Annotated in this window: 55 protein-coding genes, 1 tRNA gene and 5 pseudogenes (2 of these 61 cut by a window edge); 30 read left to right on the top strand and 31 right to left on the bottom strand. The window is 72.3% G+C overall.

Going from position 1 to position 53469, the window contains the following annotated elements; translation table 11 throughout:
- The 3 genes from ACFYX3_RS36540 to ACFYX3_RS36530 all read left to right on the top strand — a co-directional run.
- Nucleotides 1-532: the final stretch of a sensor histidine kinase gene (locus tag ACFYX3_RS36540; RefSeq protein WP_389023227.1), read on the top strand. It extends 680 nt beyond the left edge of the window; 532 of the gene's 1212 nt are visible here — the last part of the coding sequence; its start codon lies beyond the left edge, outside the window; the stop codon is at nt 530-532.
- Nucleotides 532-1152: a response regulator transcription factor gene (locus ACFYX3_RS36535; RefSeq protein ID WP_015035223.1), complete on the top strand. Its 621-nt coding sequence runs from the start codon at nt 532-534 to the stop codon at nt 1150-1152. Before ACFYX3_RS36540 ends, ACFYX3_RS36535 begins: the two co-directional genes overlap by 1 nt.
- A 105-nt stretch (nt 1153-1257) precedes the next feature.
- Nucleotides 1258-2463 (top strand): FAD-dependent monooxygenase, encoded by a 1206-nt coding sequence (locus ACFYX3_RS36530; RefSeq protein WP_389023223.1) that lies wholly within the window; start codon nt 1258-1260, stop codon nt 2461-2463.
- A gap of 93 nt (nt 2464-2556) precedes the next feature.
- On the opposite strand, the gene ACFYX3_RS36525 is transcribed toward ACFYX3_RS36530, so the two are convergent.
- Together ACFYX3_RS36525 and ACFYX3_RS36520 are read right to left on the bottom strand one after the other, a co-directional pair.
- Nucleotides 2557-3363, bottom strand: coding sequence for an ABC transporter permease subunit (locus ACFYX3_RS36525; RefSeq protein WP_389023221.1), 807 nt, complete (start codon nt 3361-3363; stop codon nt 2557-2559).
- The gene (locus ACFYX3_RS36520; protein ID WP_389023218.1) at nt 3363-4304 is read right to left on the bottom strand and encodes an ABC transporter ATP-binding protein; all 942 of its coding nucleotides are present in this window, start codon (nt 4302-4304) and stop codon (nt 3363-3365) included. The genes ACFYX3_RS36525 and ACFYX3_RS36520 overlap by 1 nt, the downstream gene beginning before the upstream one ends.
- A 132-nt stretch (nt 4305-4436) precedes the next feature.
- Between ACFYX3_RS36520 and ACFYX3_RS36515 the strand changes: the two genes are divergently transcribed.
- From ACFYX3_RS36515 to ACFYX3_RS36505, 3 genes are read left to right on the top strand one after another with little or no spacing between them, the layout of a single operon-like run.
- On the top strand, nt 4437-5654 hold the full coding sequence (locus tag ACFYX3_RS36515; protein WP_389023215.1) for a sensor histidine kinase: 1218 nt from the start codon (nt 4437-4439) through the stop codon (nt 5652-5654).
- On the top strand, nt 5651-6307 hold the full coding sequence (locus ACFYX3_RS36510; RefSeq protein ID WP_389023212.1) for a response regulator: 657 nt from the start codon (nt 5651-5653) through the stop codon (nt 6305-6307). The genes ACFYX3_RS36515 and ACFYX3_RS36510 overlap by 4 nt, the downstream gene beginning before the upstream one ends.
- A 56-nt stretch (nt 6308-6363) precedes the next feature.
- Entirely contained in the window at nt 6364-6864 is a 501-nt protein-coding gene (locus ACFYX3_RS36505; RefSeq protein WP_116159700.1) for a hypothetical protein, read from the top strand.
- A gap of 27 nt (nt 6865-6891) precedes the next feature.
- On the opposite strand, the gene ACFYX3_RS36500 is transcribed toward ACFYX3_RS36505, so the two are convergent.
- Entirely contained in the window at nt 6892-7557 is a 666-nt protein-coding gene (locus ACFYX3_RS36500) for a pentapeptide repeat-containing protein (protein ID WP_376590092.1), read from the bottom strand.
- Between the two features lie 105 nt (nt 7558-7662).
- On the opposite strand from ACFYX3_RS36500, the gene ACFYX3_RS36495 reads away from it, so the two are divergent.
- Together ACFYX3_RS36495 and ACFYX3_RS36490 are read left to right on the top strand one after the other, a co-directional pair.
- Nucleotides 7663-8835 carry an FAD-dependent oxidoreductase gene (locus tag ACFYX3_RS36495; RefSeq protein WP_389023206.1) on the top strand — a complete coding sequence of 391 codons (1173 nt, stop codon included), beginning with the start codon at nt 7663-7665 and terminating at the stop codon, nt 8833-8835.
- Between the two features lie 50 nt (nt 8836-8885).
- Nucleotides 8886-9890, top strand: a complete 1005-nt coding sequence (locus tag ACFYX3_RS36490; RefSeq protein WP_389023203.1) for a zinc-binding dehydrogenase — start codon at nt 8886-8888, stop codon at nt 9888-9890.
- A gap of 3 nt (nt 9891-9893) precedes the next feature.
- Here ACFYX3_RS36490 and ACFYX3_RS36485 read toward each other — a convergent pair whose 3' ends face one another.
- Genes ACFYX3_RS36485 through ACFYX3_RS36475 form a run of 3 tightly spaced genes read right to left on the bottom strand, consistent with a single transcriptional unit; the run spans nt 9894 to nt 11614 of the window.
- Nucleotides 9894-10223, bottom strand: a complete 330-nt coding sequence (locus ACFYX3_RS36485) for a hypothetical protein (protein WP_389023200.1) — start codon at nt 10221-10223, stop codon at nt 9894-9896.
- A 9-nt stretch (nt 10224-10232) separates the two neighbouring features.
- The gene (locus ACFYX3_RS36480) at nt 10233-10712 is read right to left on the bottom strand and encodes a GNAT family N-acetyltransferase (RefSeq protein WP_389023197.1); all 480 of its coding nucleotides are present in this window, start codon (nt 10710-10712) and stop codon (nt 10233-10235) included.
- A gap of 20 nt (nt 10713-10732) precedes the next feature.
- Nucleotides 10733-11614, bottom strand: coding sequence for an aminoglycoside phosphotransferase family protein (locus ACFYX3_RS36475; protein WP_389023194.1), 882 nt, complete (start codon nt 11612-11614; stop codon nt 10733-10735).
- A 149-nt stretch (nt 11615-11763) separates the two neighbouring features.
- Between ACFYX3_RS36475 and ACFYX3_RS36470 the strand changes: the two are divergent.
- The 3 genes and pseudogenes from ACFYX3_RS36470 to ACFYX3_RS36460 all read left to right on the top strand — a co-directional run.
- Nucleotides 11764-12048 (top strand): annotated as a pseudogene (locus ACFYX3_RS36470) (recombinase family protein); the annotation flags it as partial.
- Nucleotides 12049-12105: 57 nt separating this feature from the next.
- Nucleotides 12106-12536 (top strand): annotated as a pseudogene (locus tag ACFYX3_RS36465) (IS200/IS605 family accessory protein TnpB-related protein); the annotation flags it as partial.
- Between the two features lie 32 nt (nt 12537-12568).
- Entirely contained in the window at nt 12569-13969 is a 1401-nt protein-coding gene (locus ACFYX3_RS36460) for an NAD(P)/FAD-dependent oxidoreductase (protein ID WP_389023191.1), read from the top strand.
- Between the two features lie 43 nt (nt 13970-14012).
- Here ACFYX3_RS36460 and ACFYX3_RS36455 read toward each other — a convergent pair whose 3' ends face one another.
- Together ACFYX3_RS36455 and ACFYX3_RS36450 are read right to left on the bottom strand one after the other, a co-directional pair.
- On the bottom strand, nt 14013-16103 hold the full coding sequence (locus ACFYX3_RS36455) for a restriction endonuclease (RefSeq protein WP_389023188.1): 2091 nt from the start codon (nt 16101-16103) through the stop codon (nt 14013-14015).
- A gap of 114 nt (nt 16104-16217) precedes the next feature.
- On the bottom strand, nt 16218-17651 hold the full coding sequence (locus ACFYX3_RS36450) for a PA14 domain-containing protein (protein WP_389023185.1): 1434 nt from the start codon (nt 17649-17651) through the stop codon (nt 16218-16220).
- Between the two features lie 430 nt (nt 17652-18081).
- On the opposite strand from ACFYX3_RS36450, the gene ACFYX3_RS36445 reads away from it, so the two are divergent.
- A complete protein-coding gene (locus ACFYX3_RS36445) occupies nt 18082-18477 on the top strand; it encodes a hypothetical protein (protein ID WP_389023182.1) in 396 nt (131 codons plus the stop codon).
- 366 nt (nt 18478-18843) lie between these two features.
- On the opposite strand, the gene ACFYX3_RS36440 is transcribed toward ACFYX3_RS36445, so the two are convergent.
- Nucleotides 18844-19854 carry a quinone oxidoreductase family protein gene (locus ACFYX3_RS36440; RefSeq protein ID WP_389023179.1) on the bottom strand — a complete coding sequence of 337 codons (1011 nt, stop codon included), beginning with the start codon at nt 19852-19854 and terminating at the stop codon, nt 18844-18846.
- A 469-nt stretch (nt 19855-20323) separates the two neighbouring features.
- Here ACFYX3_RS36440 and ACFYX3_RS36435 point away from each other — a divergent pair.
- Together ACFYX3_RS36435 and ACFYX3_RS36430 are read left to right on the top strand one after the other, a co-directional pair.
- Nucleotides 20324-20521: pseudogene (locus ACFYX3_RS36435) on the top strand (MafI family immunity protein); the annotation flags it as partial.
- 48 nt (nt 20522-20569) lie between these two features.
- Nucleotides 20570-20791 (top strand): annotated as a pseudogene (locus tag ACFYX3_RS36430) (tyrosine-type recombinase/integrase); the annotation flags it as partial.
- A gap of 64 nt (nt 20792-20855) precedes the next feature.
- On the opposite strand, the gene ACFYX3_RS36425 reads toward ACFYX3_RS36430, so the two are convergent.
- A tRNA-Thr gene (locus tag ACFYX3_RS36425) sits at nt 20856-20932 on the bottom strand.
- Nucleotides 20933-21114: 182 nt separating this feature from the next.
- On the opposite strand from ACFYX3_RS36425, the gene ACFYX3_RS36420 reads away from it, so the two are divergent.
- The 3 genes from ACFYX3_RS36420 to ACFYX3_RS36410 all read left to right on the top strand — a co-directional run bounded on the left by ACFYX3_RS36420 (nt 21115) and on the right by ACFYX3_RS36410 (nt 23643).
- Entirely contained in the window at nt 21115-22212 is a 1098-nt protein-coding gene (locus ACFYX3_RS36420) for an ABC transporter ATP-binding protein (RefSeq protein ID WP_382661888.1), read from the top strand.
- 236 nt (nt 22213-22448) lie between these two features.
- On the top strand, nt 22449-22859 hold the full coding sequence (locus ACFYX3_RS36415; protein WP_116159708.1) for a hypothetical protein: 411 nt from the start codon (nt 22449-22451) through the stop codon (nt 22857-22859).
- A 67-nt stretch (nt 22860-22926) separates the two neighbouring features.
- A complete protein-coding gene (locus ACFYX3_RS36410) occupies nt 22927-23643 on the top strand; it encodes an NDP-sugar synthase (RefSeq protein WP_376590075.1) in 717 nt (238 codons plus the stop codon).
- Nucleotides 23644-23700: 57 nt separating this feature from the next.
- Here ACFYX3_RS36410 and ACFYX3_RS36405 read toward each other — a convergent pair whose 3' ends face one another.
- The 6 genes from ACFYX3_RS36405 to ACFYX3_RS36380 all read right to left on the bottom strand — a co-directional run bounded on the left by ACFYX3_RS36405 (nt 23701) and on the right by ACFYX3_RS36380 (nt 29937).
- Nucleotides 23701-25257 carry a DoxX family membrane protein gene (locus tag ACFYX3_RS36405; protein ID WP_389023173.1) on the bottom strand — a complete coding sequence of 519 codons (1557 nt, stop codon included), beginning with the start codon at nt 25255-25257 and terminating at the stop codon, nt 23701-23703.
- A gap of 95 nt (nt 25258-25352) precedes the next feature.
- Nucleotides 25353-26309, bottom strand: coding sequence for a 23S rRNA (guanosine(2251)-2'-O)-methyltransferase RlmB (gene rlmB / locus ACFYX3_RS36400; RefSeq protein WP_389023170.1), 957 nt, complete (start codon nt 26307-26309; stop codon nt 25353-25355).
- 79 nt (nt 26310-26388) lie between these two features.
- Complete coding sequence (gene cysS / locus ACFYX3_RS36395; RefSeq protein ID WP_382661884.1) at nt 26389-27789, bottom strand: cysteine--tRNA ligase; 1401 nt, start codon at nt 27787-27789, stop codon at nt 26389-26391.
- 64 nt (nt 27790-27853) lie between these two features.
- On the bottom strand, nt 27854-28399 hold the full coding sequence (gene ispF / locus ACFYX3_RS36390) for a 2-C-methyl-D-erythritol 2,4-cyclodiphosphate synthase (protein ID WP_389023165.1): 546 nt from the start codon (nt 28397-28399) through the stop codon (nt 27854-27856).
- Complete coding sequence (gene ispD, locus ACFYX3_RS36385) at nt 28389-29147, bottom strand: 2-C-methyl-D-erythritol 4-phosphate cytidylyltransferase (RefSeq protein WP_389023162.1); 759 nt, start codon at nt 29145-29147, stop codon at nt 28389-28391. The genes ispF and ispD overlap by 11 nt, the downstream gene beginning before the upstream one ends.
- 307 nt (nt 29148-29454) lie before the next feature.
- Complete coding sequence (locus ACFYX3_RS36380) at nt 29455-29937, bottom strand: CarD family transcriptional regulator (protein WP_003953493.1); 483 nt, start codon at nt 29935-29937, stop codon at nt 29455-29457.
- A 641-nt stretch (nt 29938-30578) separates the two neighbouring features.
- Here ACFYX3_RS36380 and ACFYX3_RS36375 point away from each other — a divergent pair.
- Complete coding sequence (locus ACFYX3_RS36375) at nt 30579-31232, top strand: DUF461 domain-containing protein (RefSeq protein ID WP_389023159.1); 654 nt, start codon at nt 30579-30581, stop codon at nt 31230-31232.
- 239 nt (nt 31233-31471) lie between these two features.
- Here the strand turns inward: ACFYX3_RS36375 and ACFYX3_RS36370 are convergent, their stop codons facing one another.
- Together ACFYX3_RS36370 and ACFYX3_RS36365 are read right to left on the bottom strand one after the other, a co-directional pair.
- A complete protein-coding gene (locus ACFYX3_RS36370; RefSeq protein ID WP_188271409.1) occupies nt 31472-32152 on the bottom strand; it encodes a response regulator transcription factor in 681 nt (226 codons plus the stop codon).
- Nucleotides 32149-33378, bottom strand: coding sequence for a cell wall metabolism sensor histidine kinase WalK (locus tag ACFYX3_RS36365; RefSeq protein ID WP_116159718.1), 1230 nt, complete (start codon nt 33376-33378; stop codon nt 32149-32151). Before ACFYX3_RS36365 ends, ACFYX3_RS36370 begins: the two co-directional genes overlap by 4 nt.
- A 265-nt stretch (nt 33379-33643) precedes the next feature.
- Between ACFYX3_RS36365 and phoU the strand changes: the two genes are divergently transcribed.
- Nucleotides 33644-34324, top strand: a complete 681-nt coding sequence (gene phoU / locus ACFYX3_RS36360) for a phosphate signaling complex protein PhoU (protein ID WP_116159719.1) — start codon at nt 33644-33646, stop codon at nt 34322-34324.
- Between the two features lie 91 nt (nt 34325-34415).
- The gene (locus tag ACFYX3_RS36355; protein ID WP_352028959.1) at nt 34416-34568 is read left to right on the top strand and encodes a hypothetical protein; all 153 of its coding nucleotides are present in this window, start codon (nt 34416-34418) and stop codon (nt 34566-34568) included.
- Between the two features lie 88 nt (nt 34569-34656).
- Here the strand turns inward: ACFYX3_RS36355 and ACFYX3_RS36350 are convergent, their stop codons facing one another.
- From ACFYX3_RS36350 to ACFYX3_RS36335, 4 genes are all read right to left on the bottom strand, one after another.
- On the bottom strand, nt 34657-35124 hold the full coding sequence (locus ACFYX3_RS36350; protein ID WP_389023152.1) for a GNAT family N-acetyltransferase: 468 nt from the start codon (nt 35122-35124) through the stop codon (nt 34657-34659).
- A 95-nt stretch (nt 35125-35219) separates the two neighbouring features.
- On the bottom strand, nt 35220-35573 hold the full coding sequence (locus ACFYX3_RS36345) for a hypothetical protein (RefSeq protein WP_389023149.1): 354 nt from the start codon (nt 35571-35573) through the stop codon (nt 35220-35222).
- A gap of 128 nt (nt 35574-35701) precedes the next feature.
- Complete coding sequence (locus ACFYX3_RS36340) at nt 35702-36385, bottom strand: hypothetical protein (protein ID WP_389023146.1); 684 nt, start codon at nt 36383-36385, stop codon at nt 35702-35704.
- 195 nt (nt 36386-36580) lie between these two features.
- Nucleotides 36581-37342, bottom strand: coding sequence for a phosphoglyceromutase (locus tag ACFYX3_RS36335; protein WP_359514120.1), 762 nt, complete (start codon nt 37340-37342; stop codon nt 36581-36583).
- 125 nt (nt 37343-37467) lie between these two features.
- On the opposite strand from ACFYX3_RS36335, the gene ACFYX3_RS36330 reads away from it, so the two are divergent.
- Entirely contained in the window at nt 37468-38751 is a 1284-nt protein-coding gene (locus tag ACFYX3_RS36330; protein WP_389023143.1) for an MDR family MFS transporter, read from the top strand.
- Here ACFYX3_RS36330 and ACFYX3_RS36325 read toward each other — a convergent pair.
- The 4 genes and pseudogenes from ACFYX3_RS36325 to mshA form a co-directional block, all read right to left on the bottom strand.
- Nucleotides 38741-39154, bottom strand: a pseudogene (locus tag ACFYX3_RS36325) (MBL fold metallo-hydrolase); the annotation flags it as partial. The gene ACFYX3_RS36330 and the pseudogene ACFYX3_RS36325 overlap by 11 nt on opposite strands.
- Before the next feature lie 26 nt (nt 39155-39180).
- A complete protein-coding gene (locus tag ACFYX3_RS36320; protein ID WP_389023140.1) occupies nt 39181-40461 on the bottom strand; it encodes an RNA-guided endonuclease InsQ/TnpB family protein in 1281 nt (426 codons plus the stop codon).
- Between the two features lie 335 nt (nt 40462-40796).
- Nucleotides 40797-41291 (bottom strand): YbjN domain-containing protein, encoded by a 495-nt coding sequence (locus ACFYX3_RS36315; RefSeq protein WP_389023137.1) that lies wholly within the window; start codon nt 41289-41291, stop codon nt 40797-40799.
- Nucleotides 41284-42651 carry a D-inositol-3-phosphate glycosyltransferase gene (mshA, locus tag ACFYX3_RS36310; protein WP_389023134.1) on the bottom strand — a complete coding sequence of 456 codons (1368 nt, stop codon included), beginning with the start codon at nt 42649-42651 and terminating at the stop codon, nt 41284-41286. Before mshA ends, ACFYX3_RS36315 begins: the two co-directional genes overlap by 8 nt.
- A 195-nt stretch (nt 42652-42846) precedes the next feature.
- Between mshA and ACFYX3_RS36305 the strand changes: the two genes are divergently transcribed.
- The 3 genes from ACFYX3_RS36305 (at nt 42847) to ACFYX3_RS36295 (ending at nt 46548) form a co-directional block, all read left to right on the top strand.
- The gene (locus ACFYX3_RS36305) at nt 42847-43641 is read left to right on the top strand and encodes a class I SAM-dependent methyltransferase (protein WP_389023131.1); all 795 of its coding nucleotides are present in this window, start codon (nt 42847-42849) and stop codon (nt 43639-43641) included.
- A gap of 246 nt (nt 43642-43887) precedes the next feature.
- A complete protein-coding gene (locus ACFYX3_RS36300) occupies nt 43888-44937 on the top strand; it encodes an NlpC/P60 family protein (protein ID WP_389023128.1) in 1050 nt (349 codons plus the stop codon).
- 372 nt (nt 44938-45309) lie between these two features.
- Nucleotides 45310-46548 (top strand): PP2C family protein-serine/threonine phosphatase, encoded by a 1239-nt coding sequence (locus tag ACFYX3_RS36295; protein ID WP_382661865.1) that lies wholly within the window; start codon nt 45310-45312, stop codon nt 46546-46548.
- Nucleotides 46549-46578: 30 nt separating this feature from the next.
- Here the strand turns inward: ACFYX3_RS36295 and ACFYX3_RS36290 are convergent, their stop codons facing one another.
- The 3 genes from ACFYX3_RS36290 to ACFYX3_RS36280 form a co-directional block, all read right to left on the bottom strand.
- Complete coding sequence (locus ACFYX3_RS36290) at nt 46579-46926, bottom strand: DUF2516 family protein (RefSeq protein WP_382661863.1); 348 nt, start codon at nt 46924-46926, stop codon at nt 46579-46581.
- An 89-nt stretch (nt 46927-47015) separates the two neighbouring features.
- Nucleotides 47016-47558, bottom strand: coding sequence for a hypothetical protein (locus ACFYX3_RS36285; protein WP_389023122.1), 543 nt, complete (start codon nt 47556-47558; stop codon nt 47016-47018).
- 27 nt (nt 47559-47585) lie between these two features.
- Nucleotides 47586-47987, bottom strand: coding sequence for a helix-turn-helix domain-containing protein (locus ACFYX3_RS36280; RefSeq protein WP_389023119.1), 402 nt, complete (start codon nt 47985-47987; stop codon nt 47586-47588).
- Between the two features lie 73 nt (nt 47988-48060).
- Between ACFYX3_RS36280 and ACFYX3_RS36275 the strand changes: the two genes are divergently transcribed.
- Complete coding sequence (locus ACFYX3_RS36275) at nt 48061-48528, top strand: helix-turn-helix domain-containing protein (RefSeq protein WP_376590033.1); 468 nt, start codon at nt 48061-48063, stop codon at nt 48526-48528.
- Nucleotides 48525-48941, top strand: coding sequence for a VOC family protein (locus ACFYX3_RS36270; RefSeq protein ID WP_389023115.1), 417 nt, complete (start codon nt 48525-48527; stop codon nt 48939-48941). Before ACFYX3_RS36275 ends, ACFYX3_RS36270 begins: the two co-directional genes overlap by 4 nt.
- Nucleotides 48942-49033: 92 nt before the next feature.
- On the opposite strand, the gene ACFYX3_RS36265 is transcribed toward ACFYX3_RS36270, so the two are convergent.
- Entirely contained in the window at nt 49034-49303 is a 270-nt protein-coding gene (locus ACFYX3_RS36265; RefSeq protein ID WP_389023112.1) for a hypothetical protein, read from the bottom strand.
- Between ACFYX3_RS36265 and ACFYX3_RS36260 the strand changes: the two genes are divergently transcribed.
- The 4 genes from ACFYX3_RS36260 to ACFYX3_RS36245 all read left to right on the top strand — a co-directional run bounded on the left by ACFYX3_RS36260 (nt 49302) and on the right by ACFYX3_RS36245 (nt 53037).
- Nucleotides 49302-49871 (top strand): DinB family protein, encoded by a 570-nt coding sequence (locus tag ACFYX3_RS36260; protein WP_389023109.1) that lies wholly within the window; start codon nt 49302-49304, stop codon nt 49869-49871. The genes ACFYX3_RS36265 and ACFYX3_RS36260 overlap by 2 nt on opposite strands.
- A 171-nt stretch (nt 49872-50042) precedes the next feature.
- Nucleotides 50043-50528 carry a MarR family winged helix-turn-helix transcriptional regulator gene (locus tag ACFYX3_RS36255; RefSeq protein ID WP_389023106.1) on the top strand — a complete coding sequence of 162 codons (486 nt, stop codon included), beginning with the start codon at nt 50043-50045 and terminating at the stop codon, nt 50526-50528.
- A gap of 89 nt (nt 50529-50617) precedes the next feature.
- Complete coding sequence (locus ACFYX3_RS36250) at nt 50618-52042, top strand: MFS transporter (RefSeq protein WP_389023103.1); 1425 nt, start codon at nt 50618-50620, stop codon at nt 52040-52042.
- Nucleotides 52039-53037: a helix-turn-helix transcriptional regulator gene (locus ACFYX3_RS36245; protein WP_389023100.1), complete on the top strand. Its 999-nt coding sequence runs from the start codon at nt 52039-52041 to the stop codon at nt 53035-53037. The genes ACFYX3_RS36250 and ACFYX3_RS36245 overlap by 4 nt, the downstream gene beginning before the upstream one ends.
- On the opposite strand, the gene ACFYX3_RS36240 is transcribed toward ACFYX3_RS36245, so the two are convergent.
- Nucleotides 52958-53469 carry the 3' end of a HelD family protein gene (locus ACFYX3_RS36240; protein WP_389023096.1) on the bottom strand. 1585 nt of this gene lie beyond the right edge of the window, so the window shows 512 of its 2097 coding nt (coding positions 1586-2097); its start codon lies off the right edge, out of view — the gene reads right to left on this strand; the stop codon is at nt 52958-52960. The two genes, ACFYX3_RS36245 and ACFYX3_RS36240, sit on opposite strands and share 80 nt — an antisense overlap.

Raw genomic sequence — 53469 nt, 5'->3', positions numbered from 1 at the left:
GCTCCAGGCCGCCGACCGGCTCTGGGACGGCGACCCGGGCACCGCCCGCCGGCACGTCCGTACCGCCGAGTCCATCGCCGAACGGAACCTCGCCGAGGCCCGCCGCTTCGTGCAGGACCTCGCGCCCGCCGACCTCGCCGGGGGCGGCGGCCTGGAGGAGGCCCTGCGCGGGCTCGCCGCCCGCGAGTCGGCGGCCTTCCGGGTCGACGGCACCCCGGTGCCGCTGCCCGACCGGGTGCAGGCGGCGCTGCTGCGGATCGCGCAGGGCGCCCTGGCGAACATCCGCGAGCACGCAGGCGCCGACTCCGCCGCCCTGACCCTCAGCTACCTCGACGACCAGGTCGTCCTGGACATCGCCGACGACGGCCGCGGCTTCGACCCGGCGCTCTCGCGCGAACAGGCCGAGCGCGGGCACGGGCTGCCCGCGATGCGGGTGCGCGCGCAGCAGCTCGGTGGCACCCTGACGGTCGAGTCCACCCCGGGCGAGGGCACGGTGCTCTCCGCCGCGATCCCGCTCTCCCTGGAGTCCTGATGTCCGTACGGATCCTCCTCTGCGACGACCACGTCGTGGTCCGCGCCGGTCTGCTCGCGCTGCTCGGCAGCACGCCCGACATCGAGGTGGTCGGGGAGGCGGGCAGCGGCGAGGAGGCCGTCGCGATGGCGGCGAAGCTGAAGCCGGACGTGGTGCTCATGGACCTCCAGCTCGGCGCGGGCATCGACGGCGTGGAGGCGACGCGGCGGATCGCGCCCACCGGTGTCCACGTCCTGGTCCTCACCACGTACGACACGGACGCGGACATCACCCGGGCCATCGAGGCGGGCGCGACGGGCTACCTGCTGAAGGCCGAGCGGCCCGAGGAGCTGTTCGCCGCGATCCACTCCGCCGCCCAGGGCCGCACCGCGCTCTCCCCGCCGGTCGCCAGCCGGGTCATGGACCGCATGCGCGGCGCGGCGGGCCCTTCGCTGACCGACCGGGAGCGCGACATCCTGGGCCAGCTCGGCCGCGGCCTCGGCAACCGGGAGATCGCGCGGGCGCTGTTCATCAGCGAGGCGACGGTGAAGACGCACCTCGGCCGGATCTACGCGAAGCTCGGCGTCGACACCCGCGCGGGCGCGGTCGCGGTGGCGAAGGAACGCCGCCTGCTGCCGTAAGCCGTAGGGCTGGACTTGGGTGCCGTTCCCCCACGTCGGGCCGCCCCCACTGCTACGGTGCGTCGTCATTCGACCGCACGGTGTCATGTCTCAGTGGGAGCGCACGTGAAGCTCGCGATCGTCGGCGGCGGACCCGCCGGCCTCTACCTCTCGATCCTGCTGAAGCGGCAGGACCCCTCCCATGACATCACCGTGTACGAGCGGAACCCCGAGGGCTCCACGTACGGCTGGGGCGTCACCTACTGGGCCGGGCTCCTCGACAAGCTGCGGGCGGGCGACCCCGAGTCGGCGGCGGCCGTCGCCGAGGCGTCCGTGACCTGGACCGACGGGGTCGCCATCGTCCGCGACGAGCGGACCGTCCACCGCGGCGACGCCGGCTTCGGGATCGGGCGGCGGCGGATGCTGGCGCTGCTCGCCGACCGGGCCGAGGAGCTGGGCGTACGGGTCGAGTTCGAGCACGACATCCCCGGCCCTGACGCACCCGAACTCGCCGGCGCGGACCTGGTGGTCGCCGCCGACGGCGTCAACAGCGCGCTCCGCGAGGCACATGCCGACCACTTCGGCAGCGAGGTGGCGAGCGGCCGCAACCAGTACATCTGGCTGGGCACCACCAAGGTGTTCGACTCCTTCAGCTTCGCGTTCAAGGAGACCGAGCACGGCTGGATCTGGTGCTACGCGTACGGCTTCAGCGGCGAGCGCTCCACCTGTGTCGTCGAGTGCTCGCCGGAGACCTGGACCGGCCTCGGCCTCGGCACGCTCGGCGAGGCCGACAGCCTCAACCTCCTGGAGAAGCTCTTCCACGACCTCCTCGACGGACACGAGCTGATCGGCCGCGAGCGCGCCGACGGCGCCGCCCAGTGGCTCACCTTCCGCACCCTCACCAACCGGGTCTGGCACCGGGGCAACCTCGTCCTCCTCGGCGACGCCGCCCACACCACGCACTACTCGATCGGCGCGGGCACCACCCTGGCCCTGGAGGACGCGCTCGCCCTCGCCGACGCCCTGAGCGCCCCCGGCGACCTGGACGCGGCGCTCACCGCGTACGGGAGGCGGCGGCGCGCCGAGCTGGTCTCGGCGCAGAGCGCGGCCCGCTACAGCGCCCAGTGGTACGAGAACCTGCCGCGGTACATGAGCCTGGAGCCGGCCAAGATGTTCGCGCTCCTCGGCCAGCGCCACTCGCCGCTGCTGCCGCACGTACCGCCGCAGCTGTACTACCGGATCGACCGGGCCGCCGAGCAGCTGGAGGCCCTGCGGCGCCTCAAGCGCTGGCTCGGCCCGCGGGTGGCCCGGGCGGTGCACGGGCGCCGCTGAACGGCTGGACGTCCATCGGTGCGCGGCCGCTCGTGAACGCGGCGAGCGTGCGTGCCGGGCCCCGCGAGCCCGGCACGATCCGAAGGACAGGCCCTAGACGTCCCGGCGGTGGACCGCCGCGAAAGCCACCGCCACCGCGCCCACCGCCCAGGCCGCGTAGACGGTCCACGCCCCGCCCGCGGTCCAGGGGTAGTCCACCGGAACCGGTGACACCCCCACCTGCGTGAGCCGCTGCCACGCGCCCTGCGGGAGCGCGTGCAGGAACGTCGCGCCCCAGCGGTTCCGCTCGTCCATCAGGGCCGGCAGCAGGAGCAGCACGCCGGTCAGGGAGACGATCGTCGTCGCCGTGTGCCGCAGCAGCGCCCCGAGACCGAAGCCGGCCAGCGCGCACACCGGCGCGAGGAGCGCCGACGCGGCGACCGCCCGCGCCACGCCCTCGTCGCCGAACGCCATGCCGACGCCCCGGCCGTCGAGCACGGCCTGCGTGGCGGCGAACGACACCCCGGCGACCAGCGCGCCGTACACCAGCATCACGGCGGCGAGGACGAGCGTCTTCGCGGCGACGACGGCCCGGCGGGCCGGGACGGCCGCGAAGGTCGTACGGATCTGGCCCGTGCCGTACTCACCGACGATCATCAGCGCGCCGATCGAGCCGGTCGCGAGGACGAACACCATGGCCCCGCCGAGCGTGAAGGCGTCGCGGATCGCCCAGATCGGCACGAAGAGCTCCTTGATGCCGTCCGGGTAGTGCGGGTAGTTGCGGTAGTCGGCGAGGGTCGCGTTGAGGTTGACGCCGAGGGCGGCGACCGCGCCGACGGCGAACGCCCAGGGCGTGGAGCGCAGCGACCACAACTTCATCCACTCGGCGGCGAGCAGGTCGCGGAAGCGGGCGTTCGGCATCAGCGGTACTCCACACTGTCGGCGGTGAGCTCCATGAACGCCTCTTCGAGGGAGGAGACGCGCGCGGCCAGTTCGGCGAGCGGAACGCCGAGGCGGTGGGCGAGGAGCCCGACCCGTTCCGCGTCGATCCCGGTGACGTCCAGGCCCGCTTCGTCTCCTTGTACGGTGGCGCCTTCGGCCTCCAGCGCGTCGGCGAGGACCCGGGAGGCCGCCGGATCGACCGTCCGCACCGTCACGCCGCGGCGGGTGCCGCGCGCGGCGAAGTCGGCGACGCTCTCGGCCGCGATGAGCCGGCCGCGGCCGATGACGACGAGGTCGTCGGCGGTGTGCTCCATCTCGCCCATCAGGTGGCTGGAGACGAACACCGTCCGGCCCTCGGCGGCCAGCCGCCGGAACAGCCGCCGCGCCCACAGCACGCCCTCCGGGTCGAGGCCGTTGACCGGCTCGTCGAAGAGCAGGACCGGCGGATCGCCGAGCAGCGCGGCGGCGATCCCGAGGCGCTGCTTCATGCCGAGCGAGTAGCCGCCGATGCGCCGCTCGGCGGCTCCGGCGAGGCCGACCTCCTGCAGGACCTCGCCGACCCGGCGGCGCGGGATGCCGTTGGTGCGGGCGAGCGCCGCGAGATGGGCCTCGGCGGTCCGGCCGCCGTGCACGTCGTGCGCGTCGAGCAGCGCCCCGACGTCCCGCAGCCCCCGCGGCAGCTCACGGAAGCGCCGCCCGCCGACGGTGGCGGTCCCGGACGTCGGCTCGCCCAGCCCGAGGATCAGCCGCAGGGTCGTCGACTTCCCGGCCCCGTTGGGTCCGAGGAACCCGGTCACACGGCCGGGCCGCACGGAGAAGGTGAGCCGGTCGACGGCGAGACGGGCGGCGGGGCCGGCGAGACGGGACAGGACCTGGCGCCGGCGGCCGTACCGCTTGGTCAGTTCGTGGACTTCGATCATGCGGACCACGGTGGCCGTCGCGTACCCGCCGTCACATCGGCCCGGCGGCCACGACTCACGGGAGGGGGTGGCCCGGAGGCGTACGCCCGCGGGCCGATGCCCCCGCGGACGGCCGCGCCTACGATCGGGGCCATGCCAGCCGCCCCGACCGACCGCCGACCGTCCGCAGGGCGGGTTCCGGCGACCGACCGCCCGCACCACGGGCGGGTGCCGGCGACCCTTGCCTGGGGTGCGGCCGTCGCGCAGCCCTTCCTGTTCCTCCTCGCCGCCCGGACCGGCCCGTACCGTTCCACTGAGCTGCGGCTCTTCCTCACCGCCGTCGCCGTCGGCCTGATCCTGCCCCTCGCGCGCCGCAACCCGCTCGCGGCGCTGGGGCTGCTGCTCGCCGCGCTTCTCGCAGCGGCGACCACCCGTCCGGACGGCGCGCTCCTCTACCTTCCGGTGCTCACCGCCGACGCCCTCGTCGGCCGGATCGCCGCCGTGCGCCCGCTGCGGATCCTGCTGCCCACCGCCCTCGGCGCGCTGGTGGTGCAGATCGGCGCCGCGACCTACACCACCTCCGGGCAGGACGTCTTCGTCAGCACCGTCGTCGCCCTCGCGCTCGCCCTGCTCACCGCCGGGCTCCTCGGCCGGTCCGTACGCGAACGACGTGACCACGCAGCCGAGTTGCGTGCCGCGACCGCCGCCGAGGCCGTCGCCGCCGAACGGCTCAGGATCGCCCGCGAACTGCACGACGTCGTCGCGCACAGCATCGGCGTCATCGCCATCCAGGCAGGCGTCGGCCGCCGGGTCATCGACACCCAGCCCGCCGAGGCCCGCAACGCGCTCGCCGCCATCGAGACCACCAGCCGGGAGACCCTCGCCGGGCTGCGCCGCACCCTGGGCGCGCTGCGGGGCGCCGCCGCCGACGGCCGTCCCGCGCCGCGCGACCCGGCGCCCGGCCTAGCCGACCTGGAACGGCTCGCCGTGTCCACGGCGGACGCGGGGGTACGGGTCGAACTGCGGCACCTCGGCAACCCCGACGTGTCGCTCCCGCCGGAGGTCGACCTCGCCGCGTACCGGATCGTGCAGGAGTCCCTGACCAACGTCGTACGCCACGCGGCCGCGCCCGTCTGCCGGGTGACGGTGGAGCGGCGCACCGACACGCTGCTCGTCGAGATCGCCGACGAGGGCCGCGGGACGCCGCCGGATGCGGACACCGGGGGCGGCTACGGTCTCGTCGGGATGCGCGAGCGCGCCGCGCTCCTCGGCGGCAGCCTCACCGCGGGGCCCCGTCCCGGCGGCGGCTTCCACGTCACCGCGCTGCTGCCGCTGCCCGCCGGCCTCCCGGAAGGAACCCCCACCCCGTGAACCCGCCGATCCGCGTCCTCCTCGTCGACGACCAGCCCCTCGTCCGGGCCGGGCTGCGGGTCCTCATGGCCGACACCCCCGACCTGGAGGTCGCCGGGGAGGCGGGCACCGGCACGGAGGCGGTGGAGCTTGCCCGGGACCTGCGGCCGGACGTGGTGGTGATGGACGTACGGATGCCGGGCATGGACGGCATCGAGGCCACCCGGATCGTCACGGCGGGCCCCGGCACGCCCCGGGTCCTCGTCCTCACGACCTTCGACGACGACGAGTACGTGTACGGCGCGCTGCGGTCCGGTGCGAGCGGCTTCCTCGTCAAGGACATGGCCCTCGACGACATCCTCGCGGCGATCCGGGTGGTGGCCGCGGGCGACGCCCTGATCGCGCCGGGGGTGACGCGCCGCCTGATCGAGGAGTTCGCGGCGCGCCCGGACCCGGTACGCCGTCCGTCGCGTGGCCTCGACGGCGTCACCGACCGCGAACGGGAGGTCCTCGCCCTCGTGGGCCGGGGCCTGTCGAACGGCGAGATCGCCGAACGGCTCCACATCAGCACGGCGACCGCGAAGGCCCACGTGGCGCGCCTCTTCTCGAAGCTGGACGCACGCGACCGGGTGCAGCTGGTGATCCTCGCGTACGAGACGGGGCTGGCGCCGTGACGCCCTCGGTCGCCTCGCGTACGAGACCGGCCCGGCGCCGTGACACCATCGGTCCCGTGCTCGACATCGGCTACTCCCTCTCGCGTCGCTTCCCCGACCCGCCGCAGACCGACTACCGCCGCGCGGACGTCCACGCGCTGCGGCACGACCTGTTCTGCGGGGACGTGTACCTCGCCGACACCGAGACGGACCGCGAGGTGTCCACAGCCTGGGGATGGGTGCCGGTGCTCGACTTCGCGTGGGCGCTGTGCGACATCGTCGAGCAGCTCGACCAGGACCCGCGCGGCAGCCGCGCCGCGCAGCCGCAGTACGCGGAGCTCGACTTCACCGAGTCCACGGACCGGATGCTCTTCGAGCGCCGCTTCGGATGGGTGGACGTCGAGGCCGACTGGATGCCCGGCGACGAACCGCCGGTGACGTTCAACCACGCGGAGCTGCGGCGGGAGGCGCGGGACTTCCTGCACGACCTGATCGCCGACCTCGTGGACATGCACGAGGGCCTGGCGGACAACCCCACCATCTGGACCCTCCAGTCCCGCTTCCCCCGCGTGAAGTAGCCCCCGTGCGGGCCCCCGCAACGGGGGTCACTCCACCCGCAACCCCAGCCTCGCCGCCAGCACCGGGGCCAGGTCGAGGAGCTGTGACGTGGAGATCACCGCGCCCGCCAGCGACTCCACGCCCGCCGCGATCTCGAGGCGCTGCACGCCCCGCAGGTCCACGTCCGTGAGGCGGGCTCCCGTGAAGTCCACGTCCGTGAGCGTGCAGTCGACGAACTCGACCCGCTGCAGGACCGCGCCCCCGAAGTCCGGCTCGCTCAGTACGCAGCCTTCGAAGACGACGTCCTTCAGCTTCGCCGCCCGCAGATTCAGGTAGTCGATCTTGCCGCCCCGGACGACGACCCTCTCCAGGACCGCCCCGTGCAGCTGCGTCCCGCCGAGCCGCGCCTCGACGACCTCGACGTCCCGGAACTGCGCCCCGGCGAGCTCGGTGCCCACGCCCCGTACCCCCGTGAGCACCGAGTCGAGGAACCGCGCGCCCGTCAGCCGCGCCGCGTCGAGCCCGCACTCCCGCAGCGCGCAGTCCAGGAACCGCGCCCCCTCGCCGGACTGGCCCGTCAGGTCGAGCCCTGCCAGTTCGAGGCCGTCGTAGTCCCCGTCGGGCGCGAGCCCGCCCTCGTACGCCTCCAGGGGAGGCAGCCGGACCTCCGGGCGCCTCGCCCCCGCCACCTTCTTCTTCCCAGCCGTCACCATGCCCCCATCGTGACCTACGCCACTGACAACGCCCCGATGTCACATCCGCGGGGCCTCCCGCCGTCCCCCGTGTGAGACCGAGACCGACACGAGGGAGACACACCCATGCGCAAGCTCACGATCATCGGCGGCGGTTTCGCCGGACTGACCGCCGCCATCACGGCCGCCGAGGCCGGCGCCGAGGTGACCGTCCACGAGTCGCACCGGACGCTCGGCGGCCGGGCGCGCACGGCCGACGGCCCGTACCGCACGAACGAGGGCCCGCACGCCCTCTACGACGGCGGCCCGCACTGGACCTGGCTGAAGCAGCGCGGGCTCCTCCCGCCCATGGCCGCGCTGCCGACCGCCGAGGCCCTCCGGTTCCGCGTCCACCGCGACGGCGCCGTGCGCCGCCTCCCGCCGCTCGGCCTGTTCCGCCTGGCCCGCCGCACCGCCGAACAGGCCCCCGTCGACGTCGACTTCCGCACCTGGGCCACCGGTGTCGCGGGCGAGCGCACCGCGCGCATGGCCGCGGCGTACGTCGGGGTCGCGCTCTTCCACCACGACCCCGGCTCGCTCTCCGCCCGTTTCGTGCAGGAGCGGCTGCACCGGTCCGCCGCCCTGCCGGCCGAGGCGCAGTACGTCCGGGGCGGCTGGGGCGAGCTGATCGACCGGATGGCCACGCGCGCGCGTGAGCTCGGCGTACGGATCGAGACCTCGTCCCGGGTCGAGGCCCTCCCGGTCGGCGGTGGGCCGGTGGTCGTCGCGACCGCGCTGCCGGCCGCCGCCCGGCTCCTCGACGACCCGTCGCTGACCTGGGAGAGCGGCCGTACGGTCCTGTTCGACCTGGCGCTGCGCACCCGCAAGGGCGATCCGTTCGTGGTCTCGGACCTGGACGCGCCCGGCTGGATCGAGCGGTACACGGCGCAGGACCCCTCGCTGGCCCCGGCCGGACAGCAGCTGCTCCAGGCGCAGCTGCCGATCGGCCCGGACGCGTCGAAGACGGACGGCGTCGCCCACGGCGAGCGGCTGCTCGACCTGGGCTTCCCCGGCTGGCGCGAGCGGACGGTGTGGCGGCAGGAGTCCGTCTGCCAGGGCCGTACGGGAGCGCTCGACCGCCCGGGCACCACGTGGCGCGACCGGCCGGCCGTCGACCGGGGCCACGGCGTGTACCTGGTGGGCGACCAGGTGGCGGCACCGGGCGTGCTCGCGGAGGTGTCGTTCACGAGCGCGGTCGAGGCGGTGTCGCTCGCCCTGCGCGCGGAGCACCTCGACCGCCTTGACCTCAAGCGCGCTTGAGGTCGGAGGCTTGACCCGCAAGCCCATCCGTACGACGACAGGGGAACGTCATGCACGCCATCCGCCTCCACGCCTTCGGCCCCGCCGAGAACCTCGCCTACGAGGAGACGCCCGACCCCGTACCGGGCCCCGGCCAGGTCCGCGTCCGGGTGGCGGCGGCCGGCGTGCACCTGCTCGACACCGCCCTGCGCGAGGGCGCCACGGGCCCGTTCCCCACGCCCACCCCGCTCCCCACGATCCCCGGCCGCGAGGTCGCCGGCACGGTCGACGCCCTCGGCGAGGGCACCGACCCGTCCTGGCTCGGCCGGCGCGTCGTCGCCCACCTCGGCATGAACCCCGGCGGCTACGCCGAACTCGCCATCACCGACGCCGCCCGCCTGCACGCCCTGCCCGACCACCTCGGCGAGGCGGAGGCCGTCGCCATGATCGGCACAGGCCGCACGACCCTCGGCATCCTCGGGTTCACCGAACTCGGCCCCGACTCGGTCGCGATCGTCCCGGCCGCCGCCGGCGGCATCGGCACCCTGCTCGTCCAGTACGCCAAGAACGCGGGCGCCACCGTCATCGGCCTCGCCGGCGGCCCCGCGAAGGTCGCCCTCGTCGAGGCCAACGGCGCCGACCTGGCCGTCGACTACAAGCAGCCCGACTGGCCGGAGAAGGTCCGCGCGTACCTGACCTCCCTCGACCGCTCCGCCACCGTCGTCTTCGACTCGGTCGGCGGCGACACCGGCCGCGCCGCCGTCGACCTGCTCGGCAAGGGCGGACAGCACCTGGTCTTCGGCTGGTCCGGCACCGGACTGCACGACGGCGAACCGCTCACCTTCACCGAGGAGGAGCTCACCGCGCGCGGGATCACCTCGGAGTCCGTCCTCGGCCCCGTCATGATCCAGAAGGCGGGCGGCGACCTCCGTACGCTCGAACTCGCCGCCCTCGACGCGGCGGCCACCGGCACCCTCCGCCCGGCGGTCCACCGCTTCCCCCTCGCGCGGGCGGCGGAGGCCCACCGCGCCCTGGAGAACCGGGGCACGACGGGCAAGGTGGTCCTGGTGCCCTGACCGTCAGACCCCGAGCACGTCCCAGGAGTGCGCCTTGAACTCCTTCGTGAAGTCGGGGTGGTCCTCCCACATCCGGGCGATGGAGCGCAGCACGTCCCAGTTGTGCTCCAGCGCCTGGTCGACGACCTGCCGCAGCTCCGGTGCCGTCTCCCGCTTCTCCACGAGCCCGGTCACCGCAGACGCGGCCTGCACGGTGTAGCGCAGGGCCCGCAGCGCCCGCGACGTGTCGTCCATGCCGAAACCGTGGTCGCTGCCGTTGGCGGGGTCGAAGAGCGGCGTCAGCCGCGCCTCGATGAAGCCGGTGATCCGCTGGAACCGCTGCTCAATGTCCATGCCCCCTTCCTACACCGTCGCCGCGCCCAGCTTCGCCAGGGCCCCGTCCGTCAGGCGGTACACGCTCCACTCGTCCTGCGGGCGGGCGCCCAGGGACTCGTAGAAGTCGATGGACGGCTGGTTCCAGTTCAGTACGGACCACTCCAGGCGCTCGTAGCCGCGCTCGACGCAGATACGGGCCAGCTCGCGCAGCAGCGCCTTGCCGAGGCCGCCGCCGCGGGCCTCCGGGCGGACGTACAGGTCCTCCAGGTAGATGCCGTGGACTCCGCGCCAGGTCGAGAAGTTGAGGAACCAGAGCGCGAAGCCCACCGGCTCGCCCGTCTCGTCCTCGGCGATGTGCGCGAAGGCGGCGGGCCGCTCGCCGAACAGGGCCTCATGCAGCATCTCGGGGGTCGCCCGGACCTCGTGGAGGGCCTTCTCGTACTCGGCGAGGTCACGGATCAGGGCGTGGACGACGGGGACGTCGGCAGGCGTGGCAGTACGGATCATGGCGCCCAGCCTGCCCCGGATCAGGCCCTCCTGGCCAGCAGGATCCGCGCGACGGCCACCTGCCCGGCGTCGAGGGCCGGCTCACCGTCCTCGACGTCCCAGAGCCCGTTCTGAAGCACCCGCCCCAACGTCCACGCGGTGGCCCGCCTTCGGTCCCCGACGACCTCGGCGAGCAGGTCGAACCCCCACAGGAACCCGTCGGGATCGAAGCGGTCCATCAGCGCCGGAAGCAGCTCGAAGCCCGGATCCCCGGCCAGCGGCTTCGGGTCGATGGCCAGCCAGGGCTCCCGCTCGGCCGCCAGGACGTTCCCGAAGTGCAGGTCCCAGTGGAGCAGCCGGTCCCCGGGCTCGCCCGCCACCTCCCGTACGGCCGCGGCGCAGTCCCGCAGGACGGCCGCGTCGTCGGCGCCGAGCCGCGCCGCGGCCTCCGGGACTCCGGTGAGCATCACGGAGGCGATGTCCCCGAGCGTCCGCAGCCCCGCGGGCGCGGGGACGGCGACGAGCCGGGCGAGCAGGTCCGCGACGATCTCCAGCGCCTCACGGGTGTCCTCGACCGCGGACAGCGGTCGCGCCTCGTCGAGGCGCTCCAGGAGCATCGTCCCCGTCGCCGCGTCGTGGTCGAGGAGCCGTACCGCCCCCGCGCCGTCCCACACCCGCAGGGCGAGCGGTTCCCCCTCCGACTCCTCGTCGAGGAGCTGCATCTTGAGGGCGGCCGGCACACCGTCCCGCTCCACCGGCAGCACCAGCGAGGCCACCCCGTGCATCGACGGCCCCGTGACCCGCAGCCCCCACCGGCCGAGGAACTCCTCCGCCCGCCCCGGCAGCGCGGCCACGAACGCCCGCCCCGCCTCGCCGTTGAACTTCGCCTGCGACGCCGCCAGTTCCTCCGGTACGTGAATCACGCGGCGAGCGTAGTGACCAGCTCCCGCCCCGCGCCTCCGGGTCTCCCCCGTATCCACAGACCCCTGGCCAGGAGTAGGGAGCTGTTGCTCTTTCGGCTCACTCCTGTGAGTGATAGTGCGCTTTGGTGCGTGTTGTCACGGTCGTGTGCATGAACCTCAAGGAGTGGGCGAAGGCGCAGGGTGTGCATCCGCAGACTGCGTATCGCTGGTTCCGTGAGGGGACGTTGCCGGTACCGGCGCAGCGGGTCGGGCCGCGCACGATCCTGGTGAACGTGGAGGTGAATGCCGCACCAGAGGCCGTCGGTGGTCTGGGGCTGTATGCCCGTGTCTCCTCCCCAGATCAGAAAAATGATCTGGAACGCCAGGTCGCCCGGTTGTCAGAGTGGGCGGCGAAGGCCGGTCACCGTGTCGTCCGTGTGGAGTCAGAGATTGCGTCCGGCATGAGCGGTGACCGGTCCAAGGCGAAGCGGCTGCTGGACGCGGGCCACCGGCGTGCAGGCCTGCTGAGCATGTGCGCCGAGGCCGGTATCGGCGTCATCGCCGTGGACCCCGCCTACACCTCGATGTGGGGAGCCGAACACTGGCAAAGCCACTGACCAGCAAGAAACGCAAGACCAGCCGACACGCCGCCGCTGCGGTGGCCATCGGCAGGCGCTCCCTCGGACACCGGATCAGGCGACGGACGACACCGCCCCCTGCGCACCAGAGTGATGCGCAAGGGCATCGGACCGCCCAGGCCCGACCCGGCACCCGAGGACGTGAGGGAGACCGCCCCCGCGTACCCGGGCCACGGACACGATCCGCCGGCGCCGGACGCGGACGGAACGCGGTGGACCAGAACGCCCAAAACCGTTCGGGGTGTTCGGCTGAGCAGGGGTTCTGGCGACAGGACTCACTCCCGCTCAGTCTTCAGGAACGGTAACCTCCGGCCACGCACCCGGAAGAGGGATAGAGATGAGCACGGTCAACGGCACCGTCAACGGCGGCATATCGTTCTGGTACGCGCAGGAGGGCGCCCCCGCGCCCCGCGAACCGCTCCCCGGCGACACGACCGCCGACGTCTGCATCGTCGGCGGCGGCTACACGGGACTCTGGACCGCCTACTACCTCAAGAAGGCCGTCCCCTTCCTCAACATCACCGTCCTCGAGGCCAAGTTCTGCGGCTACGGCGCCTCCGGGCGCAACGGCGGCTGGCTGTACAACGGCATCGCCGGCCGCGACCGGTACGCCAAGCTGCACGGACAGGAGGCCGCCGTCCGCCTCCAGCAGGCGATGAACGGCACCGTCGCCGAGGTCCTCGACGTCTGCGAGACCGAGAAGATCGACGCCGACCAGCACCGCGGCGGCGTCCTGGAGGTGGCCCTCTCGCCCGCCCAGCTCGCCCGCCTCAAGGCCTTCCACGCCGCCGAGCTCGCCTTCGGCGAGACCGACCGCGAGCTGTACGGCGCCCGCGAGACCGCCGAACGCATCCGCGTCGCCGGAGCCGTCGGCTCCTCCTGGACCCCGCACGGCGCCCGCCTCCACCCGGTCAAGCTCGTCCAGGGCCTCGCGGCCGCCGTCGAGGCCCTCGGCGTCACGATCCACGAGTCGACGCCCGTCACCGAGATCAAGCCGAAGCACGCGATCACCCCGTACGGCACCGTCCGCGCCCCGTACGTCCTGCGCTGCACCGAGGGCTTCACCGCCTCCCTCGCAGGCCAGCGCCGCACCTGGCTCCCCATGAACTCCTCGATGATCGCCACCGAGCCGCTCACCGACGCCCAGTGGGAGTCCATCGGCTGGGACGGCCGCGAGACCCTCGGCGACATGGCGCACGCCTACATGTACGCGCAGCGCACCGCCGACGGCCGCATCGCGCTCGGCGGCCGGGGCGTCCCGTACCGCTTCGGCTCGAAGACCGACAACGACGGCCGCACCCAGCCGCAGACCGTCGAGGCCCTGCGGGAGATCCTGGTCCGCTTCTTCCCCCAGCTCGCGGGCGTACGGATCGACCACGCCTGGTCCGGTGTCCTCGGCGTCCCCCGCGACTGGTGCGCCACAGTCACCCTCGACCGCTCCACCGGCCTCGGCTGGGCCGGCGGCTACGTCGGCTCGGGCGTCGCCACGGCCAACCTCGCGGCCCGCACCCTCCGCGATCTGATCAAGGAGGACTCGGGCCAGTCGGGGCCCACCGACCTCACGGCCCTCCCCTGGGTGAACCACAAGGTCCGCAAGTGGGAACCGGAGCCCCTGCGCTGGCTCGGCGTCCAGACCATGTACGCCGCCTTCCGCGGCGCCGACCGCCGCGAGGCCACGGCCCACACGGCGGAGACGGACCGCGTGGCGATCCTGGCGAACCGCCTGAGCGGCCGCTGAGGGACCCGTCCGCCGGGTGGGGTGCCCCACCCGGCGGACGCGACTACTCCACCTCGATCCCGAAGTCCCCCACGAGCTCCTCGAGCCCGCCCCGGTACCCCTTCCCGCCGAGGACGAAGTCCCAGTCCCCGCCGGCCCGCCGCCGGAACGAGCCGAGGACGAGCGCCGTCTCCCCCGGCCGCCCGTCCGACACCTCGAGCCGGTCGAGCTCGGCACCCGCGTCGTCCCGCAGCCGGATCCCGGCGTCCGTGAACCCGCCGAGGTCCGCGTCGGGGTTCACCTCCGGGTCCACGGCCGCCACCAGGACCAGCCGGTCCGCCCGCGCGGGCAGCGCGTCGAAGCCGACCCTCACGGCCGCGCGGTCACCGGGCGCGGCCGCCACCATCGCGACCGAACCGTCGGGCGTCGCGGGGTTGTTGAAGAAGACGAACCACTCGTCGCCGAGGACCCGGTTCCCCGCGCAGACCAGCGCGCACACGTCGAGCGCGGCGGACCCCGACCACACCATGCCGAGCAGGTTGAAGTCCTCGGCGGGAGCGGAGGCGGGGACGGGAGCGGGCGCGGCGGCCGGAGCGGTCGCGGGCCCGCCCAGCCGGCCCCGCAGACCGTGCTGGTGCAGCAGATCCACCAGCTCGGTCCCCGAGATCAGGGTCAGCGGCTTGCCGTTGGCGAAGGTGTACGAACCGGGGCCGAACTTCGAAGTGGTCACCAGGACCCCCTTGTTGGCCCCGACGTCCTGCACGGTCCCGTACAGATCCCGTACCGCACTCGGCGGCACCGTGTTCCGGTACCGCTTCACCTGCACCGCGATCGACCCGCCGCTGATCGGATCGGGATCGAGCGCCTTGACGTCGACCCCGCCGTCGCCCGACCGCTGCGTCGTGACGGCCTGGAGCCCCCGCGCCCGGAACAGCTCGGCGACGAGCCCCTCGAAGGCGATCGGGTCCATGGTCAGCAGGTCGGGCTCCTCGCCGTCCCCCTGCACCACCACGTCCGAGCCCACCTGGTCGGGCTCCCGCAGCGGCACGACCGCCACCCGCTCGTCGGGCTTGGCGGAGAGCCGCCCGCCGAGGGCCCCGGTCAGGCACTCCACGGCGCCGACGAGCTCCAGGTTCAGCCGGTCGAACGCCGGCCGCTCCACCACGACCGAGGCCACGCACACCCGCCCGGCGAGCCCGGTGGCGGGATCGACCCCGCCGACGTACCCGTTCAGCGCCACCGCTTCGAGCGCCCCGAAGCGATCCGCGGCGAACAGCTCCCGCACCGCGAGCAGCACGCTCTGCGCGAGGACGTCCCGGTACAGCGCCCGCCGCTGCGTGACGGGCCGCGGGACCTCCTTCTCCTGGTCGGTGCTCGGCAGGTACTTGACGCCCTTGGCCTCCGGGACCACCTCGTACCCGGGCAGGTCCCAGTCGAGGACGAGCCCGCGTCCGGCCCGGTCGTAGGCGGCCGACACCTCACGGGGGAACCCCTCGGGCCAGGCGGTCGACGCGAACAGCACGGCGGAGAAGTACTCGACGACGGTGTCGGCCTCCCCGTTCCGCAGGGCCGCGACGGTCCCGTCGATCCCGCTGTTGTGGGCGCGTATCTCGGCGGTACGGGCGGCCGCCCAGGCGTCGTACTCCCGCCGGTACGCGGCGAGTTGCTCGACCCTCCGCGCCTCGGCCGCCTGCGCCGCGTACCAGTCGTGCTCGAACCGGGCCCGCGCGTCCCGCTCGGCCTGGGCACGCCCGGACGCCGTCCAGGCCGCCTGCGGCTGGTAGAAGCGCTGCTCGGGCATGGCGACGGGCTCCCCGAGCGGCCCGGGGGCGAACGGCTCGACGGCCTCGTCCCGCCGCAGCGACTCCACACCGAAGGCGGGCGCCCGGCACCCCGCCACGAGCAGCCCCCCGAGGACGGCGACCCGCTGATCGAGCTCCTGGGTCCGCCGCAGGGCGTCGGCGTCCCGCTGCTGCCGATAGGCCGCCCGTTGCTCCCGCTGCATCCGCGCGACGTCCCGCTCGTACGCCCGCTGCGCCCGCTCGGCGTCCCTCTGCTGCCGCAGCACCGCCTGGTGCTGCCCCTCCCGCTGCCGCTGCGCCACCCGCTGCTGCTCGGCCCACACCCCGATCAGCCCACCGGAACGCCGACTCATCCGCGCACCCCTCCCCAAGACCCCGACATCTGCACGCCCCCGTGTCGCACAAGTGTCCCTGAAGGCACCGGGCCGGGGCACGAGAACTGCGCAGTGCCCCGGCCCGGCCGGACGTCAGCCGAGCGGCAGCGTCACCGTCCGGCTCTCGCTGTACGGCGAGTGGTTCCCGGCGTCGTCGTACGTGCGGGCCCGGTACTCGTAGGCGACGCCGTCGGCGGCCTGCGGGGCGCAGACGGTGACCTCGGCCGGGTCGAGGCGCGGGTCGTACGTCTTGTGCAAAACGACCGTCCAGGTGGCCGCCCCCGCCGCGCGGCGCGTGATCTCGAAGCCGGAGAAGTCGCGGATCGGGGCGGGGGTCCAGTCGGTGGCGGTGGCCTGCACGCCGCCCGTGCAGGAACCCAGGGCCAGGTCCGGGGCGTTGGCGGGGGCGATGCCGTCGGGGATCTCCAGCCACAGCTCGTTGGGCGCGTCGGCGTCGAGCGTGCTCGGGTTGGGCGTGGTGGTGCCGCCGTCGTTGGTGACGAGGACGCGGTAGTGACGGGTCTCGCCGTCGGCGGCGACGGGGGCGGTGGTCCAGGTGCTGCCCTTGGTGGTGCCGAGGGGGACCCAGCGGTAGTAGCCCTCGACCATGTCGTTGCTCAGGACCGTGTAGTGGTCGAAGTGCGGCTCGGTGTTGAGGGGCCACTTCAGGGTGACCTTGCGGGTCGCCTTGTCGAACGTGCCGGTCAGGGAGGTGACTTCGGGCAGCGGCCGCACGATGACGTCCGCGCTGCCGGCCGAGGTGTTGCCCGCCTTGTCCCTGGCACGGACCTCGTAGTAGTAGGGCGTTCGGTCGCCGGGGTTCACCAGGGGGTCGGTGAAGCTGCGCGCGGCGGTGGAGGCGGTGACGGTCGTCCAGGTGCCGGAGCCGACGGCCCGCCGGTGCAGGGAGTATCCGGCGAGGTCCATCTCCTTGTTGCCCGCCCAGGAGACGGTCGTACGGCGGGTGGTGGTGTTGTACGCGGTCGCCACGCCGGTGGGGGCGAGCGGCTTCACCGTGTCGTACGCGGACGCGGTCCGGGGCGCGTAGGTGAAGTCGACCTTGGCGGCGCCGCTCCAGTTCGCGTAGTCGACGCGGACGGTGTGCCGGCCGGAGGGCACGGTGAGGTTGACGCTCCGGGAGCGCGCGGTGTCCCCGGTGTTCGCCCACAGGTCGATCTTGCGGACGCCGTCCAGGTAGACGCGGGCTCCGTCGGTGGCGGACACCGCGAACGTGAAGGGGCCGCCGGAGCCGAAGTCGCGGGACACCCACCAGCGGACCCCGAAGTTGTTCGCGGCCACACCGGCGGCCGGGCTGCCCGCCCAGCTCTCGGCGACGGCGGCGTCGCAGTCGGTCCTCACGGGCGTCCCGGAGAACGAGGTGTTGTTGTAGAACGTCCGCATGGGGACGTTGGTGGAGCAGGTGACACCGGCGGCGGCCGCCTGCGGGGCGACGACCACCAGACCGCCGAGGACGACGGCGGACATGACGCCACCGCCGAGGGCGGCGACAAGGCTCTTCGAGGACACGGGGACCCTTCGGGCAGGACAGAAAACACTCAGCCCGAAGACTCCCGCCCCACCCGAAAGGTTGCCCCCGCCCCGCACCGAAGATCGCCCCCGACCTGCACGGACTCCCCTGCACGCCGAAGGGCCGGCACCGGGGATCATCCCCTGCACCGGCCCTTCGCCTGGAGCCCCCTGTCGGGTTCGAACCACGACCCCCGCTTTACAAGTTCGCCCCAGCTTCTGTGAGCCCTACGTCTTGCTGCCGCGCGCCGTATGTTCCGCTGTCCAGAAGTACGCCGATGTCTGAGGTCGTTGATGTCAACGATGGATGTCAGGCAGGGGTTCGAGACCGTGGCCGACGCGTGCTCGTCGGCCGCCTCGGCATCCCCTTGCTGCCCGGATGCCCTGCCCTGCCCTGCCCTGCCCTGCCCTGCCCTGCGAGAGTGGTCCCGTGCTGCTGAATCCTGAGAACACTCTGTTCGTCCGTGGTGCCACGCCCGTGCTCCTGCTGGCTGACGCGCCTGTCCATGATGCCCTGCCGCTCCTGACCACGCCGGACGGAGCGGTGCCCTTGTGCGAGGGCTGGAACATCGTTCCCCGACTCACCCTGTGTGTCGTAGACGGACCTGGGGACCACGGGCTCGTCGTCCCTGCTCTCGCCGCGCCGGTGGTCGGCGGATCCGATGCGGGCACGGCATCGAGCGGCATGGGCGAATGGTGCGCGGATGCCGAGCAGGCCGGCGGAGCAGTCGTTCTGTCCTTGGACCGCCTGCCTGAGGCACTCGACTGGTCTGCCCTGCTGTCCTCGGGAACCGCTCGTGGCGGCTTCATGCCTGCGCTGGCCTGACCGTAAGAGCGTCGGACTCGCGACCTCTTCGTCCCGAAGCAACTCGGGTGGGGGTGGTCCCTTGGGCTGCTGGGCCTCTCACCTGCGCTGCGAGTCCGCAGGCGTCCGCATTCGTCCGCCGGTGTTCGTCAGCGTTGTCACGCAGTTAGACACTCATTGCCTAGGTGTTCTGTCCGGGAGGTTGTGGACGGGTGAGCCAGGTCTCGGCTGAGGGATCTTGAAGGGGTGTGACCCAGATACGCCAGAAACCCGCCAGAACTTGATCTTGGCTGCTGAGTGCCTGACGCTGTCGGGGATCTTGGCGATGACGGTCGGACATGCCCTCGACATCTCAGTCTCCAAGATCCCCGACCTCGTCACCCGCGATCAGCTCTGCGTCTCCTCGCGGCGTCCCATTGCGGCCGCATCGGGTACGACGAGCAGCTTGCCGGTGGTACGCCGAGCCTCCAGATCGCTGTGGGCCCGGGCGGCCTCGGACAATGCGTAGCGGCCCGTCACGGTGACCTCAAGCGCCTTGGAGCGCACCCACTCGAACACATCGGCGGCCCGTCGGAGCAGTTCGGACCGATCGGCGATGAAGTCCCCGAGGCTGGGCCGGATCAGGGTCAGCGAACCGCCGTGGGCGAGCCGAATCGGATCAAACGGCGGCACGGCACCACTTGCCGCGCCGAAGAGCACGAGATGGCCGCGGGTTCGCAGGCTGGCGAGGCTCGCATCGAAGGTGTGCGCGCCGACGCCGTCGAAGACAACCGGCAGTCCCTGACCGCCGTTGAGCCGCCTCACCTCGCCAGCGAGATCGTCGACTGCGGAGGAAAGGATCACCTCAGCGGCCCCGGCACGCTTCGCCAGCTCGGCCTTCGCCGTGGTCGACGTCGTGCCGATCACCCTGCCGCCGAGATGGGTGATGAGCTGGGTCAAAAGCAGCCCCATGCCACCAGCAGCCGCATGCACGAGCACCGTGTCGCCCCCCTGAACCGGGTAGGCGTCCTTGACGAGATAGTGCGCGGTCATGCCTTGGAGGAGCACGGCGGCGGCTGTCTCGAAGCCGATATCGTCGGGCAGCGGCACCAGCCGGGAGGAGTCCACGACGGCCCGCTCGGCATACGTGCCGGGAATCTCCACCCAACCGACCCGGTCCCCGACCGCGACGTCAGCGACGCCGGGTCCGACTTCGACGACCGTGCCGGCGCCCTCAGCGCCCGGGGTGAAGGGCAGCGGAAGGCTGTACCGGCCTTCGCGGTGGTAGACGTCGAGGAAGTTGACCCCGGATGCGGCGACCTCCACGATCGCCTCGCCCGGACCCGGCCGCGGCTGGTCCACCTCGGCCTCCTGCAGCACTTCGGGACCGCCCACTTCGTACACCTGAATCGCTCGCATGACCCTCCAATAACGGCTCATCCGCCACCAACCCCGTTGATGGCGATCCGATTCCCGGCAGGCAGAAGGTTCTGGTCAGTGGCCCTGGCGGCATCCTCGCGTGTGGCCCCTCACGCGGGCTACGGCTTAGCCCGTTGTTCGGGGAAAGGCACTGAATGTCCCGCCTAGGCTCAGAGGCTCATCCGACACCAGCCCACCACTCACCCCCAACTCCCATCAACCCGAGCTGTCAGGCGTGCGGACGGCGGCCGGGCTGGAGCGGGGCGGAGACAGGAGCGCAGGCCCGGGCGACGGGCCGCGCGCGCCGCGCCGTGCGCGGCGGGTGCCTTGATGAGGTAGAGAAATCTGTAACAGCTGCTTCGACCGTGCCTTCTAATGCTCCGGCCGGGAAGGTTGACCAGACAGCCGACAAAAGTCGCGTGACCTCACTGGCAGCACCGGAGGCACTGGCGCCACGACTGTTGATCGTGTGGCTCTTGAGCCCAGCTGGAACCAGACCCGTGGCCACTTCGACGCCGCCCGGGCACTCCTCACGGGTCTGCCGGGCATCGACCTCTCGGCAACGCTGGAGTTCCTGGAGTACAACGAGTTGGGGCTTGCCTTCGACTGCCTGGTGGATCACGGTGCAGAGCTCGACCTGCCACTTAGCTACTGGCAGCGCCTGGACCGCGCCGCTCGTGTTCCTCGCCGCCGCCCGGAAGGACCCGCTGCACGCGGCCTTCGTCCCATCCGCCTCCACGACGCCCGGCACGGTTGCGCGGCGCTGCTCACCGCCGCCGGAGTCGCGCCCCGTGTCGTGATGGAGATCCTCGGACACAGTCAGATCAGCCTGACGATGGACGTCTACACCCATGTGGTGCAGGACACACAGCGGGAGGCGATCAGTCACACGGACCGGCTGCTCACGCGGAAACGGCCCGACCGTCGTCGCCGTTGATGTCAGCTGTGGATGTCGAAGGCCCCGGACCATGAACGGTCCGGGGCCTTCGCCTTGTCCTGCCTGGAGCCCCCTGTCGGGTTCGAACCGACGACCCCCGCTTTACAAGAGCGGTGCTCTGGCCAGCTGAGCTAAGGAGGCAGCGAGTGAAGTGTAACCAACCCCGCCCCGGAGGCGGTCGGAAATCTCACGGGCCCGTGAGTGCTGACAGAACGGGCCCCGGCAGGTAGCGTCACCTGCGGTTCACCCTGGTGGACTAGACCTCAATCCTTCCTTTACTCGGATCGTCCGGCACGTTCCTGCCGGTGAAGGGACGCATCACCATGGCTTCCGTCACGTTCGACAAGGCCACCCGGATCTACCCGGGTGCCACCAAGCCCTCCGTCGACCAGCTCGACATCGAGATCGCGGACGGCGAGTTCCTCGTCCTCGTCGGCCCCTCCGGCTGCGGCAAGTCGACCTCCCTGCGCATGCTCGCGGGTCTCGAGGACGTCAACGCCGGCTCCATCCGCATCGGTGACCGCGACGTCACGCACCTGCCGCCGAAGGACCGGGACATCGCGATGGTGTTCCAGAACTACGCGCTGTACCCGCACATGACCGTCGCCGACAACATGGGCTTCGCGCTCAAGATCGCCGGTGTCAACAAGTCGGAGATCCGCGCCAAGGTCGAGGAGGCCGCGAAGATCCTCGACCTCACCGAGTACCTCGACCGCAAGCCGAAGGCGCTCTCCGGCGGTCAGCGCCAGCGTGTCGCGATGGGTCGCGCCATCGTCCGCGAGCCGCAGGTCTTCCTCATGGACGAGCCGCTGTCGAACCTCGACGCCAAGCTCCGCGTCTCCACCCGTACGCAGATCGCCGGTCTCCAGCGCCGCCTGGGCATCACGACCGTGTACGTCACGCACGACCAGACCGAGGCGCTCACCATGGGCGACCGCGTCGCCGTCCTCAAGGACGGTCTGCTCCAGCAGGTCGACACCCCGCGCAACATGTACGACAAGCCCGCCAACCTCTTCGTCGCCGGCTTCATCGGCTCCCCGGCCATGAACCTGGTCGAGGTCCCGATCGTCGACGGCGGCGTGAAGTTCGGCACGAGCGTCGTCCCGGTCACCCGCGACGCGATCGCCGCCGCCTCCGCCAACGGCGACACCACGGTCACGGTCGGCGTCCGCCCCGAGCACTTCGACGTGCAGAGCGCCACCAGCAAGGACGGCCTGGCCGTCACGGTCAACGTCGTCGAGGAGCTCGGCTCGGACGGCTTCGTGTACGGCACGACCCGCGTCGGCGGCGAGGACAAGGAGCTCGTGGTCCGCGTCGGCGGCCGCGACGTGCCCGCGAAGGGTTCCACGCTGCACGTCGTCCCGCGCGCCGACGAGCTGCACGTCTTCTCGACCTCCACGGGCGCCCGCCTCAGCGACTGAGGCAGCGCCTGAAGGACCGCGTCCGACGGACCGCTCCTGAAGCAGCGCCGAACGGCCCCGCATCTGCTGCAGATGCGGGGCCGTTCGTTTAAACGGGCTTACCCCTGAAAACCCCGGCATTCGGGGCCCCGCCGGCGCCCCCGCGTCAACACGCAATTCGAAAAGCCGCCTCGAACCATCCCTCGCGAGAGTGACTAAATGTCGCCATATCACTACCGGCCGCTACGCTCGCCTGCGTGACGCACACTGCCCGCCGAATCGGCCGCTCTCTCGCCCTCGTCCTGCCCGTCGTCCTGGTGCTCTCGGGAACGCTCGCGGTGTCCGCCGTTCCGTGGGCCGGCCAGGACTCCGGCACCCAGCTGACGGCGTCCTCCACGGACGTCTCCACCCGGGCCAAGTCCCGTGCTCCGCAGGATATTCTCCGCGACCAGCTCCTCGCAGAGCTTCAGGAGAAGGACCCCGGCGTCGCCCTCACCCACCTCCAGCGCGAGGTGGAGAACCGGCCCTCCCTCGCCAAGCACTGCTTCTCCATCGCCCGCGCCCTCGGCCGCGCCGCCGTCGAGCACTACGGCCCCTCCCGCGCCCAGTCCTTCTCCCGCCCGGTCTGCGACACCTCGTACGCGACCGGCGTGATGCGCGCGAGCTGACTGATTCACGAGGGAAGGGCCGCGAGCTGAACGGCCTGACGCATACCGGGCGCCTATCGTTCCCCGTATGCACACCACTCCGACGCAGGCCGTGGTCCTGGCGGGCGGCCAGGGCTCACGGCTCCGCCCGTACACCGACGACCGCCCCAAGCCGATGGTCGAGATCCCGGGAACCGGGACCCCGATCATCGGCCATCAGCTTTCCTGGCTGGCCGCCGAGGGCGTGACGGACGCCGTCGTCTCCTGCGGCCACCTCGCCGAAGTGCTCCAGGACTGGCTGGCCTCCGCGAACCTGCCTCTGAGGGTGACGACGGTCGTCGAGACCGAACCCCTCGGCCGTGGCGGCGGCCTCAAGTACGCCGCCGCGCACCTGCCCGCCCCGGACCAGCCCTGGTACGCCACCAACGGCGACATCTGGACCCGCTTCTCGCTGCGCGAGATGGCCGCCTTCCACGCCGAGCGGGACGCCCTCGCGACGCTCGCCCTGGCCCGCCCCCGGATCCCGTGGGGCGCCGTCGAGACCGACACCTTCGGGAACATCACCGACTTCATCGAGGCGCCGCCCTCGCCGTTCCTGATCAACGCGGGCGTGTACGTCTTCGCCGCGGCCTTCACGGAGCTCCTCCCCGACGTCGGCGACCACGAGCGGGCCACCTTCCCGCGCCTCGCCCGCGAGCGCCGCCTGGCCGGCTTCCCGCTGCCCCACGGCGCCTACTGGCGGGCCATCGACACCGCCAAGGACCTGACGGAGGCGGCCAAGGAGCTCGCCGCCCAGAAGGCCTGACGGACGGGCGCACGGGAAAGGCCGGCACCGAGGTGCCGGCCTTCTCGTTCCCGTACGTCAGCCCAGCAGGCCGCCGATCGGGTTGTGCGCCCCTCCGCCGGTCGAGCCGCCCTCGGACGGGGTGCTGGTGGAGCCGGTCGAGCCGCCGCTCGTCGTACCGCCGCCGGTGCTGCTCGGGCTGTCGCTGGTGGACGGCGGGGGCGCCGGCTTCGACTGCGCGGGCGCACGGCTGGTGGTGGTGCCGGTGCTCGTGCCCTGGGTCGCGGTCGGACGCTGCTCCTGCGTCCGGGTGGACTCGCGGGTCGTCTCGGTGGGCCGGGTGGCCTCCTCGGTCTTCTCGCTGCGCGCGGGCGCCTCGCTGGTCGCGGTGGCGGGCTCGGGCGCGGTGGAGGCGGCCTTCGACGGGGCGCTGCTGGTCGGCTCCTGGGGCAGCGGCTGGCCGGGGAGGTGGTTGATCGGGTCGTCGTTGGGGCCCGGGACGGTGACCATCTCGGTGGAGCGGACGGCGCCGCCGAGGACGGAGCCGACGAGGAGGGTGAGGCCGACGACGACGGCGGCGAGGAGGGTGCTGCGGCGGGTGACGCGGCGGCGCAGGTCCCAGAGTTCGGCGCGGGGGCCGAGGGTGCGCCAGGCCTCGCCGGCGATGCGGCCGTCGAGGGAGTAGACGGGGGCGCCGGCGATGATCAGCGGGGACCAGGCGGCCAGGTAGATGATGTCGGCCGAGTCGTAGACCGGGACGGTCTTCCAGCTGACCGTCAGCAGGAGCGCGGCGGAGAGCAGTCCGCCGACGACGGCGGCGACCCGCTGCCAGAGTCCGAGGACGGTGAGGACGCCGACGACGACCTGGAGGAAGGCGACGGTGAGTCCGGCGCCGACGGGGTGCTGGAGGGCGAAGTCGCGCAGCGGTTCGGCGAGGGCCCAGGGGTGGAGGGAGTTGAGCCACTTCACCATGGAGCCGCGCTCGCCGCCGTCGAAGTAGACGGGGTCGCAGAGCTTGCCCATGCCCGCGTAGATGGAGATGAAGCCGAGGAAGACGCGGAGCGGGAGGAGGACGACGCCGAGGTTCATCCGGCGGCCGGGGTAGTAGGCGTGCCGGACGTTGTCCTGTCCGTGGCGCTGTGCCGTCCTGCCGTTCGGCGCTTCGTGCTCGTACGGCTCGGTGGGCTCCGGCCGGAGGTCGTACAGCTCGTCGTAGGCGCCCTCGGCGCGGCGCATCGGCGGCAGCAGCGGCGGCGCGGCCTCGGCGGGCACCACGGGGGTGGGCATCGTGGTGTCGATGCGCGGGATGGCCTGGGTGTCGCCGACGCCGTGCCCGCCGTGTCCGACGGGTTCGAGCGTGGAGACGGAGGACTCGCGCACGGCCTGGAGGAGGCCGGTCGCGCCCGGCGCGGACTTCCCGGTCCACACGACGGGGCGGCGGCGGGGGCCGCCCGCGCCCACTCCGGACAGGGCGGCGGTACGGGCCGCGAACTTCGGCTGCGGGGCCGGCGCGAGCCGCACACGGAAGCTGGCGTGGTTCACGATCACCTGGGCGGGATCGGAATCCACCTTGACCATGCTCAGCGCGGGCTGATCGTCGAACCCCGGCCGGGGCGTTCTGGTGTCCACACTCATCTAACCGAGTGATGTGCGGTTAGGACACTGCCTTGACGGTTGCCAAATGTCCGAGGCCCGTCAAGATCACGGCCGGGGCGCGTCCCTCGTTCGGGTCAGCCCATGCGGCGGCGGGCCGCCTCGTAGAGCACGACACCGGCGGCGACACCGGCGTTGAGCGACTCGGCGCCGCCCGGCATCGGGATGCGGACGAGGAAGTCGCAGGTCTCGCCGACGAGGCGGGACAGGCCCTTGCCCTCGGAGCCGACGACGATGACGACCGGGCCGCCCAGCTCCTCCAGCTCGTGGACCTCGCGGTCGCCGTCGGCGGCGAGGCCGACGACCGTGATGCCGGCCTTCTGGTACTGCTCCAGGCAGCGGGTCAGGTTGGTGGCGCGGGCGACCGGGGTGCGGGCGGCGGTGCCGGCCGAGGTCTTCCAGGCGCCGGCGGTCATGCCGGCGGCGCGCCGCTCGGGGACGACGACGCCGTGGCCGCCGAAGGCGGAGACGGAGCGGACGACGGCGCCGAGGTTGCGCGGGTCGGTGACGCCGTCGAGGGCGACGATCAGCGGGTCCTCGTGGTCGTCGAAGGCGGCCGCGGCGAGGTCCTCGGGGTGCGCGTACTCGTACGGCGGAACCTGGAGGACGAGGCCCTGGTGGTTGAGGCCGTTCGTCATCCGGTCGAGCTCGGGGCGCGGCGCCTCCATGATGTTGATGTTGCCGCGGCCGGTGGCGAGGTTCAGGGCCTCGCGCACGCGCTCGTCGTTGTCGATGAACTGCTGCACGTACAGGGTCGTGGCGGGCACGCCGTCGCGCAGGGCCTCGAAGACCGGGTTGCGGCCGACGACCATCTCGGACAGACCCTTGCCGCCGCGGCGGGCGACGGGCTTGCGCTTGGCCGCGTTCCGGGCCATCGCGTTGGAGACGCGGTACGCCTTGTGACCCTTGCGGTCCTCGGCCCTGGGCGTCGGGCCCTTGCCTTCGAGGCCCTTGCGCCGCTGGCCACCGCTGCCGACCGTCGCGCCCTTCTTGTTGGACGTGCGACGGTTCCTGCGCTGGCTGTTCCCGGCCATGACTGCTACCTGTTTCCTCTGCTGACGTACGAAGTCTGTAACTGAAGTGTGCCGCCCGGTGTCCCGAGCGGCACGTCTTCTAACGGTTGCCCAGCGTCCAGCGGGGGCCGTCGGGGCTGTCCTCGATGGCGAGGCCGGACTGGTTCAGGTGGTCGCGGATCGCGTCCGCGGTCGCCCAGTCCTTGCGCTCGCGCGCCGATTCGCGCTGCTGGAGCACGAGGCGTACGAGGGTGTCGACGACGCCGTGGAGCTCCTCGCCGCCACCGGTCTCCTCGGCCCAGTGCGGGTCGAGGGGGTCCAGACCGAGGACGCCGAGCATGGCGCGGACCTCGGCGAGGCGGGCGATGGCCTCGTCCTTGTCGTCCGCGGCGAGGGCGCTGTTGCCCTGGCGGACGGTGGTGTGGATGATCGCGAGCGCGTGCGGCACGCCCAGGTCGTCGTCCATGGCCTCGGCGAAGGCCGGCGGCACCTCGGCGGCGGGGGCGACGGTCCGCCCGGCCTTCTCGGTGGCGCGCTGGACGAAGCCCTCGATGCGGGCGAAGGCCGACTCGGCCTCGCGCAGGGACTCCTCGCTGTACTCGATCATCGAGCGGTAGTGCGGGGTGCCCAGGTAGTAGCGCAGGACGATGGGGCGCCAGTTCTTCACCATCTCGGACACGAGCACGCTGTTGCCGAGCGACTTCGACATCTTCTCGCCGCTCATGGTGACCCAGGCGTTGTGCACCCAGTACCGGGCGAACTCGTCGCCGAAGGCCTTGGCCTGGGCGATCTCGTTCTCGTGGTGCGGGAAGATCAGGTCGAGGCCGCCGCCGTGGATGTCGAAGGCGGAGCCCAGGTACTTGTGGGCCATGGCCGAGCACTCCAGGTGCCAGCCGGGACGGCCGCGGCCCCACGGGGTCTCCCAGTCGGGCTCGCCCGGCTTGGTCGCCTTCCACATGGCGAAGTCGCGCGGGTCGCGCTTGCCGGTGATGCCTTCCTCGGAGGGCTGGCGGAGGTCGTCGATGTCCTGGTTGGACAGCTCCAGGTACCCCGGGAAGGAGCGCACGTCGAAGTAGACGCTGCCGTCCGCCTCGTAGGCGTGGCCACGCTCGATCAGACCCCGCATCATCTCGATCATCTCGGGGACGTGACCGGTGGCGCGGGGCTCGTAGGTCGGCGGGAGGCAACCGAGGGCCTGGTAGCCGTCGTTGAACGCGCGCTCGTTCTCGTAGCCGATGGACCACCAGGGGCGGCCCTGCTCGGCGCCCTTCCTGATGATCTTGTCGTCGATGTCGGTGACGTTGCGGATGAACGTGACGTCGTAGCCGCGGTAGGCGAACCAGCGGCGCATGATGTCGAAGTTCAGCCCCGACCGGATGTGGCCGATGTGCGGGGCCGCCTGCACGGTGGCACCACAGAGGTAGATCGAGACGCAGCCCGGTGTGAGCGGGGTGAAGTCACGGATCTGCCGGGCGCTGGTGTCGTACAGGCGAATAGTCACCACTCCAGGGTAGTGGGCGTGTGGTAGTGCCCTGCGACCGATTCCCGGCGGCAGGGCACGTTTTTCACCGCTGCCGGGGCGATACGGGGTAGACGAGGGCGGTCGCGAGGGCGGCGAGGCCCTCGGCGCGGCCGGTGAGGCCGAGCCCGTCCGTGGTGGTGCCGGAGACGGAGACGGGGGCGCCCGCCGCCTCGCTGAGCGCCTTCTGCGCCTCGTCGCGCCGCTTGCCGACCTTGGGGCGGACGCCGACGACCTGCACGGCGATGTTCCCGATCTCGTACCCCTCGGCGCGGACGATCCGCGCGGCCTCGGCGAGCAGGGTGACGCCGGCGGCGCCGGACCACTCGGGGCGCGAGGTGCCGAAGTGGGCGCCGAGGTCGCCGATGCCGGCGGCGGAGAAGAGCGCGTCGCAGGCGGCGTGGGCGGCGACGTCACCGTCGGAGTGCCCGGCGAGGCCGTACTCCTCGCCCTCCCAGAGGAGGCCGGCGCACCAGAGTTCGCGGCCCTTCTCGAAGGCGTGGACGTCGGTGCCGATGCCGGTACGGGGGATGAGGAAGGGGGTACCCCCTGCTCGAGCGGAGCCGAGAGCTTGGGGGAGGTCAGAAGCCATCGTTGGCCCTCCTGCGGGCGAGTACGGCCTCGGCGAGGACGAGGTCGAGGGGACGGGTCACCTTGAAGGCCTCTTCGTGGCCGGGCACGACGACGACGGGCGCGCCGAGCCGCTCGACCATGCCGGCGTCGTCGGTGGCGCCCTCGCCGGTGAGGGCGATCGTCGCGTGGGCGTTGACCAGGGTGTCGTGGTCGAAGCCCTGCGGGGTCTGGACGGCGCGGAGGCGGGCGCGGACCGGGGTGGCGACGACCTGCTCGGGGTCACCGGGCTTCTCGGCCGGCTCGACCTCCTTGACGGTGTCGGCGACGGGCAGCGCGGGGACGACGGCGACGGCCCCGTCCCGTACGGCCTCGATGACGGCGTCCACGGTCTCGACGGGGACCAGCGGGCGGGCCGCGTCGTGGACGAGGACGGTGGTGATGCCCTCGGGGAGCGCCTGGAGGCCGAGGCGCACGGACTCCTGGCGGGTCTCGCCGCCGGGGACCACGAGGTAGTCGGTCCGCTCGGGCAGGGCGTGGTCGTCGAGGAGGTTCTTGACCTCGGCGGCGCCGCCTGCGCTGTCGGGGGGTGCGACCACGACGACGAGCGAGACCGCGCGGGAGGCGGCCATCGCGCGGACGGCGTGGATGAGCATGGGGGTGCCGTTCAGCGCGCGGAGCGCCTTGGGGGCGCCCGGGCCGAGGCGTACGCCCCGCCCTGCGGCCGGGATCACCACGGCGGTACGGCTAGGACGCGCTTCGTCTGACATCGGTTGCACTCCGGCAGGTTTGTTTCCGCGGCCGACATGGGTATGGCCTCACCGTGCCGGACGCTCCGCCTTGACCGGGCCCTTTCCGTGACGACGGTCGAGGCGTGGCCGCGTCGGCACAGGGGCTCGGACGTAGAGAAGTTCAGGGGGTGCGGGTTACTTCAGCGGTGCGGTCACACGGACGCGCCGCGTACGTACGGTGATGTACGCGAACATGCCGCAGCGCCCGGCGACAGCACTGTGTGGATCACAGTACGCCAGCGGGCACCGCGGCATTGCTTCACTGCTCGACCGCTTCAGGTGCGGCTCAGGACGCGAGGACCTCGTCGAGGAGGGCCTCGGCCTTGTCCTCGTTCGTGTTCTCCGCGAGGGCCAGCTCGCTCACCAGGATCTGGCGGGCCTTGGCGAGCATGCGCTTCTCACCGGCGGAGAGTCCGCGCTCGCGCTCACGACGCCACAGGTCGCGCACCACTTCGGCGACCTTGATGACATCGCCGGAGGCGAGCTTCTCGAGATTTGCCTTGTAGCGACGGGACCAGTTCGTCGGCTCTTCGGCGTACGGCGCGCGCAGCACCTCGAAGACCCGGTCCAGCCCGTCCTGACCGACCACGTCGCGAACACCGACGAACTCCGCATTGTCCGCCGGCACACGAACCGTCAGGTCGCCCTGCGCGACCTTGAGCACCAAGTAGGTCTTGTCCACGCCTTTGATCTGGCGAGTTTCGATGGCCTCGATCAGCGCGGCCCCGTGATGGGGATAGACCACGGTGTCGCCAACCTTGAACGTCATGTGACAGGTACCCCTTCCGTGGCTATCCAGGGTAACACGGATTCGGCTTCTTCTGAATGGCGTTTTCGCAGGTCAGGGCATATCTCGGGGCTTGACAACGGTGACACGGACGTGCTGCGGAGGACTTCCGGAAGGCGGTATTCGCAGGTCGGAGCGGCTACGTCGACGCAGAGAAACGCGTACGTTACACCCACCTGGAGGCCGTCCAGGGAGGGATGATGTCCCGTTTTGTCTGGTTCGGAGCGACCTTCTTCACGTACTCCGTTCGAGGATCGCCCACCCGTACGGATGTACGCCGGCGCGATTCCCGAAATTGATCAGTGGACATCAAGTGATGCCGGTACGGGATTTCCCGCGGGGGTCGCCGCGGGGAATGCGGGGACTCCTCCGAATTGATCAAGGCGGTTATGTGAACAACAGGTCAATGGGTCGTGATCCGGCCACGCGACCGTCGTCCGGAGCGGGGCTCGCCGGGCGGCGGAAGAGGCGCGGCGCGCGCACCCGGGGGACCGCTGTGACCGGTTAGGGGCGGGTCGGGTGCGGGACGCTGAGTGAGGCTCGGTAACCTAAGCGCGCTGACACACCTTTAGCTGTCCCTTAGTTCCCACGCCTGTCCGTACGTCCTAGGAGATGCCGCCGCCGTGAGCCGCAGCCTTCGACGCGGCGCCCTCGCCGCCACCGCCATCGTGTTCTCCGTCGCCGCGCTGTCCGCCTGTGGTGCGGGCAACGACGCGCAGACGCTGCAAGTGCGGCCGGACAACGCCGCCGTCACGGTGGACGACGTCAAGATCCAGAACGCGCTGGTCATCACCCAGCCCGAGCCCGGCGTCAAGGGCCCGGCCGCCGTCTCGGCCACCGTCTTCAACAACGGCAGCCTGCCGCAGACCCTCGACTCGATCAGCCTGCCGGGCCTGCGCGCCGCGGTCGTGCTGAAGCCCGCCGAGGGCGCCGGCCCGATCGTCGTCCCGGCCCACGGCTCCGTCGTCATCGGCGGCGAGGGCAACGCCTCCGCCATCGTCCTGAACGGCTCCGAGGCCGCCCGCGACGGCGACGCGCAGAAGGTCGTCTTCAAGCTGAGCCGGACCGGCGACGTCGCCCTGGGCGCCTTCGTCGTCCCGGCGAAGAGCTACTTCAAGGAGTACGGCCCGAGCGCCGTCCCGGCCCTCCCGGAGGCGGCCCCGACCGCCTCGGCGACCGCCTCCGCGACCGCCACGGCCACGGCGACGCCCACGGGCGAGGCCTCGCACGCCACCGAGACCCCGGCCTCCGGCGAGCCGACGACCGCCGGTCACTGAGTACGCACGTGAAAGGGGCGCCCCCTGGTGGGGGCGCCCCTTTCACGTATGCGCACTACCGGTCTACGGCTCGAACTTGTACCCCAGGCCCCGGACCGTCACCAGGTACCGCGGCGCGCCCGGGTCCGGCTCGAACCCCAGTCCGGACACGCCCCTCGCACTGCGCGGCCCCAGGGGGCCTCGCAGGCTTCGGGACGCTGCGCCGGACTCCGTCCGGCCTCGTCGGGCCGGGCCGGGTTTTACGGCTCGAACTTGTACCCCAGGCCCCGGACCGTCACCAGGTACCGCGGCGCGCCCGGGTCCGGCTCGATCTTGGCGCGGAGGCGCTTGACGTGGACGTCGAGGGTTTTGGTGTCGCCGACGTAGTCCGCGCCCCAGACCCGGTCGATGAGCTGCATACGGGTCAGCACGCGGCCCGCGTTGCGCAGCAGCATCTCCAGGAGGTCGAACTCCTTCAGCGGCAGGTCGACCTTGCCGCCGCCGACGGTGACGACGTGACGGTCGACGTCCATGCGGACCGGGCCGGCCTCCAGGGCCGCCGGGGTGACCTCCTCCGGCTCCCCTCGGCGGCGCAGCACCGCGCGGATGCGGGCGACGAGCTCCCGCGAGGAGAAGGGCTTGGTCACGTAGTCGTCGGCTCCTATCTCCAGGCCGACGACCTTGTCGATCTCGCTGTCCTTGGCGGTCACCATGATCACCGGGACGTTCGAGCGGCCGCGCAGCTGGCGGCACACCTCGGTACCGGGCAGCCCCGGAAGCATCAGGTCGAGGAGGACGAGGTCGGCTCCGTTGCGCTCGAACTCGTCGAGGCCGTCGGGCCCGGTCGCCGCGACGGCGACCTCGAAGCCCTCCTTGCGGAGCATGTACGACAGGGCGTCGCTGAAGGATTCCTCATCCTCGACGACGAGCACTCGGGTCACGGAAGGACCTCCGGGGCGGGAAGCGGTTCGGTCATGAGATCAGGGGTGGGGGAAGAGGCGGGCCGGCGGTCCCGTACGGCGCCCGCCTCGGGCAGCCGCAAGGTGAAGGTGGAGCCCTGACCCTCGGTGCTCCAGACGGTGACCTCGCCGCCGTGCGAGGCGGCCACGTGCTTGACGATGGCCAGGCCGAGCCCCGTACCGCCGGTGGCACGGGAGCGGGCCGGGTCGACGCGGTAGAAGCGCTCGAAGACGCGCTCCTTGTCCTTGTCGGGGATGCCGATGCCCTGGTCGGTGACGGCTATCTCGATCACGTCGCCGGCGGGCGCGGCGACACGGCGGGCGGCGATGCCCACCCGGGTGTGCGCCGGTGAGTAGTTGACGGCGTTCTCGACGAGGTTGCCGAGGGCCGCGGCGAGCTGGCCGCGGCTGCCCCACACGTACAGGTCGGCGGCGCCGCCGGAGACCATGGTGATCTGCTTCTTGGAGGCGGGCTGCCGGGAGCGGTCGATCGCCTCGGCGACGAGCTCGTCCACGGACACCGGCTCGGAGTCCTCCAGCGGGTCGTCGTTCTGCACGCGGGAGAGGTCGATGAGCTCCTGTACGAGGTTGGTGAGGCGGGTCGCCTCGATCTGCATCCGGCCGGCGAAGCGGGTGACCGCCTCGGGGTCGTCGGAGGCGTCCATGACCGCTTCCGAGAGCAGGGAGAGCGCGCCGACGGGAGTCTTGAGCTCATGGCTCACGTTGGCGACGAAGTCGCGCCGTACCGCTTCGATGCGGCGGGCCTCGGTGAGGTCCTCGACCAGGAGCAGCACGAGTCGCGAGCCCAGCGGGGCGACCCGGGCGGAGACGGCGAGGGCCTCGCCGCGTCCGGTGCCGCGCCGGGCCAGGTCCAGCTCGACCTGCCGTATCTCTCCGTCCCGGCGGGTGTCGCGGGCCATGTTGAGCATGGGTTCGACGGCCAGTTTGCCGCCCCGGACCAGGCCGAGCGCGTACGCCGCCGAGCTGGCCTTCACCACGGAGTCGCTCTCGTCGAGGACGACCGCGGAGGAGCGCAGCACGGAGAGCACGGTGTCGACGCCGGGCGGGAGCACGGCGTCGGTGTGCAGAGAGGTACGGGTCGGGCGCGCCTGGTCGCGTTCGCTCCAGCGGAACGCCAGCATGGCGATCACGCCGGTGCACACGCCGGCGATCGCTGCCAATGCGGCGACCGCCGCGTTCACGTCCATGCCCCCAAGGTTATGCGGGGTCGCGGACACTCTCCCAGCCGTCCGAGTGGCTGCTCGAACAGTCGTCGCCCAGAGTTCACCATGGAGATGCGGGTGGTTCATTTGCCCTGGGGGCCCGGGTGGCGTGCGTCGCCCAGAGTTCACCTGGGGGAAAGTGCCGGTTCACATCAGGGGGTGGAACCCGACGCACAGGGGGCCGAACGTGGGAGCGTGGGGGTCCGAAGCCCCACCCGGACCCCGGAGTTTTGCGGAAAGAGGGACATCCATGCGGGACGCGTACCACGAGGAACTGGACTCGATCGGCGAGGGCCTGGTCGAGATGGCCCGGCTCGTCGGGTCGGCGATCGGGCGCGCCACGACGGCGATGCTCGACGCGGATCTCAAGCTCGCGGAGAGCGTGATCGCGGCGGACCAGAAGGTCGACGACCTGCAGCACGACCTGGAGGCGCGGGCGATAGCGCTGCTCGCCCGGCAGCAGCCGGTGGCGACGGACCTGCGGATCGTGGTGACCTCGCTGCGCATGAGCGCCGACCTGGAGCGCTCCGGCGACCTGGCGCAGCACGTCGCGAAGCTGGCGCGGCTGCGGTTCCCGGACACGGCGGTGCCGCGGGACCTGCACGCGACCATCCTGGAGATGGGTCAGCTGGCGCAGCGCCTGATGGCGAAGGCGGCGGAGGTCATCATCACGAAGGACGTCGACCTGGCGCTCCAGCTGGAGCAGGACGACGACGAGATGGACCTGCTGCACCGGACGCTCTTCCAGCACCTGATGGACGACCGCTGGAAGCACGGCATCGAGACGGCCGTGGACGTGACGCTGCTCGGCCGCTACTACGAGCGGTTCGCGGACCACGCGGTGTCGGTGGCGAAGCGCGTCGTGTACCTGGTGACGGGTGAGCACGCGGACGAGCTGCAGCCCGCGGATGCGCCGGTGGAGGGCGCATAGGCGCACGGGCGCCGATGCGCCGTTGATGCGCCGGTCCGAGTGGGCATGCAATGGGGGGAGGCGAAGCTCGCCTCGACTAGGGAGGGACCCCATGGCCGAATCCCCCATGACGACCGACTCCACGCCGGAGGCGCCGCGCGAGGCGGTGTTCCTGCCGGTGCTCGGCGCCTGCGGCTGCGGCTCGGGCTGCGGCTGCGGCTGCCAGTCGGGCTCGCCGTGCCAGTGCGGGGGCTGCTCGGGCTGACCGATGAGGGAGTGGGGTGCGACCACGCACCCCACTCCTCTTATATGCCGAGCCATCCGTCGAGCTGCATGCCGAGCTGTGCGTCGAGCTAGATGTCGAGCACGCCGACGGTCTGCCCGCCGCTGGCCTCGCCGGTCGTACGGAATCCGAGCCGGTCGTAGAAGGCGCCGGGTCCGTCCTCGCCGGGCTCCCAGGTCACGTAAAACCGCCGCTCGCCGCGTCGGCGCAGTTCGTCGCGTACGGCCTCGACGGCGAAGCGTCCGTACCCCTTGCCCTGGCCGGCGGCGTCGATGTTGAGCCGCCAGAGCCCACTGCGCCGGTCGCCGGGGTCCTTCTCTTCGTTCCACGGAATGTCGAGGAAGGCCATGAGGAAGCCGACGAGCTGATCACCGTCGAAGATCAGCCGGGGCCAGGCGTTCTCCCCGAAGGCGTACGCCTCCGCGAGGGATTTCACGACGGGGGCGACGTTGCGCTCCTGGTGGGGGTGGACGCGCAGGGCGAGTGCGGCGTCGACGGTGGCGGGGGTGACCTGCTCCAGGCGGAGTGACGTGCTCATGCGCTGGACGGTAACGACTCCCCGTGATCCCCGCCCGCGGTTATCGGACGGGGACGCGCGCGAGGGGCTCTGAGCGGAAGCCCCCCGGGGCGGGGCTACGGCTGGAAGAACAGCACCGAACGCAGCTTCAGCCCGTCGCCGGCCGGGCGGCCGTGGGGGCGGAGGGTCCAGTCGTCGCCGGAGCAGTCGGGCCCGGTGAAGACGATCGCGTACTCGTCGGTGTCGTTGTGCGGCGCGAACGCGGGCTCGGAGGCGGCCGGGTCGGCGACCTCGGGGAGCGTGACGCACTCACCGCTCGGCGGGTCGAGCAGCGTCGCCCGCTGCGTCTCGCCGCCGAGGCCGACGAAGGAGTAGCCGAACTCGCCGGTGGCGGCCTGGGCGGGGGAGGCCAGGCCGGCGGTGAGGGCGAGGGCGCCGCAGACGGCGGCGAGGGAGTGGCGGAGACGCACGGGGTTCTCGTTTCGATGAGGATGGGGACGACCAAGGTCGCCCCATCCCTGACCCCGTCCCCCACCCGGTAAGCGGCGCGCGGCAGCCGGAAGGTTTCGCCCTCACTCGGACGGCGGAGAGGACCCCGTCACGGAGTGAAGACCTCTTCGAGCCGATGGATCGCCCCGTCGTCCCCGACCTGGTACCGGAAGACGAGCCCCGAGTCGGGGTGGGCCTTCACCCAGTCGATCAGTTCCTGCACGCCGATGCGCTGGTTCTCGGTGCTGGTGACGATCGGGTTGGTGGCGGTGACGTACGCGGCCTGGTCGAGGGCCCAGCGGCTCTCCTCGCCGGTGACGACGAACGGCGCTCCGTCGGAGTCGGGCGATCCACAGCCCCAAGCCCCGTGCTGGACGACGAGGTTGACCTTCCCGGTGCTGCCGTCGAGCTCCTCGATCCGGTAGAGGGCGAACTCGTGGGGGTCGACCTCGTCGGGCCCGGGCGTCGAGTCGACGCAACCGGCGCCGGCCGGGGCGGGTTCGGGCGCGGGCTTCGGCGCGGACGTGGGCGTGGGCGTGGAGGCGGGCGCGGAAGTCGTCGCGGCGACGGGCTTCTTCACGACGGGAGCGACGGTGTGGACGGCGGTGGGAGCGGTGCTGTGGCCGGTGTCCCCACCCGATCCGGGAGCGGCTGTACCGGTGGCAGGCGCGGCGGTCGCACTCGGCGCGGCACCACCGACGGCGGCACCGCCCTGCTGGCACCCGGTGAGCACGGCGGCCAGCGCGCCGGCGGCGAGCGCGAGGACGGCGGGTCTGAGACGGTCGGCGTTCATAGGGAAGTCCCCCTGTTCACGGGCGACCACCGCACGGCCGCCCCTCGCCCGGGAACGTAGCAACGCCGCTCCCCGGACACAGCACCTCGCCCCGCGATGTCACACACCTGGTACCTCCCCAGCACCCGGGCGGAACGAAGAAACCCCCGACCGCGGAGGAACCGCAGGTCGGGGGCCCGTGGGAAGGCGCAGGGGTTACTTCTTCTTGCCCTGGTTCTTGACCGCCTCGATGGCGGCCGCCGCGGCCTCCGGGTCGAGGTAGGTGCCGCCCGGGTTGAGGGGCTTGAAGTTCTCGTCCAGCTCGTAGGAGAGCGGGATGCCCGTCGGGATGTTGAGGCCGGCGATGTCGGCGTCCGAGATGCCGTCCAGGTGCTTCACCAGGGCGCGGAGGCTGTTGCCGTGGGCGGCGACCAGGACCGTGCGGCCGGCGAGGAGGTCCGGGACGATGTTGTCGTACCAGTACGGGAGCATCCGCTCGACGACGTCCTTGAGGCACTCGGTCTGCGGGCGCAGCTCCGGCGGGATCGAGGCGTAGCGGGCGTCGTGGGCCTGCGAGTACTCGCTGTCGTCGGACAGGGCCGGCGGCGGGGTGTCGTACGAGCGGCGCCACAGCATGAACTGCTCCTCGCCGAACTCGGCGAGCGTCTGGGCCTTGTCCTTGCCCTGGAGGGCGCCGTAGTGACGCTCGTTGAGGCGCCAGGAGCGGCTGACCGGGATCCAGTGGCGGTCGGCGGACTCGAGGGCGAGCTGCGCCGTGCGGATGGCGCGCTTCTGGAGGGAGGTGTGCAGCACGTCGGGCAGGAGGCCGGCGTCCTTGAGCAGCTCGCCGCCGCGCGTCGCCTCCTTCTCACCCTTGGCGGTGAGGTTCACGTCCACCCATCCGGTGAACAGGTTCTTCTCGTTCCACTCGCTCTCGCCGTGGCGGAGGAGGATCAGCTTGTACGGTGCGTCGGCCATGCGTACGAGCCTAATCGACCGCTGACGATTGACGCGCGTCGTCAATTCGCTGGCGTCCGACGTATGAGATGCGTAAGTTACGAGAGCCGGAAGCAGGGCTTACGTACAGCAGGGGGCCGCCACACATGTCCATCGATTCGCTCAGACGATCAGCCCGCGAGACGGTCTCCGGCCTCCCGCACGGCTTCTGGTGGCTGTGGCTGTCCACCCTGGTCAACCGGACCGGCGCCTTCGTCCTGACCTTCCTCTCCCTCTACCTGACCGTCGAGCTCGGGCACTCCGCCTGGTTCGCCGGACTCGTCGTCGCCCTCCACGGGCTCGGCGGCGTCGCGGGATCGCCGCTCGGCGGCATGCTCACCGACCGCTGGGGCCGCCGGCCCACCATGGTCTCCATGCACCTCGCGGCCGCCGCCTGCGCCGCCGCCCTCGCCGTCGTCACCAGCGCCTGGGCCATCGCCGCCGTCGTCCTGCTCATGGGCGTCGCCATGCAGGCCGTCCGCCCCTCCATCAACGCGACCATCGCCGACATGGTCCCCGCCCACGACGTGCGCCGGGCGTACGCCCTCAACTACTGGGCCCTCAACCTCGGCTTCGCCATCGCCTCCATCGGCGGCGGCGCCGCGATGTTCCTCGGCTACCGCACCCTCTTCGTCGTCGACGCCGTCGCCACCACCCTGTGCGCCCTCATCGTCTTCCTCCGGCTCCCGGAGACCCGGCCCGAGACCCCGACCGACACGGCGGGCGAGCCGGTCGCCGAGGAGAAGGTCAGCATGCTCACCGTGCTGCGCGACGCGCCCTTCCGCACGCTCGTCCTCCTCAACCTGCTCGTCTGCCTCGTCTTCACCGCCCCCTGGATCGGCCTGCCGCTCACCATGGCGGGCCAGGGCCTCTCCCCCTCCTCGTACGGTGTCGTCATCGCCGTCAACGGCATCGTGATCGTCGGCTTCCAGCTGCTCGTCAACAAGCTGACCGACAAGCGCTCCCCGGTCGTCCTGCTGAGCCTCTCCTCCCTCCTCTTCGCCTTCGGCACCGGCGCCACGGCTCTCGCCGGCTCCCCCGTCGCCTTCGCCGCGACCGTCATCGTCTGGACGATCGGCGAGATGATCCACGTCCCGACGAACGCCGCCGCCACCGCCCGCCTCGCCCCCGAGCACGCCCGGGGCCGCTACCAGGGTGTGATGGGCATGTCCTGGGCCGTCGCCGCCTTCGTCGCCCCGATCGGCGCCGGCGCGATCGTCGACGGCCCCGGCCCCGACGTCCTGTGGGCGGCGTGCGCCGCGATCGGCGTCGTCGCCGCTGTCGGGTACTCGATCCGGCTGCGGAAGGCCCTGTGCGAAGAGCCCGAGGAAGCCACCCCCGCAGCCGGACCGGTCAGGACCGAGGACGCCCCGTCCTCCGTCAGCGCCTGACCCGCTCCGTGTCGCCGTAGGCCGCCCACGCGGCCACGGCGAACCCCGTCCCCTCCCTCCGCACTTCGGCGGCGCCCGCCCCGCCGAAGTGCGGAGGGACGACCAGCTCCCGCTCGTCGGCCGCCCGTTCGAGGATCCGCCGGCGGCTGGCCGCCGCCCCCGCCGGGTCCAGGCAGAAGCAGCTGGCGCGCTCCGGGGCGAGGATCTGCACCGGGCTGTGGAGCAGGTCGCCGACGAAGACCGCCCGGTCCGTCCCGGACGCCAGCCGCAGCACGGCCGAGCCCGGGGTGTGACTGGGCGCCGACTCCAGGACGAGGTTCTCGTCGATGCGGTGGGACCCGTCCCAGAGCGTGACAAGACCCGCACGGTGCACGGGCGCCACGCTGTCCTCTTGAAGTGTTCTCCCTGCCGAGACCGGGAGATTCCCGCTTACCTTGCGGCAGTGGGTTTGACGCGCTTGGCGCGCCTGACGACTGCCCTCCCGGCAGCCGGGACGAGCGCGAGGCCCATCCGGTACAGGTGCAAGACGTTCCGGGCCCTGTTGTGGTCGGCATTGCCCGACCAGCCACAGTCCGGGTTCTTGCACACGAACACGGCCTGGGACTCCCGACTGCCGGGCGTGGTGAAGCCGCATGCCGAGCAGCGTCGTGAGGTGCCGGGGGCAGGGGCCTTGACCAGGGTGCCGCCGTGCCGGGCGGTCTTGTACGCCAGCAGGGTGACCGTCCGGCCCCACGCCTCGGCGTGGATGGAGCGGTTCAGCCCGGCTTTCTGGGCGACGTTCTTCCCCGGCTCTTCGATGGTTCCCTTGGCGGACTTGACCATGCTCGTGATGGTGAGTGCTTCGACCACGACGGTGCCGTAGGTGCGGGCGATGTGGGTGGTCGTCTGGTGCTGCCAGTCCAGGGCCCGGCGCTTGGCTTTCGCGCGGAGTCCTGCGATCCGGTCGTAGGTGTGGTGTAGCCGGCGGCTGGTGCGCTCGCCGGACTTGTGGTGCCGCTTACGCTGCGCGGCGCGCTGCTCCAGGTGCAGGAGTGTGGCCTTCTCCTTGTCGGTCAGCCATTCGCCGTGCTCGTAGGTCGTGCCGTCCGAGAGGGCGAGAGGCACGGTGACGCCCACGTCGATGCCGACCTCCGGCCCCGGGTGGGGTGCGGGCGTGGCCTCCAGGGTCTGGACGCGGAAGGCGATGTGCCAGCCGAGCGCGTCCTCGACCAGCCGGGCCCCGGTGATCCGGTTCTCCTCGTCGGCACGTCTGCCCACGGGCAGGTCCTTGGTCCACCGGAAGCGGACCCGGCCCACCTTGGGAATGTCGACCATGCCCCAGCGTCGGTGCACGCGGGTGACGTGCAGGTCCCGGCCCTGCGGGATGTCCACGGACATCACCGTGCGGAACCGGCCCTTGAAGTTCGGGGCGGCTGCACGGCCGTCCCAGCAGTTCTTCCACGCCCGGAAGTACGTCTTGAGCACCGCCTGCGCGGCCTGTGCGGGGAGGACGGCGAGGAAGTCGATGTCCTTGCGGGCCTGCCGAATGGCGGCGTCCGCGTTCGTGAGGGTACGCCTCTCCTTCGGCATCATCCGCCACCACGCGTGCAGCAGATTCCACAGGGTGCGGGCCGCGGGCGCCTGATCATCGACCTTCACCGCCGAGGCAGGTGACAGCGCAAGCCGAGCACGACGCCCGAACTGCCGCTTGACCAGGGAGCCTTGACTCATGGCCACGAACCTAGCAGTGGGATACGTCACCCGATGGGGGCTTCACGCCGATGTACACGGTGGACGCCCTATTGGCCGCAAGCCGCACATTTATTTGCCTTTCGTCAGCAAGTGCGGACGGAATACGTTCGCCGACGCCATGTCAACCCGCACCAAAGAAATCACGCGGAGGTCTACGCGGACTGGCTACGTCTCCAGCTCCGTGCTCACAGTGACCGTGGCCGTTCTCGTCTCCCCCACCCTGACCGACCGCAGTGCCCGGTGCTGGTTCCGGGGATGCACCTCCCCCGGAACCCCGTACACCTGCACGCACGGATGGAGCCACCGGACGACCGTCAGCAGGTCGGCTTCTGGGTCAGGTTCTTGAAGGCGTCGAGGTTGCGGGTCGACTCGCCGCGCGAGACGCGCCATTCGTACTCGCGGCGGATCGCCGACGCGAAGCCCAGTTCCAGGAGGGTGTTGAAGTCGCCGTCCGCCGCCTCCAGGACCGAGCCGAGCAGGCGGTCCAGTTCCTCCGGGGTGACGGCGGAGAGCGGGAGCTTGCCGGCGAGGTAGACGTCACCGAGGGGGTCGACCGCGTAACTCACGCCGTACAGGCGGAGGTTGCGCTCCAGGAGCCAGCGGTGGACGCCCGCCTCGTTCTCGTCCGGGTGCCGGATGACGAAGGCGTTGAGGGAGAGGGAGTGGCGGCCCGCCCGGAGCGACAGGGTGGTGAACAGCTTGCGCGTGCCCGGGAGCTTCACGACGTACGAGCCGGGCTCCGGGGACTCCCAGTCCAGCTCCGCGTCGTTGAAGGTGTCCTCGATGATCCGCCGAACGTCCTCAGCCATGGTGCGAGCGTACGCGACGGCGGTTCTCGCGCAGCCGGTGGTCGTGCATGGCGGCCGTGTACACGTCCGCCGTTCCCGAGGCCGCCGTGTCCCAGCCGAAGGACCCGGCGTGCAGTGCCGCCGCCTCGCCCATCCGGGCCGACAGCGACGGGTCCGCCACGAAGCGGCCCAGCGCGCGGGCGTAGTCCGCCGGGTCGTGGCCCTGCACGAGGAAACCGGTCACCTCGTCCCGTACCGCCACGGGCAGACCGCCGACCGCCGCCGCGACGACCGGCGTGCCCGCTGCCTGCGCCTCGATCGCGACCAGGCCGAAGGACTCGCTGTACGAGGGCATGACGAGGACGCTCGCCGCGCGGAACCAGTCCGCGAGCCGGTCCTGCCCCACCGGCGGGTGGAAGCGCACGACGTCCGAGATGCCCAGCCGGGCGGCCAGCTTCTGCAGCTGCTCCGGCTTCGCCAGGCCGCTGCCGCTCGGCCCGCCGACCACCGGCACGACCATGCGCGTACGGAGAGAGGGATCCTGCTCCAGGAGCCGGGCGGCCGCGCGGAGCAGGATGTCCGGGGCCTTCAGCGGCTGTATCCGGCCGGCGAAGACCGGGATGAACGCGTCCTGCGGCAGACCGAGCCGGGCGCGGGCGGCGGCGCGGCCGTCCGCCGGGCGGAAGTGGTCGAGGTTGACGCCCGGGTGCACGACCGCGATCTTGCCGGGGTCCGCCTCGTAGAAGCGGGCGAGCTCGTCGGCCTCCTCGGCCGTGTTCGCGATCAGCCGGTCGGCGGCGGCGACGATCTGCGTCTCCCCGATCACCCGCGCCGCGGGCTCGGGGGTGTCGCCCTCGGCGAGCGCGGCGTTCTTGACCTTCGCCATGGTGTGCATGGCGTGGACGAGCGGGACGCCCCAGCGCTCGGCGGCCAGCCAGCCGACGTGGCCGGAGAGCCAGTAGTGGGAGTGGACCAGGTCGTAGTGGCCGGGGCGGTGGCCCGCCCACGCCTGCATCACGCCGTGCGTGAAGGCGCAGAGCTGCGCGGGCAGCTCCTCCTTGGCCAGACCCTCGTACGGGCCGGCGTCGACGTGCCGGACGAGGACGCCCGGGGTCAGCTCGACGACCGGCGGGAGGCCGCCGGTGGTGGCCCGGGTGAAGATCTCCACCTCGATGTCGATGGCGGCGAGTCGTTTCGCCAGCTCGACGATGTAGACGTTCATGCCGCCCGCGTCGCCCGTGCCGGGCTGGTGCAGCGGCGAGGTGTGGACGCTGAGCATGGCCACGCGCCGGGGGGTGCGGTGCCGGCCGGGGAGCCGGAGCCTGGCCGGCGCCGGGTGCCGGTGCCGGGTACCGGCGAACCGGGACACGTACTGGCTCACGTCGGCGGTCCTTCCGCTCGGGGGCTGCGCTGGGCGGGCATGACAGTCGGAGGGCGCGCTACGTCCTCCACCTGCGACAACAGCGGAACGGGCCGGTTCATTTCCGCGGGAGGGGCGCTTTTGCCAATTCGTTGCCGGGCGGGTCCGCAGGGCGGGCGGCCGTGGAGCCTCTCCCCCACCCCTTACGCTCATGGCATGGCCCCGCGCACCACCCGCCCCGTCGGCACGCCGACCCGCGGGACCACCAACCCGAACCGGCTGCGTCGCATGGACCGCTGGATCGCCGCCGTCCACGGCCCCGCCCTGCGCCGCTTCCCCGAGCCGCCGCTCGCCGTCGACCTCGGGTACGGGGCCGCCCCCTGGACCGCCGTCGAGCTCCTGGCCCGGCTGCGCACCGCCGAGCCCCGCACCCGGCTCTACGGCATCGAGATCGAGCCCGCCCGCGTCGAGGCCGCGAAGCCGTACGAGCAGGAGGGCCTGTCCTTCGTGCACGGCGGCTTCGAGGTGCCGGTGCCCGGCCGGGTCGCCCTGATCCGGGCCGCGAACGTGCTGCGCCAGTACGACGAGGACCAGGTCGCGGCCGTCTGGGCCCGGCTCTGCGGGCGCCTCGCGCCCGGCGGGCTGCTCGTGGAGGGGACCTGCGACGAGATCGGGCGCCGGCACGTGTGGGTGGCGCTCGACGCGGACGGGCCCCGCACGGTGACCTTCGCGACCCGGCTGGGGTCGCTCGACCGGCCCTCGGACCTCGCGGAGCGGCTGCCGAAGGCGCTCATCCACCGGAACGTGCCGGGCGAGCCGGTCCACGCCTTCCTGCGGGACTTCGACCGGGCCTGGGCGGCGGCCGCCCCGTACGCCTCGCTGGGTGCCCGGCAGCGGTGGATCCGCTCCGTCCGCGACCTGGCGGCGGACTGGCCCCTGACGGACGGCCCGCGCCGCTGGCGCCAGGGCGAGGCGACGGTCCGCTGGGAGGCGCTGGCACCGCGCCCGTGACGGTACGAGACGAGCGGAAGCGCCCGTGCCGGTACGCCAGGTGGACACCTCCCCCGTTTTCACCAACTCCCGCTGAATTTCCCGTACGCGGGGAACGCCGCACGCACATCACTCGTCCCTCGTGAGGGGGTGCGGCCCGACAGGACCCGGTTTCCCCTGTCGTTTTCCGGTTTCGCATGGCACTATCGCCAGGTCACCACAAGTTACTGACGGTAAATCAGATTTGGGTCACTCGAGGGGGAGCTCGTGAACCGACGCCGCCACGCCACTGCCGCGATCACCGTGATCTGCGCCCTGACCGTGCTGGCCTCTCCCGCACTGACCCTCCAGGCCTCCGCCGCGCCGCTCCCGCCTCCCGCGCCGAAGAAGAGCCTGGAGGAGGTCCGCGAGGAGATCGACGACCTGTACCGCAAGGCGGCCGTCGCCACCGACGCGTACAACCTCGCCGAGGAGAAGACCAAGGAGCAGTCCGCCGAGATCGTCCGGCTCGCCCGGATGATCGTGGACGGCCGCGAGAAGATCGAGGACCTCAAGGCCAGGGCCGGCGCCCAGGCCCGCGCCCAGTACCGCAACGGCGGCCTCCCCGACGGCGCGCAGCTCGTCCTCACGAACGACCCGCAGCTCTTCCTCGACGCCACCGGACGGCTCAAGGCCGGCGCCAAGGCCGCCAGCGACCTCCTGGGCGAGATGACCCGCGCGCAGGCCGAGTTGGACACGTACGCCAAGGACGCCGGCACGAACTGGACCAAGCTGGAGGCCAACCGCGTCCGGCAGGCGAAGGCGAAGAAGGAGATCAACGACAAGATCGCCGCCGCCAAGAAGCTGGAGTCCGAGCTCGCCGCCGAGGAGCGCGAGCGGCTGCGGATCCTGGAGGAGCAGGCGCAGCTCCGGGCCCAGACGACCTGGCTCGGCACCGGCGTCCTCGACGGCCCGAAGGAGGGCGCGACCGCGGAGGGCGAGAAGGCGGTGGCGTTCGCGACGGCGCAGATCGGCAAGCCGTACGTCTGGGGCGCGGAGGGACCGAAGTCGTACGACTGCTCCGGCCTGACCCAGAGCGCCTGGGGCGCGGCCGGCCGGAACATCCCGCGCACTTCGCAGGAGCAGTGGCGGCTGCTTCCGCACGTGGACATCAAGGACATGCGGCCCGGCGACCTGATCGTCTACTTCAAGGACGCGAGCCACATCGGGATGTACGTCGGGAACGGGACGATCGTGCACGCCCCGCGCCCCGGCCGGAACGTGACCCTCGCGGGCGCGGGCTCGATGGAGATCCTCGGGGTGGTCCGCCCTTCGTGACGGCGGCCACGTCACGCCGCGCTCCGGGGCGTGGTCCGTCCCTCGTGACGCGGGCCACCTTCGCGCCGCGCCGGGCGTGACGGGAGCCACGTCCGGCGCGTGACCTTTCTCATGGGCTCGACGCCTCCGTGCGGACCGAACGGGGGCAAGTACCTCCCCTTCCGCGGCATATGCCAAGCACGGCGCGCGCTCTCACAGGCTGATCACCATTCCGCTGCGCACCGCCCTACCGCTATGGTCCGGGACGGGCGGGACGCCACCCGGCGCCCTGCGCACCCTCGGGGGGAGGGAAGGAAACCCGGACCGATGCCCGTATCCGTACCGCGTCAGAGAAACGTCTCTGCCGCTGCGGGACCCGGCGACGCCACTCCAATGGACGCCACTCCCATGACAGGCACAGTCACAGGCACCGATCGCACCGATCTCACTCTCCTGGTCGTCGAGGACGACCCGGCGGGTGCCCTCGCCGTACCCGAACTGCTCGACGCGGCCGACGCCGCCGGCACCCGGGTCCGCATCCGTACCGCCCGCAACCTCACCGAGGCCGAGCGGCTCCTCACCGACGACGTCCACTGCGTCCTCGTCGACCTCTCGCTGCCCGGCCCGCGCGCCGGGACCGCCGGCGACGACCCGCTCGCCCCGCTGCGGCACATCCTGCGCCTCGCCCCGCGCCACGCCGTCCTCGCGCTCGCGGCCTCCGCCGACGCCGAGCTGGCGGCCGAAGCGGTACGCGTCGGGGCCCAGGACCATCTCTTCCGCGAGGAGCTCGACGGGCGGCTGCTCAGCCGGGCCATCCGGTACGCCGTCGAGCGCAAGCGGGCCGACGCCGTCCAGTCGAAGCTCACCGAGTCCAAGCTGCGCGCCCAGGAGAACGCCCGCCTCGAACGCGGCCTCCTGCCGACCCCGCTCCTGGAGGGCTCCGAGCTGCGGTTCGCCTCCCGCTACCGGCCCGGCCGCTCCCGCGCCCTGCTCGGCGGCGACTTCTACGACACCGTCCGCACCCCCGACGGCACCGTCCACGCCATGATCGGCGACGTCTGCGGGCACGGCCCCGACGAGGCCGCCCTCGGCGTCGAGCTGCGGATCGCCTGGCGGGCCCTGACCTTCGCCGGCCTGTGCGGGGACGAGCTGCTCTCGACGATGCAGCAGGTCCTGGAGCACGAGCGGGAGAGCGACGAGATCTTCGCGACCCTCTGCACCGTCGACATCGCGCCCGACGGCCGCCGGGCCGGGCTCTGCCTGGCCGGCCACCCCTCGCCGCTGATAGCCAGGCAGGGGCGGGCCGCACGCCTCCTCCCGTACGAGGACGGGGGTCCGGCCCTCGGACTGCTGCCGCGCGCCCGCTGGCCGCGCCGGCAGGTCGAGCTGGGCGGGGCGTGGAGCCTGCTCATGTACACGGACGGGCTCATCGAGGGCCGCTCGGCCGGCCCCGGCTCACCGCGGCTCGGCCAGGACGGGATGGTCGAGATGATCAACCGCCAGCTGGCCTCGGGCCTGCGCGGCGAGGAACTCCTGGAGGCGGCCGTGACGGAGGTCCGGTCCCTGAACGGCGGCGAGCTGACGGACGACGTCGCCGTCCTGGCCCTGGAAAGGGACAGGACCCGGGTCTGAGACCCGGGTCCTGTCGTCGTCGTACTTGCTCTACCGGCCGCCGTTGTAGGGGCCGTACGGTCCGTCGCTGCTGGAGCCGCCGCCACGGCGGCCGCCCCGGCCTCCGCCGGAGACCTGCGCGAGCGCGGGGCGCACGTCCACCATGAAGACGATGGCGGCGATCAGGCCCGCGATCTGCAGGAACAGCATCGGCAGGAGCAGGTTCAGGGCAAGGTTGATGCCCAGGATGATCAGCCAGAACTTCTTCGTCTGCTTGTCGGCGGCGCGGTAGGCGTCCTCGCGCGCCATGGCGGCGAAGACGAGCGCGGCGACGGCGAAGCCGGTGAAGATCAGGAAGATCACCAGATTGAGAAGGGAGTCGAATCCCGCGCGCAACATGCTGAGCACCGCCTAGTGGAAATGGATGGAGCGCCTCGCGGTCAAGGTACCCGGTACAACGCACCGCGTACCCGAATTGGTGCCCGGCCCTACTCCTTCTCGGCGGCGGCCGTCTTCTTGGCGGGGGCCTTGCGGGCGGTGGTCTTCCGCGCGGGCTTGGCGGGCTCGTCCTGCTTCGCCTCGGGCTCGGCCTCCGGCTCCGGCTCGACGACGACGGCGATCTCGGTGATCTCCTCGGCGACCTCGCCGCGCCACGCCTTGACGGCCTCCTCGCCGTGGGCGGCGACCTCCTCGTACTTCTCGCGCGCCTTGACCGCGTACTCGGCGGCGACGCCCACCCCGCGCAGGGCCAGGTCCTGGCAGGTCTCGCCGAGCTTCTTGAGGTCGGTGTCGAGGCTGCCGACGACCTCGGCGAGCTTCGACTGCACGGTGGCCTGGGCCTCCTTGGCCTGCGTGGACACCTTCTCCTGCACGGCCTTCGGGTCGGTCTTCCGTACGGCGTCGATGCGCGCGGGCGCCTCGGCGGCGAGCTGCTCGATCAGGCCGGGAACCTTCTTGGCCTGCTGCACGGCGAGGTCGGCGGTGCCGGCGGCGAAGTAGAGAGGGGTACGCAGTTCGTCGATGATGGCCATGCTGGTGTTCCTCCCGGATGTGACGTACTAGATCGAGGGCGGTGCGGCATCGGGCGCGGCGGCCGCCTGCTCGGCGGCGACCTCGGCGGCGTTCTCCTTGCGGAAGGAGTCGTAGATCTGGAGCAGCACCTGCTTCTGCCGCTCGTTGATCGAGGGATCGGCCAGGATGACGGCGCGCGTCTCCAGCTCCTCCCGCTCCTTCTCGTCGAGGATCCCGGCCCGTACGTAGAGCGTCTCGGCGGAGATCCGCAGCGCCTTCGCGACCTGCTGCAGGACCTCGGCGCTGGGCTTGCGCAGCCCGCGCTCGATCTGGCTGAGGTACGGATTCGACACCCCGGCGGCGTCGGCGAGCTGCCGCAGGGAGAGCTGCGCGGTCCGCCGCTGTTCGCGGAGGTACTCACCGAGATTGCCGACGTTGAGCGATGCCATGCCCCGACCATGCCAGCCTTTGCTAACTATTGCAAGCAGGTGCTTGCAATAGTCGTGCGCTCGGCGCCGTGCCATGCTGGGCGGCGTGGACCTGGACGACCTGAAACGCCTGCGCCGCGCGCGGGACACGATGGACCGCGAGTACGCGTCACCGCTGGACGTCCCTGCCCTGGCCAGGGTCGCCCTGATGTCGACGGGGCACTTCGCGCGCAGCTTCCGCACGGCGTTCGGCGAGACGCCGTACAGCTACCTCATGACGCGGCGCGTCGAGCGGGCGAAGGCGCTGCTGCGGCGGGGGGACCTGAGCGTGACGGAGGTCTGCTTCGAGGTCGGCTGTACGTCGCTCGGGTCGTTCAGCTCGCGCTTCACGGAGCTGGTCGGCGAGACGCCGAGCGCGTACCGGGCGCGGGCGCACGAGGAGGGCACGGCGATGCCTGCGTGCGTGGCCAAGGTGCTCACCCGGCCGGTGAAGGGCAGAGGCGAAGCGATCAGGAACGGAGAAGCGGGATCGAGCGGCTCCGCCGTAGCGTCGACGTCATGAACGACATCAAGCTCTCGCAGTGCTTCATCACCGTCGACGACGCCGACAAGGCGCTCGCTTTCTACCGCGACGCCGTCGGCCTCGAGGTCCGCAACGACGTCGGCTACGAGGGGATGCGCTGGGTGACCCTCGGGTCGTCCACGCAGCCGGACGTGGCGGTCGTCCTGGAGACCCCGCTGCCCGACCCGGGCGCCTCGGAGGCCGACCGCGAGGCGGTCAAGGAGCTCCTCGCCAAGGGCCACCTGCGCGGCGTGATCTTCTCGACCGAGGACGTCGACGCCACCTTCGAGCGCGTCCGGGCGGCCGGCGGCGAGGTCCTCCAGGAGCCGGTCGACCAGCACTACGGCGTCCGCGACTGCGCCTTCCGCGACCCGTCCGGCAACATGATCCGCTTCGCCCGGCCCAAGGCCTGACCCCCTCCGGCCCGACAGCCGGACCACCGACCACGCCAGGCGCTCGACCGGGACACCCCGGCCGAGCGCCTGCACCGGTTCCGCGGGAGCGGTCAGCCGCTGACGGGCGCGGTCAGGGCCGGGGTGCTGACCACCTTCGCGCAGATCGCGAAGACCTTCAGGGTGCCCGGGTTGCCGGTGTCGGCGTTCGTGGCGAACGCCCACCAGCGCTCTCCGCTGAGCGGCTGGGTCGCGTGCAGCAGGTAGCGCTCGGCGTGCGAGTCGCCCGCGACGACGGAGGCGCCGCACCGTGCAATCCGCAGCCGCGGGCGGGGCGCAGTCGTGCCAGCATGGACCCAAGGTCCAACGGGGAGGAAAATCATGACAGTTGACGAGCAGAGACGACGCCGGTCGGACGTCCTCGACGAGACGGCGGCCCCGGGCCCGGGGCGCTTCACCGGCCCCGCGACCGGGGACGAACTGCCCATGCTCGCAGGGTTCCTGGCGGACCAGCGGGCGACCCTGGTCCTGAAGTGCGCGGGCCTCGGAGAGGAGTTGGCGGCGACGCCGGCGGAACCGTCCACCCTCTCCCTGCTCGGCCTGGTCCGGCACCTCGCCGACGTCGAGCGCCACTGGTTCCGCGAGGTGCTCGCCGGGGAGCGGGACGCGCGCCCCCTCTTCTCCTCGCCGGACTCCCCGGACGGGGACTTCGACGAGGCCTCGGCGGACCCGGCGTCCGTCACGGAGGCCTGGGAGGCCTGGCGCGCGGCGGTCGCCTACTCCGACCGCTTCACGGCGGAGGCCCCGCACCTCGATGTCACGGGCGAGGACGGGTGGCGCGGCACGGTCTCCCTGCGGTGGGTCCTGATCCACCTGATCGAGGAGTACGCCCGCCACAACGGCCACGCGGACCTCATCCGAGAACGCATCGACGGCACACGAGGCGTGTAGCCGCACCCGCTACGGGCCCGCGCCCCGCCGTTGTGGGCAATCGTTCCGCCGGGGCGATCGCCCACACGGCAGTGGGCACCGCCCCGGCCGGCGCGGGCCCGGCAGGCGCGGCCCGGACTCGTCCGCTTCGCGACGATCCGTCACGGATCGGTTCTCGTTACGCTGGCAGGCATGACCTCCATGGCCCCCACCCGTACCGAGCCCGACCTCTCCTACCTCCTCGATCACACCAGCCACGTCCTCCGGACGCGGATGGCCGCCGAGCTCGGGGAGATCGGGCTCACCGCGCGGATGCACTGCGTGCTGGTGCACGCGCTCGAGGAGGAGCGGACCCAGGCGCAGCTCGCCGAGATCGGGGACATGGACAAGACCACGATGGTGGTGACCGTCGACGCCCTGGAGAAGGCCGGGCTCGCCGAGCGCAGGCCGTCCGCCACCGACCGCCGCGCGCGGATCATCGCGGTGACCGAGGCGGGGGCGGAGGTCGCCCGCCAGAGCCAGCTGATCGTCGACGGGGTGCACGAGAGCGCCCTCTCCTCCCTGCCCGACGACGAGCGCGAGGTTCTCGTGCGCGCCCTCGGCCGGCTGGCCGCCGAGCACCTCGCGACACCCGTCGAGAGCCCCCGGCCCGCCCGCCGCGCCCGCCAGCGCACATGAGACCCGAACTCCTCCCGTAAAAAATAGTCCGCAACAAAACCTTCTGCTAGCGTCTCTCCTGTCGCCTCCGACGAACAGGAGAGATCCCCATGCCCGCCACCAGCCCCCGCCTCGCCCTCGCCGTCCTCGCCACCGGCATGCTCATGACCGTCCTCGACGGCAGCATCGTCACCGTCGCCATGCCCGCCATCCAGGGCGACCTCGGCTTCACCCCCGTCGGCCTCAGCTGGGTCGTCAACGCCTACCTGATCGCCTTCGGTTCGCTCCTCCTCCTCGCCGGCCGCCTCGGCGACCTCGTCGGCCGCAAGCGGATGTTCCTCGCGGGCACCGGGATCTTCACCGCCGCCTCGCTCCTCGCCGGCGTCGCCGCCTCCCCCGCCGTCCTGATCGCCGCCCGTTTCCTCCAGGGCGTCGGCAGCGCGACGGCCTCCGCCGTCGGCCTCGGCGTCCTCATCACGCTCTTCACCGAACCCCGCGAACGCGCCCGCGCCATCGCCGTGTTCAGCTTCACCGGCGCCGCCGGCGCCTCCCTCGGCCAGGTCCTCGGCGGTGTCCTCACCGATGCCCTCGCCTGGAACTGGATCTTCTTCATCAACCTCCCCATCGGCGTCGCCACCGTCCTCGTCGCCGTCCGCGCCCTCCCCTCCGACCGCGCCCAGGGCCTGAGCGCCGGCGCCGACGTCCTCGGCGCGCTGCTCGTGACCGCCGGGCTCATGGCCGGGATCTACGCCGTCGTCAAGATCGAGGAGTACGGGGCCGGTTCGGCACACACCCTCGGCTTCGGGGCCCTCGCCCTCGTCCTCATCGCCGGCTTCCTGATCCGCCAGGCGAAGGCCGCGAACCCCCTCATGCCGCTGCGGATCCTCCGCTCCCGCAGCGTCGCCGGCGCGAACGCCGTCCAGATGCTGATGGTCGCCGCTCTCTTCTCCTTCCAGGTCCTCGTCGCCCTCTACCTGCAGAAGGTCCTCGGGTACGGAGCCGCCGGGACCGGCTTCGCGATGCTGCCCGCCGCGCTCGTCATCGGCGCCGTCTCGCTCGGCGTCTCGGCCCCGCTCATCGCCCGCTTCGGCGAGCGGAACATCCTGGTCACGGGCCTCGTGCTGCTCGTCGGCGTCCTCGGCCTGCTGGCCCGCGTCCCCGTCCACGCCTCGTACGCCACCGACCTGCTCCCCGTGATGCTGCTCGCGGCCGGCTTCGGCCTCGCCCTCCCCGCCCTCACCGCGCTCGCCATGGCCGGCGCGGAGGAGGCGGACGCGGGCCTTGCCTCCGGCCTCTTCAACACCACCCAGCAGATCGGCATGGCCATCGGCGTCGCCGTCCTCTCCACCCTGGCCGCCGCCCGTACCGAATCCCTGACAGCGACGGGAGAGCCCGACGCCCAGGCCCTGACCGGTGGTTACCACCTCGCCTTCGGCGTCGGCGCCGGGCTCCTGCTCCTCGCCCTGGCCGTCGCCCTCACCGTCCTGCGCCCCCGCGTCGCCGAGGCCACCCGGCAGATGACAATGGCCGCATGAGAGCCGACCGACTCGTCGCCGCCCTGCTCTTCCTGCAGACCCGGCAGCGGGTCACCGCCGCCGAACTCGCCGCCGAACTGGGCGTGTCCGAGCGCACGGCCCGCCGCGACCTCGAAGCGCTCGCGAGCGCCGGGATCCCGGTGTACTCGCAGGCGGGGCAGGGCGGCGGCTGGTCGCTGGTCGGCGGAGCCCGTACCGATCTGACCGGCCTGACGGCTCCCGAGATCCGCGAGCTGTTCCTGCTCACCGGGTCCGACGCCGACGCGGGCCCGCAGACCAGGACCGCTCTCCGCAAGCTCGTACGGGCCCTCCCCGCACCCCTCCGCGCGGGCGCCGAGGCCGCCGCCCGCGCCGGGATCGCCGACGGCACCGACTGGGCGGGGGCGGACACCGAGGAGGCCCGACTCGCGCCGCTCCAGCGGGCGGTGGTCGAGGAGCGGGAGCTGCGCATCGGGTACGCCCGCCCCGGCCACGAGCCCCGCGAGCGGACCGTCCAGCCGCTCGGGATCGCCGCCAAGTCCGGGGTCCGCTACCTCCTCGCGGACACGGCGGACGGCCTGCGCACCTTCCGGGTCTCCCGCGTCACCTCGGTGACCGAGACCGGCGCCCCGGCCGTACGCCCCGAGGGCTTCGACCTCGCCACCGCCTGGCGCGCGCTCGCCGCCCGCATGGAGGACCGGCTGGTCGCCGCGACCGTCCGGGGCCGCGCCGCCCCGGGCACGGAGTCCGTCCTGGAGGGCCTCCTCGGCGGGCGGATACGGTACGGGGAGCGCGGCCCGGACGGCTGGACGGCCATCGAGGCCGACGGCCCGTCCCCCGAGGTCGTCGCCGCGCAGCTGGCCGGCCTCGGCGCCCGCGTCGAGCTCCTCGACCCGCCCGGGGCCCGCACCGCTCTCGCCCGGATCGGCGCCGAACTCACCTCCCTGTACGGGGGTCCAGACACTCCGGAAGCTCCGCCTCGTGCACCAGCGCCAGGCGCGACACGGCCCGGGTGAGCACCACGTACAGCCGGTTCAGGCCGCGCGCCTCGGCCGCCACGATCGCGGCCGGTTCGACGACCACGACGTGGTCGAACTCCAGGCCCTTGACGACGGTCGCGGGCAGCACGGACACCCGCTCCCCGCACCCCTTCACCTCTTCGGCCACCACGTCGACGAGGTGGTCGGCCGTGATGACCCCCACCGAACCCTCCGCCGCGAGCGCGGCCCGCACGGCCTCGCGGACCCCGGCGGCGAGCTCCGTCGCCCGGTGGACCGTCACCTCGCCGTCCCGGCGCACCGAACGTCCCGCGGGCACGCCGGCGCCGAGCCGCGGAAGGAGCCGGTTGGCGAGGTCGACGATCGCCGCCGGGACGCGGTAGCCGAGGGTGAGCGGCACGACGGGCGTCCCGGGCTTGCCCAGGTGCGCCAGCTGCTCGTCCCAGTCGC

The organism is Streptomyces sp. NPDC002463, from assembly GCF_042889835.1.
GTDB classification, from domain to species: domain Bacteria; phylum Actinomycetota; class Actinomycetes; order Streptomycetales; family Streptomycetaceae; genus Streptomyces; species Streptomyces nymphaeiformis.
Note: the sequence above shows the minus strand (reverse complement) of the source record. Positions and strands in the feature narration are given on the sequence as shown.

What these genes read in the sequence shown, in the direction of transcription:
- ACFYX3_RS36535 (WP_015035223.1), top strand. Translation starts at nt 532, where the DNA reads ATGTCCGTACGGATCCTCCTCTGCGACGACCACGTCGTGGTCCGCGCC.
- ACFYX3_RS36525 (WP_389023221.1), bottom strand. Translation starts at nt 3,363, where the DNA reads ATGCCGAACGCCCGCTTCCGCGACCTGCTCGCCGCCGAGTGGATGAAG.
- ACFYX3_RS36520 (WP_389023218.1), bottom strand. Translation starts at nt 4,304, where the DNA reads ATGATCGAAGTCCACGAACTGACCAAGCGGTACGGCCGCCGGCGCCAG.
- ACFYX3_RS36515 (WP_389023215.1), top strand. Translation starts at nt 4,437, where the DNA reads ATGCCAGCCGCCCCGACCGACCGCCGACCGTCCGCAGGGCGGGTTCCG.
- ACFYX3_RS36500 (WP_376590092.1), bottom strand. Translation starts at nt 7,557, where the DNA reads ATGGTGACGGCTGGGAAGAAGAAGGTGGCGGGGGCGAGGCGCCCGGAG.
- ACFYX3_RS36495 (WP_389023206.1), top strand. Translation starts at nt 7,663, where the DNA reads ATGCGCAAGCTCACGATCATCGGCGGCGGTTTCGCCGGACTGACCGCC.
- ACFYX3_RS36490 (WP_389023203.1), top strand. Translation starts at nt 8,886, where the DNA reads ATGCACGCCATCCGCCTCCACGCCTTCGGCCCCGCCGAGAACCTCGCC.
- ACFYX3_RS36485 (WP_389023200.1), bottom strand. Translation starts at nt 10,223, where the DNA reads ATGGACATTGAGCAGCGGTTCCAGCGGATCACCGGCTTCATCGAGGCG.
- ACFYX3_RS36480 (WP_389023197.1), bottom strand. Translation starts at nt 10,712, where the DNA reads ATGATCCGTACTGCCACGCCTGCCGACGTCCCCGTCGTCCACGCCCTG.
- ACFYX3_RS36460 (WP_389023191.1), top strand. Translation starts at nt 12,569, where the DNA reads ATGAGCACGGTCAACGGCACCGTCAACGGCGGCATATCGTTCTGGTAC.
- ACFYX3_RS36455 (WP_389023188.1), bottom strand. Translation starts at nt 16,103, where the DNA reads ATGAGTCGGCGTTCCGGTGGGCTGATCGGGGTGTGGGCCGAGCAGCAG.
- ACFYX3_RS36440 (WP_389023179.1), bottom strand. Translation starts at nt 19,854, where the DNA reads ATGCGAGCGATTCAGGTGTACGAAGTGGGCGGTCCCGAAGTGCTGCAG.
- ACFYX3_RS36420 (WP_382661888.1), top strand. Translation starts at nt 21,115, where the DNA reads ATGGCTTCCGTCACGTTCGACAAGGCCACCCGGATCTACCCGGGTGCC.
- ACFYX3_RS36410 (WP_376590075.1), top strand. Translation starts at nt 22,927, where the DNA reads ATGCACACCACTCCGACGCAGGCCGTGGTCCTGGCGGGCGGCCAGGGC.
- ACFYX3_RS36405 (WP_389023173.1), bottom strand. Translation starts at nt 25,257, where the DNA reads ATGAGTGTGGACACCAGAACGCCCCGGCCGGGGTTCGACGATCAGCCC.
- rlmB (WP_389023170.1), bottom strand. Translation starts at nt 26,309, where the DNA reads ATGGCCGGGAACAGCCAGCGCAGGAACCGTCGCACGTCCAACAAGAAG.
- ispF (WP_389023165.1), bottom strand. Translation starts at nt 28,399, where the DNA reads ATGGCTTCTGACCTCCCCCAAGCTCTCGGCTCCGCTCGAGCAGGGGGT.
- ispD (WP_389023162.1), bottom strand. Translation starts at nt 29,147, where the DNA reads ATGTCAGACGAAGCGCGTCCTAGCCGTACCGCCGTGGTGATCCCGGCC.
- ACFYX3_RS36380 (WP_003953493.1), bottom strand. Translation starts at nt 29,937, where the DNA reads ATGACGTTCAAGGTTGGCGACACCGTGGTCTATCCCCATCACGGGGCC.
- ACFYX3_RS36365 (WP_116159718.1), bottom strand. Translation starts at nt 33,378, where the DNA reads ATGGACGTGAACGCGGCGGTCGCCGCATTGGCAGCGATCGCCGGCGTG.
- phoU (WP_116159719.1), top strand. Translation starts at nt 33,644, where the DNA reads ATGCGGGACGCGTACCACGAGGAACTGGACTCGATCGGCGAGGGCCTG.
- ACFYX3_RS36355 (WP_352028959.1), top strand. Translation starts at nt 34,416, where the DNA reads ATGGCCGAATCCCCCATGACGACCGACTCCACGCCGGAGGCGCCGCGC.
- ACFYX3_RS36350 (WP_389023152.1), bottom strand. Translation starts at nt 35,124, where the DNA reads ATGAGCACGTCACTCCGCCTGGAGCAGGTCACCCCCGCCACCGTCGAC.
- ACFYX3_RS36340 (WP_389023146.1), bottom strand. Translation starts at nt 36,385, where the DNA reads ATGAACGCCGACCGTCTCAGACCCGCCGTCCTCGCGCTCGCCGCCGGC.
- ACFYX3_RS36335 (WP_359514120.1), bottom strand. Translation starts at nt 37,342, where the DNA reads ATGGCCGACGCACCGTACAAGCTGATCCTCCTCCGCCACGGCGAGAGC.
- ACFYX3_RS36330 (WP_389023143.1), top strand. Translation starts at nt 37,468, where the DNA reads ATGTCCATCGATTCGCTCAGACGATCAGCCCGCGAGACGGTCTCCGGC.
- ACFYX3_RS36320 (WP_389023140.1), bottom strand. Translation starts at nt 40,461, where the DNA reads ATGAGTCAAGGCTCCCTGGTCAAGCGGCAGTTCGGGCGTCGTGCTCGG.
- ACFYX3_RS36315 (WP_389023137.1), bottom strand. Translation starts at nt 41,291, where the DNA reads ATGGCTGAGGACGTTCGGCGGATCATCGAGGACACCTTCAACGACGCG.
- ACFYX3_RS36305 (WP_389023131.1), top strand. Translation starts at nt 42,847, where the DNA reads ATGGCCCCGCGCACCACCCGCCCCGTCGGCACGCCGACCCGCGGGACC.
- ACFYX3_RS36295 (WP_382661865.1), top strand. Translation starts at nt 45,310, where the DNA reads ATGGACGCCACTCCCATGACAGGCACAGTCACAGGCACCGATCGCACC.
- ACFYX3_RS36290 (WP_382661863.1), bottom strand. Translation starts at nt 46,926, where the DNA reads ATGTTGCGCGCGGGATTCGACTCCCTTCTCAATCTGGTGATCTTCCTG.
- ACFYX3_RS36285 (WP_389023122.1), bottom strand. Translation starts at nt 47,558, where the DNA reads ATGGCCATCATCGACGAACTGCGTACCCCTCTCTACTTCGCCGCCGGC.
- ACFYX3_RS36280 (WP_389023119.1), bottom strand. Translation starts at nt 47,987, where the DNA reads ATGGCATCGCTCAACGTCGGCAATCTCGGTGAGTACCTCCGCGAACAG.
- ACFYX3_RS36275 (WP_376590033.1), top strand. Translation starts at nt 48,061, where the DNA reads ATGCTGGGCGGCGTGGACCTGGACGACCTGAAACGCCTGCGCCGCGCG.
- ACFYX3_RS36270 (WP_389023115.1), top strand. Translation starts at nt 48,525, where the DNA reads ATGAACGACATCAAGCTCTCGCAGTGCTTCATCACCGTCGACGACGCC.
- ACFYX3_RS36260 (WP_389023109.1), top strand. Translation starts at nt 49,302, where the DNA reads ATGACAGTTGACGAGCAGAGACGACGCCGGTCGGACGTCCTCGACGAG.
- ACFYX3_RS36265 (WP_389023112.1), bottom strand. Translation starts at nt 49,303, where the DNA reads ATGATTTTCCTCCCCGTTGGACCTTGGGTCCATGCTGGCACGACTGCG.
- ACFYX3_RS36255 (WP_389023106.1), top strand. Translation starts at nt 50,043, where the DNA reads ATGACCTCCATGGCCCCCACCCGTACCGAGCCCGACCTCTCCTACCTC.
- ACFYX3_RS36250 (WP_389023103.1), top strand. Translation starts at nt 50,618, where the DNA reads ATGCCCGCCACCAGCCCCCGCCTCGCCCTCGCCGTCCTCGCCACCGGC.
- ACFYX3_RS36245 (WP_389023100.1), top strand. Translation starts at nt 52,039, where the DNA reads ATGAGAGCCGACCGACTCGTCGCCGCCCTGCTCTTCCTGCAGACCCGG.